We start from the raw sequence: 55,965 nt of genomic DNA on the forward strand, positions 1-55,965 counted from the left end.
AGACACGACCGTGAGGTTCACCGGGGAACCGGCCCGGATCAATGTCTCCAAGGACATGCTGGGCCGGATCTTCACCGGTGTCGGGATGCCCCGGGACGGCGGCCCCGATATCATCCCGGAGGCCGTGCTGGATATTGCCGGCATGCCGATCAACCCCTCGGCCCGGGACAAGCCCGCGGACTTCATCCAGACCGGCATGTCGGCTATTGACGGGCTCAACACGCTCGTGCGGGGCCAGAAGCTGCCGATCTTCTCCGGTTCGGGCCTGCCCGCAAGCAAGCTTGCCGCCCAGATCGCCCGGCAGGCGAAGGTCCTGGGCGAGGGCGAAGAGTTTGCGGTGGTCTTCGTTGCCATGGGGATCACGCACAAGGAGGCCTCGTTCTTCATGCAGGACTTCGAGCGGACGGGAGCGCTCGACCGCGTGGTCTTCTTCATGAACCTGGCCGATGATCCGACGGTCGAGAGGCTTGCGGCCCCGCGGTGCGGTCTCACGGTAGCAGAGTACCTTGCGTTCACCCACAATCTCCACGTGCTCGTCATCCTGACCGACATGATCAACTACTGCGAGGCGCTCCGCGAGATCTCGACCGCCCGCGAAGAAGTCCCCGGACGGCGGGGATATCCCGGCTACATGTACACCGACCTGGCATCCATCTACGAGCGGGCAGGGCGGCTGAAGGGCAAGAAGGGGTCGATCACCCAGATCCCGATCCTGACCATGCCGGACGATGACATCACCCACCCGGTGCCCGACCTCACGGGCTACATCACCGAGGGACAGATCGTGCTCTCGCGGGACATATTCCGGCGCGGTGGCGACCCCCCGGTGGACGCCCTGCCCTGTCTCTCCCGGCTCATGAACCTCGGGATCGGCCCGGGCAAGACCCGGGAAGACCACCGGGGCGTTGCAGACCAGCTCTATGCCAGTTATGCCTATGGCCGCGACCTGCGCCGGCTCGTTGCCATCGTGGGCGAGGAAGCTCTGACGGATCTTGACCGGAAGTACCTGAAGTTCGCGGACGGGTTCGAGCGGCAGTTCATCACGCAGGGGGATGATGATCGGCCCATCGAGACAACGCTTGGCATCGCGTGGGATCTTTTTGCCACGCTGCCCACCGATGAGCTCAAGCGGATCAAGCGCGAGCATATCGCGAAATACCACCCGGCGGCGCAGGAAACCGAACAGAAACCCGAAGAGACCGGGAGGAGCTGACCGGGATGGAGCAGGTCAAGCCCACGCGGATGGAGCTGATGAAGAAGAAGGCGCAGATCCGGCTCGCGGAGCAGGGCCGCGATCTTCTCCGGGAGAAGATGGATGCCCTGATCCAGGAGTTCTTCAAGATCCTCAGTACTGTCTCGGACTCCCGCGACGAGCTGGAGCAGGTCTCCCGGGCTGCCGATCTCGCGCTCCTCATTGCAGAGGCAACCGATGACCCGGTCACCCTGCGGTCGGCTGCGTTTGCCACCCGGCGGTCGATCACGGTCGACATCACTGGCAAGAACATCATGGGCGTCCCCGTGCCGGTGATCGAGAAGAAGCGGGTCTCGAAGAACATGCTTGAGCGGGGCTACGGGATCATTGCAACGAGCGCCCGGATCGATGAGACGGCCGAGCGGTACGAGGTGGAACTCGATCTCCTGATCAAGCTGGCCGAGACCGAGACGACGATGCGCCGGCTGGGATCCGAGATCCAGATGAACCGGCGCCGGGTCAATGCCCTTGAACAGATCCTGATCCCGGAATTGAAGAGCCAGGCGAAGTACATCAAGAACGCAATCGAGGAGCGGGAACGGGAGGACCTGTTCCGGCTCAAGAAAGTAAAGTCTATTCTGGAGCGGAAGAAAAAGAAGGCGAAGGAGAAGAGACTGGCCACAATGAAGTGAAGAGCCCGGATCCGGACCCCCTGCCATTTCCCCGGCCAGCCTTTTCCCCAGGATCTACGTTCACTCATCATCCAAAAGGCAACAATTAGACGTTTTTCAGAGGCTGAAATAACCCCCATATGAGCCAAATAACACTAATCCAGTCTTCGTTCAAAATCAGTACGCTATAATTCGCAAAAAAATGCGACTATCAGAAAACAGGTTCTCCAGAATGGGCCCCGATTGGAAAAATAAGCCCATATTATGGAGATAGTTTTCAAAGAGCTGGTACGTCCCGGGCACCCCGAAAACGAGGGGATTACTCTGGTGAGACCATTGAATTTACCAACTTTTTTATTTATACTGCAGTATAGTTATTTCACTCACGGGACGCTGGCTGTATCCTGAAAGGAAGAATTTCCAGCATGCCCCTGTAAAAATAAACGAATCCAGACATTCCGGGCACTACCATGGACACCACTGATTTTTATGAAATACTGGGTGTCCGGCCCGATGCAACACCGGAGGATATCAAAAATGCATACCACCAGCTCGCGCATACCTGTCATCCCGATGTCAGCACCTTACCCGATGCTGAAGAGAGGATGACGAAGATCAATGAGGCATATGCGGTGGTGAGCGATCCCGAAAAACGCCGTATCTATGACAGGAAACGGGTGACCCAGGAACCGTTCACGGTCCAATGGGAGAGAGATCAGCCTCCCGCCCGCCCGCCGCCACGGACTCACGACCCCCGGTATGAACAGGCCCCTCCGGACCCCGCACCGCAACAACCATGGAAACGGCGGATGCCCTATGCAGCAGGTTTCTGGGTTTCCCTTCTTATCATTTTTATTTTCATCCTGGTTCTCTTCCTCGGGAGCGGAACTTCCCGGACCTCCGCTGAAATACCGGTAGTGACGCCGACGATCGAGCCCATTGTTGTGATAACAACCCAGCAACCGATCGTGGGAAAAACCTTTGAGGCCTGGAAAGGTGAAGGGGATACCCTCAGGAAACAGGACCGGAACGGGGATGCGCTGGACGCTTACGAGCAGGCGCTTAAGATCCGGCCGAACGCATCGGAACTCTGGGTTGCCGAAGGGGATCTCTACACCACGATGGGCAATTTTGAGAACGCGATTGTGTGCTATGACCGTGCCCTGGCATTCGATCCCCGGGCAGGAGAAGAGGTCCGGAATAAGAGCACGGTATTGAAAACCATCAATTCACGGATAGAACAGGCAGAACTGCTTGAAAAACACGAAGATTATTCTGCCGCCATTGGGATCTATGACGATCTCCTTTCCGCAGGTATCCGGAATACCGGTTTCCAGAAACGGATCCTGTCAGCAAAGGTGTATGCCCTCATGCGATCGGGAAGATCCGATGAGGCAGACCGGGTAAGCAAAGTGATAGGATCTCTCTGATGGCACTCCCCGGATAAGACAGGAAGATATGCTATCAGCTGAGTATTATCTTAAATCGTTGCCGGCCGGCCACTCACATGACCCCGCCACCATGACAACAGATCAAGGATGGATATGACTGACACGTGCCCCGGTAATGAAATGCCTCCTCCCCACGATACCCGCCATTTTGACGACTCTGTCCGGTTCATTATGGCACTGAGCACGGCCATCGACAAGTATGGCGGCCACACTCATGATACGGATAACACCATCCGGCAGATCATCAAAACACTGGGACTCAAAGGGGAGATCCTTGCGGTACCCAATACAATAATCATCGCCCTCTGGCAGGATGACCTGCACCACCAGACTATCCACATTGCAACAACCCGGGGAACGAGCTATGATATGACCCGGTTCGGTATGGTGCGGGACCTGATCGTTGACGTGGAAGCCGGCCGGATCAGTCCTGCCGACGGAGTCGTGCGACTGAAGGAGATCGAACATGCGCCTTCCCTCTACGGCAATTACGCGAAGGCGGCTGCGTTCTTCCTCGCCGGGGTGGGCTTCGGGGTGATCCTGGGCATCTCCTGGCTGGATGTATTTTTCGGGGGAGTCCTGGGCCTCGCGGCATTTGGCGTTGAGCTCCTGGCCTCCCGGAGCGGCCTCGTTGTAAACAACACCCCGGAACTGTTCATCTCCCTGATCGTCGCCCTCCTTGCCGGTATCACCGGGGTAGTGCTGCCCGGCATACACCCGCTGGCCGTGACGGTCTGCGCACTCACCATCTATATTCCGGGGTTTGCCCTCACCATCGCACCGCGGGAGATCCTTCTCGGCGATTCGCTCTCCGGCATCATGTACTTCACGAATGCCCTCTTTGTTTCCGTGAAACTCCTGCTCGGGACCTTTCTTGGCCTCGGCATCGCCCTGTATCTCTTTCCCGTTGCGGTTACGGAACCCCTTACGGGAGTGGATCCCCTCTTTGTCTGGGTGTTTATTCCCTTCCTGCTCATCAGTAACAGTATCCTGTTCGGCGTTTCATGGGACAGACTCTGGCTGGTCATCGTATGCGGCCTCGTTGTCTGGGCGGGAGTGACACTGGGAAACACGGTTGGTTTCTGGCAGGGCACCTTCCTCGGGGCGATCATCCTCGCCCTCTATACCCGGATCGCTGCCCGCCGGTTCAACCTGCCCCTCGCTACGGTCCTACTCCCCGTAGTCCTCATACTGGTCCCCGGCTATACGTTCATCCAGGTGTTGTATCTGTTCAATGCCGGCCAGATGGTTGCCGGCATCAGCGCCGGTTTCCAGATGGTTGCCCTCATCTTTGCCATCATCTGCGGGATATTTATCGGCGACATCCTGGGATCATGGAAGGGGCTGAAACGGGAGCAATCCTGATGCAACGATCCTTAAACGTTTCAGAACAGCAACATAATGAGAATTAGACCAGACCCCTACAATGGCAAAGGAGGACAATATATGACACTACCACCAGAAACCCCAGAATCACGGTCTCAGCCTGTCATGACAAAGAACCCTGTCGGGCATGAGATCCGGAGCGATGCCTGATGCCGGTTACCCTCATCCATGCAGGAACATTCTGGGATGGCCTGTCCAATGCCCCGCTTGGTTCCCGTGACATCCTGGTAAAAGATGGGATAATCCAACAGATTGCAGAAAAAATCCCGATACCTGCCGATGCAGCGGTCATCGATCTCTCCGACCGTATGGTCATGCCCGGCCTCATCGACTGTCACGTCCATATCACCCTGCGGCCGGAGATGATGGGGAGTCTCTGGAGTCATTCTGCAGGATACAAAGCACTCCTCGGTGCCCAGGCACTTAAGGCCCACCTGATGAACGGGTTCACCACGGTACGGGACTGCGGGGATATGGATTTCCACGGGTATACCGTCAGGGATGTAAAGAGGGCTGTTGAGCAGGGTCTCATCCCCGGCTCGCGGCTGATCAATTCCGGCCACATGCTCTCTGCCCGGAGCGGCCACATGGATGCCACCGGGATGCTCTCTCCCGACTGTAAGGGCTGGCAGAACAATCTCGCCGATGGTCCCGAGGAGATCCGAAGAGTAGTCCGGGAAGAGATCACGTGGGGTGCCGAATGGATCAAGTTCGCCGCATCCGGCGGTTTTGCATCCCCGGCAGACAATCCCGTTGATGTTGGGTATACCAAGGAAGAGATGGAGAGCCTGGTCGCCACTGCCACCCAATACCACCGGCCGGTTTCAGCCCATCTTCACGGCGATGAAGCGGTCCGGATGGCGGTCCTTGCAGGTGTACGGTCGGTTGAGCACGGGGCCATGGCCTCCAAAAAGACCCTCCAGCTGATCGAGGAGAAGGGAGTCTTCCTCGTCCCGACCCAGTATGCGGGTGTGAGGTCAGCCCGGTTTGCGGACAGCGAGGAATACTGGGAATCGATAGGAAACAATCCGTACGAGAAGATGAAGATGCGGATGTACAAGGATGTCCTTATCGCGAATGCCAAAAATCTCGCAGAAAGCAAAATAAAGATCGCCTTTGGGACCGATATGGGCATTCTCTCCTACAGCGTCAATGGCGCACTTGAGTTTGGCGAGATGGTGGAAAACGGCATCTCACCCCTGCGGGCGCTCCGAGCCGCAACGAGTGTTGCTGCAGAGATGCTGATGCACCCGGAACTTGGGACCCTCGCACCCGGGAAGGCTGCGGATATCATTGCCGTCCGGGGCAACCCGTTCAAAGATATCACGGTGATGGAGAAGGTCAGCTTCGTGATGAAGGCCGGTACGGTCTATAAACAGGCATAACCCTCTTTTTCAGATACGGTACGGGAGAGACAATCTCCCCGATTTTTCGAAAAAAATGGAATTATTGTTTCCAGAAAAAGGCACTCATAATCAATGAGAGAATACCTGCGATAATGAAGAAGATGCCGAGTATCAGTATAATGAATGTAGATCCTGCACCCGGGTTGAAGAACAGGTACATACCGATCAGGAAACTGATCACGCCAACAAGGCCGGTCAGGATCCGGTGTCTCTCCCACGTTACGGAGATCGCATAGGCGATCGAGAGCAACCCGTTGATAACAAGCCAGAGTGCAATCAGGTAGCCAATTGCGATGGTCGGGATGTAGGGAGTGAGGATTGCAAGAAGGCCGATCACGATGCTGATCAGGCCTGAACCAAAGAGCACCATCTTTGGCGTTCCGCTCTCTGCAGAAAGACCGATTCCTGCGGTTAAAATCCCGAATACGATGAGGATGATTCCAATAACCAGTAATAAGATCCCAAAAACTGTAGAGGGTGCGATTACTGCAACCAGCCCGAACAGGAGGATAATGATGCTGAGGATCCCTGCCAGAATTCTATCGGTGTCCATAATGATAGGAGATCATAGGTGACAGATGATAAAATTTCTTATTGTGGGGAGACTTTGGGGCTCTTACGGATTTCATACGCGTCTTCCCCAGAACCGGGTATGATCTGCCAGTCTTTTTACTGGAGTATTTTAGTGCACAAAAATGGGGATCCGTATTGAATCTCTGATTGCAGAGAGCATATAATTTTCAAGCAGACCCTGCGTGATTTTTTTGGGGCAGACTCTGGTTGAAAATGTGCCCCCGCGATCTCATCTTCGTCGTGAACGTGGAATATGGACTACTGAAGATCTGTTTACCTTTTGGCAACCAGACCTTGATTTGTGGTATCCCGAATTAATTTTACATATATAACCAGTTCTGTGCATATTACAGGATCCTCTCTGGAGGTAAACGGTACCAGAAAGCGTTGCAAGGTTCATCGAAGTCAAGACTCATATGAGGTTTGATGAAATTGTGCCAGTGAACAATAGCATCAATGGAACCGGACTTTTTGATTCTTCGTTAAACCTCCCCAAAGAACCGTTCGATTTTACCGTTCATCTGAGGATGTTTTACACCCGCGAGGATGTGAATCCCATAGGTTTCCTCGATCTTCATCTCCAGATAGGTAGGTCCAACATTGTTGGCTCGATGGCTTTCGAGAATCAACGCTTCGGTTCTTTCATCAATTGGTTGGGGTTTTCTTCCGGTTTTCCTGCGGGTAGGATATTTTCCGGACTTTTTGAACTGGGAAATGAGTTGATACACTCTTTGACGGGTAACTCTAAAATCACGAGCAATCTCCCCTTTGGCTGGATCATACCCCCCCATGATCATTTTCGGGTAGCCTGAAAATGACTTGATCCGTCGGAGACCTGCAAAATATCCCTCCAAAAAACGTGTGCAATAATGCGTACATCCCATTTTTGAGGAGGGGGGTGTCCGGCATACCCCCCTCCCCTTTGCGTTTCAAATCGTGCAGACCCCCCCACCCGCTCAATAAAATTCGCGGGAGACCTCCCTCCACTCAGCGAATAAATTCTGATTCTCTGACGTGAGTTCATGGATGTTGGGATATTGCATGAGCCATGGAGGGGGGTATCGGGTATACCCCCCTCTTGCATTTGGGGGGACAGCAGTCCGGGACTCAGCGAACGAGCGGTTCGCGGCCACCCTCCGGTGCCACGATGCCAATGGCGAGATCTCCTTCGTGAACTTCTGCCGGGAGCAGGTGACCCTCACCTCGTTCTCGGACGAGAGGATCCGGAACAGGGTCGAGACGTGGGCGGATACAGTTGCGGTGTTGGGATAAGCGGATCTTATAGCCAAAAGGTGTCGCACGAAGAACAAACGGGGCAGGAATTTCCCTGCCCCACCGTTTATTTAGTCACAGGTTGACAGAGGGGATGGAGATTACCGATTTCCTCGTACTTGGGGTGGGAAACTCTATAGTACCTAGAGAGTTGGATCAGGTGAGGAATTCGTTTGATTCGGTTTATGTCATCGAGAAATATTCGTTGGTTTTTAGTGATTTGATATTTAACGATATACTAATCTAGATGAAAAAGAACAATTCTTCGAATTCATTGAGGTATCATGTTACAGATTATTTCCGGGAAATTTTTTAACACGGATGAACTGTCAAAATCAGACGGATATAATGTCTTATTTTCTAACTATTCCTGGATTTCTGAGATTAACACTTGTATAACGACGTTAATTCCATTTTACGAGAAAAATCATGATTTTGCTTATGTTGTCAAATATTTGAATCAAATTGAGAAGGATCCTGTTCTTGTCCGAACAGGAGATGAAGAAATTGTACAAGAGTTTGAGTCCCTATGCATTTTTGGATTGCGAGCACTATTCGACTCAGAAAAAGAAAATATTGAACGGTTTTGTCGACCTTCAAAAGGCGGGATGCAATCCCCACGCCCCTCAAACTACGTACCTCGTTACTTCGATCCACACATACATGGAAGACTTGAGGAGATCGAACAGTTTTCAAAAATTATTAGAAAAGTAATTGGATTACCTCGTAAAAAATTTAATTCGGTTATTAGTTGTACAATCGCATTTTCGAATTCATTGAAAATTCTTGATTATAATTTTGATCTTTCCTATTCCATGTTGATTTATTGTCTGGAATCTTTAAGCCAAAAAGGTGACAATTATCAGCCAATTTGGGAAGATTATCAAAAATCAGAAGAGATGAATGGAATTCTTTATGGAATCGATCCGGAAATCCATTTAAAAATTCAAAAAACGATATTGAAAGACCAACACTTAAAGCTTCAAAAAAGGTTTACAAATTTTGTACTCAGTAATATTACTGATTCCTTTTTTATTGAAGAATCCCGTGATGTAAAACATCCTATCCGTCGCTCGGAAATCGAAAAAGCCCTAATAAACGCCTATTCGATGAGATCGTCTTTTGCACATGAACTCAAGCCTATCCTTCTACATTTGAAACATCCCACAATCGCAGAAGGTGATGTTTACCATCACGACAATTCGCCATATTTTACCTATTCGGGTTTAATTCGATTAACGCACCATGTGATTAATAACTACATTTCTGAACAAGAGTATCTCGAAAGTGAAAATTTTGATTACCGTAGCGAGTTGCCCGGTATTTTAATCATGAAAATGGCCCCTGAATATTGGATATGGCGAACGGAAGGTTTTCAGAAATTTGAAGTGAGTGGTAGATTATCCGGTTTTTTCTCCCAATATATCAATTCAATCTACAATCAAAAGCCAATGACAAATTGTTCAGATCTCATGGAATTGTATGAAACTATGATCTCACAAGCCGAGATGAGAAATAGGATTCCGATGGTAATACACTATTGTTTGTACAATCTCCGTCTTCCCGAAGATAAACGAACCAAGTTATTTGCACAACTATGTAAACAACGAGAAATTCTCGATTGTCTAAAAATATGTAAAATTGAGAATCTTATCTTCACAATACTAACAGGGCAAGAATGGCCATGGAATATTGACGATTGTGTAAGTGAATATCGAAGATATCAAAAGAAAAAATATGAAAACAGCTCGTTAGTTCTGCCACAATTATTAGAAATATTATTGTTAGTGAAAATCGCTAATAATTTCTTCAGTCAGGCTCATTATCAACAATATTATGAATGGATTAATTTCGCATTTCTGGAATCAACGGGGTATCCGACCCTTCAAAATTTTTTCACATCTCGGTTCGCAGACGGTGAATTGATTGATTTTAATTCTGTGTTGCAACTTGTCCTCAAGACAAAAACTTAGTAAATTAATGAATGTTTCAATCAATATGGCCTTAAATCGTTAGGGAAATTTGATAGTGTACACGAAATACTGTAAAAAGTGAAGATGCCCCATCCCAAGCGACCCGGTGCCGGGCACCCACCGGATTTCGTGCATGTATAACATTATAATGCACGATTTTATCTATTTCCGTGCACTATAATGTTTCAGGAACATCGAATGGCAGTAACCGATGCACTGATCACCCAGCGACGCGAGATCGAGAGCAGGCTTAAGGAGCGGTATATAGAACGGGATGCCGCGATCAGCGAGAGGTCGGGCGACCTGATACGGGTAATTTCAGGACCACGAAGAGCCGGGAAATCGTTCTTTGCCATGCATCAGCTGCCGGAGGATGGCAGGTTCGGGTACGTGAACTTCGATGACGAACGGCTTGCGGCACGGGAAGGTGACGAGATCATCGCGGCAGTAAAGGATGTGTTCGGTTCACCGAAAGTTCTCTTCCTCGACGAGATCCAGAACCTGCCGGGCTGGGAACTCTTCGTCAACCGGCTCCAGCGGGAGGGGTATCGCCTCATTCTCACCGGCAGCAACTCCCAGCTCCTCAGCTCCGAACTTGCCACGCACCTGACCGGAAGATACCTCCAGACCACGCTCTTCCCCTTCTCGTTCCGGGAAGTCCTGCGCACGCGTGGCACACGTGTAACCGCCACAGAGAAACAGGCCATGCTTGCTCGGTACGCGAAGACCGGAGGATTCCCCGAAGTGATCCTGAAAGATCTTGAGGGGAAGGAATACCTCTCAACCCTTTTCGATGCGGTCGTGTACAAGGATATCGTGAAAAGGTATCACATCCGTTCAGTCCCTGCTATCGAAAATCTGGCACTGTACCTTATCTCCAATGTTGCAAGCGAATATTCCTACTCCACGCTCGCGAAGGTAACCGGCAGCCGGAGTGTCCACACCGTCAAGAAATACTTAGGTTATCTTGAACAGACCTTCCTCTTCTTCTCCATCCCGAGATTCTCATTCAAGGTAAAAGAGCAGATCACGGCAAACCGGAAGATCTATTGTATCGATAACGGATTCATCCAGGCAAAAGCCGCAGCCTTTTCAGAGAATCGCGGGCGGCTCTATGAAAACCTTGTCGCTATTGCCCTGAAACGGCATGAGATGAACGGCTTGCTTTCATGCTATACCTGGAAAAATGCCCAGCAGGAAGAAGTGGATTTTGTAATCCGGAGGCAAAACCAGGTATCAGAGCTTATCCAGGTATGCACATATATCGGATCCCAAACGACAAAGGAACGGGAAGTCAGGGCTCTTCTCAAAGCAGGACGGGAGCTCCAGTGCGACCGGCTCCGTATCCTTACCGAATCAGAGGATCGGGTGGTTGAGGAAGAGTGGTTTGGCATCAAGGGGACTGTCATCTACGAACCCATCGGGAAATGGCTGGAGAGAGACGGGCTGGAAGATTAATAGGGACTTTTCATATAATCCACCATTCTCAATCATCCCGGAAAAAGGGTGTTTCCTCTACAAGCGCTGATCTTTCTTTCCCTTCCCAATCTTTTTCTTCCCGGTCCCGAACAACTCGTTCACCACCTTGACAGCACACAAATCCCCGCACACCGGGCAGGTCTCTTTCTCGCCGTCCCGCTCGTGGATCTCCCGGGCATGGTCGCTGTAGAGTGCGAGACTGAACGGTTCGTCCGTAAATTCCGCTTTACCCGGCCAAACGTTGATTATTCCTCCCGCCCATCCACACTAAGGAAGAAATGGCGCCACCGGTACTGCTTCTGGAGAATACCGAGCTCGACGAGATTATCCGCCGTATCGTTGACGCTGCCAACCCTGAACAGGTTCTCCTCTTCGGCTCTGCTGCACGCGGCACGGCAGGTCCTGAAAGTGACCTTGATTTCCTCATCGTGAAAGCTGGCAGGTATAACCCGAGAACCGTTGCAGGGGCGATTTACCTGAAGATGCGGGGCATCGCACGGGCGATCGATCTGGTCGTGGTCACCCCCCACCAGGTTGAACAGTACCGGAATTCCCCGTTCAGTGTCGTATACCCGGCACTGAAAGAGGGACGGGTAGTCTATGAAAGGAAAAACACGCTCACCTGATAACCCGGACGAATGGCTCCGCAGGGCTGAAAGTTCTCTTGCACTTGCCGGTGCAAAAACGCCGGGGGTACTCTATGAGGATCTCTGCTACCAGGCCCAGCAGGCCGCAGAAAAAGCGCTCAAAGCGGTGTTTGTCGCCAGAAAGATCCCCTATCCGTACACCCACGATATCAACGCCCTCCTCTCCACGCTTGGAAAGCAGGGCATCCCCGTTCCCGAAGACCTGTGGGACGCAGTCACCCTTACCTCGTATGCATCCGATACGCGATACCCGGGCTTCGAACAACCGGTAGAAGGAGTACGATCTGGCTGTTGTACGGGCTCAGGCAGTCATCCGCTGGGCAGCAGAACAGGTCAGATAATACGTGAAACATCTGGAAGAACCATGAAAGATCCAGACCTCCGTATCGCGAACCGGCATATCGCCATGCCGGAAGAGATCATCCGGGCATTCTGTAAAAAGTGGAATATCCACAGATTTTCCTTTTACGGCTCCATCATGCGGGACGATTTTCGTCCCGACAGTGATATCGATGTGATGATCGAATTCTCTCCCGATGACAGAACCTCGTTGTTCGACATGAACACCATGCAGGCAGAACTCGAAGAACTCTTCTCCCGAAAAGTGGATATCGCGGATCGCCGATCCGTGGAGCAGAGCGAGAACTATATCAGAAGAAAAGGGATGCTCTCCGGCAAACCCCCTGTCCTCCGCCAGATGTCGTACCTTCTCGATATGCTCATAGCTGCCCGGAACATCCGGAAGATCACCGGTAACTCTTCACCAGAATCAATCGACAAGGACGAGATGGCATTTCACGCAATATCCCATGGCTGCTGGGAGCTTGCCGTCTCCGCACAGAGAGTTGATGCACCAACCCGCCTGAGATACCCCGATCTCCCCTGGGATCTTCTTGTGAGGACATATGAGACCTTCGAAACAGACTTTTGCAGACCCGATAAGGATATGGTAAAGGAGATCGCATGGCAGGTCGTACCCCGGATTATCCCAATCCTCGATGCGATAATTCCTCCGGAAGATTCGATCTGATCCATTATCGGCACCATTCCCGTCCGTCCGGATCGTGTGTTTTCGTGTATTTGTAACATTATAATGCACGATTTTATCTATTTCCGTGCAGTAGAGAGAAAAAAAAGTTCGAAATACAAAAATGGGGGCTATAATCAGGGACGCGGCGAATCCTTCGGTTTATCCTTCTTCGTTCCCGCGTTCTTCTTCCCGGTCCCGAACAGCTCGTTCACCATCTTCACAGCGCACAGGTCCCCGCACATCGAGCAGGTCTCCGTTGCACCATCCCGCTCGTGGATCTCCCGGGCATGGTCGCCGTAAAGTGCGAGTCTGAACTGTTCGTCCCAGTCCAGTTCGTGCCGGGCTTCCGCCATCTGCACCTCGCGCTCCATCCGGAACCCTTCGGGCCTGCGGACGGTATCGCCGACATGCGCCGCGATCTTCGCGATCCGGGTGCCTTCGATGATGTCCGCGACATCCGGCAGGGCAAGGTGCTCGCTGGGCGAGACCATGCAGAGGAAGTCGGCACCGTTCTGGCAGGCCGCAGCCCCGCCGATCGCCGCGACAACGTGGTCGTAGCCGGGCGCAATGTCGGTGACGATGGGCCCAAGCAGGTAGAGCGGGGCGTGGCTGGTGATCTCCTTGATCATCTTCACGTTGTAGCCCACCTGGTCGAGGGGCATGTGGCCCGGGCCCTCGATCATCCGCTGGACGCCGGCAGCCTGTGCCTTCTTGGCAAGCAGGCCAAGAGTATTGTACTCCACCGATTTTGCCAGTTTCTCCGCGTCCTGCAGGCAGCCGGGCCGCATCCCGTCGCCGAGGCTGACCGTGACATCGTACTCTTTGAGGATCTCCAGCAGGTAATCGTACTCGGCATAGAGCGGGTTCTCCTCTTCCCGCTGCATCATCATCGCGCAGTGGAATGACCCGCCCCGGCTCACCACGCCCATGAGGCGCGGATCGGCTTTGAGGGCTTCGAGCGCCTGCCGGTTCACCCCGCAGTGGAGGGTCAGGAAGTCCACGCCCTGCTGGCAGTGCTCCCGGATCACCTTGAAGAGCAGGTCGGGCGTGACATCGACCGCATTGCCCGCCCTGCGCACTGCCTCGTACACCGGGACGGTGCCGACCGTTGTATCCAGTTTGAGGATCTTCTTCCGGATCGCGACCAGGTCCCCGCCGGTCGAGAGGTCCATGAGGGCATCGGCGCCATTGTCGAGCGCTGCCTGCGCCTTCTTCATCTCAAGGGCCGGGTCGCAGCGGGAGCCCGAGGTCCCGATATTGATATTGATCTTGACCGTGCAGCCTTCGCCGATTGCACATGCCCGGTGCTTCCGGCCCGGGTTCTTCGGGATCACGATCCGTCCGTCAACAATACCCCGGGCAAGCCGTACCGGTTCCATTCCTTCCGCCCGTGCAACTGCCTCCAGTTCTTTCGGGAGTCCTTTCCTGCACCTGCGGATGAGCGAGTCCATAAGAAACATCTGTTTTGAGTCCTTATTATTGTGCATGCAGGTCGAGTGGCTGTACAGTGGCGATCCGTGGGCAAATGCCTATGTTGTGGGAAACATCCTGGTGGACGCGGGGGTCATGCCCATGGAGGTGGCTCCCTACAAGGAGCAGATCGAGACGATTGTCCTGACGCACTGCCATTTCGACCATACCGCAAGGGTAAAGGAGATAGCCCACATGTGCAAGGCAAAGGTCGCCATCCACACGGTGGATGCACTCGGCCTCCTTGAGGATATAAAGTCCCTTTCCATGAACTTTGGCTCCCGTTCGCCGGGCATTCTCCCCGACATCAAGCTCAGGGACGGGGATACGATTGGCGACTTCGTTGTCATCCACACCCCGGGGCACACGCCGGGCTGTATCTGCCTGTACTCGGAGAAGGACCGGGTGCTCATCTCCGGCGACACGGTCTTTGCGGACGGGTACTTCGGGCGCTATGATTTCCCCGGCGGGAGCAGGACCGATCTCGGGCGTTCGCTCGAACGGCTCTCGGTGCTGGATGTTGAAGGGCTCTATGCCGGCCACGGGGAGCCCACGGAAGAGAACGGCAGCCGGTGCATTGCAGCGGCACTCGGGCTGATGAAGAGCGGGTATGGATAAGGGCATCTATTGTCTTGTTTTTTGGAATCCGGCCTGTACAATAAAGGTCGGGGCGCTCGGGCCGGTCACGTTCCGTGAGGGCTGGCATATCTATGTCGGTTCGGCACTCGGGAGCGGGGGCCTTGCCCGGCTCGGTCGCCATGTCAGCCTCTCCCGGGCAAAGGACAGGACGCCGAAATGGCATGTCGATTACCTGTCCACCTCCCCCCGGTGTTCGCTCCTGTATACCGTCCACGCGGTTACCGAAGAGCGGCTCGAATGCCGGCTCGCAGGGGCACTCGGGGACCCGTCCGTTCCCTCCTTCGGGTGCAGCGACTGCCGGTGTAATTCTCACCTGTTCTGGCGGGAGATCGACCCGCACCGGGAGATCACCGAAGCCTTCCGCAGTCTCGGGCTCGATCCGGTCACCACAACTATCATGAGCCCGTAGTGCTGTATGGGTAATATATGAGGGAAATGAGGGTTCTGGGCATATCGGGGAGCATGCGCAAGAAGGGGAACACGGCGGAACTGGTAGGGACCATCCTCGGGCGCTGCGAAGAGGGGGGCGTGAAGACGGAGTTTGTCTCGCTTGCGGGCAGGAAGATCCTGCACTGCCTTGGCTGCGAGAAGTGCAGGGAGACCAAGAAGTGCGTGATCGAGAACGATGACTGGGACGAGGTGATCCAGAAGGTGATGAAATGCGATGTCCTTGTCATCGGGTCGCCGACCTACTATTACGATGTCGGCGGGCAGGTCAAGAACTTCATCGACCGCACCTATTCGCTGTACCACGACCGCCAGCTCGCGGGAAAGAAAGGGGTTGCTGTTGCCGTCCATGCCAACAAGGGGGCGAGCCGGACGATCCAGACGCTCGAAGGCTTCCTCTCCACCCACGAGTTCGCCTCGCTCGGGTCGGTGAAGGGCACGGGATACCACGAGGGTGATGTGCTGAAGGACGAAGAATCCATGAAAAAAGCGCAGAAGATCGGGGACAAGATTGTCCGCCTCCTAAAACCCCACCACGATTAGGTACTATCAATACCCGTATTTTTTCCCGGTCATCCCGGTTATCGCAATTTTCATCACGCAGACGCTGTCAAGCTCCTGGTCCGTGAAGGAATGTTCTCCTGCCCCGTAATGCTGCAGGATGCAGTCAAGGCCTTTTCTCTTTTCATGGTTGTCGTCAACAACCCGTGCATCCCCGTTGCAGATGACACTTTTGTACCGGAATTCCCAGCGGCAGGGTTTCTCATCCGGCAGAGGGCCGCCATTCACATCCACCTCGACGCAGCAATGAGGGTTCCTGGTGAGCAGCCCGATCTTCTTTCCCACGCGGGCGGAATGGATCCAGATCGCATTGTCCATGAAACCGAAACAGAGCGGGACTACATAGGGTTCGTCGCCGTCGGTCATCGCTATCCGGCACACGGTCGCCTCGGTCAGGATTGCTGCCATCTCGGCCGGATCAAGGATCTCCCGGTCTTTTCTTCGCATCATTTCACCATGGTAGTGGGTGCACCAGTATCATAAAAGGAGACCGGTGCAGGACATCAGAGCAGTTGGTACAGGGTTGAGCGCCGGGCAAGAGTCCGCCCGAGATCCTCTGCTATCCGCTGCATCTCCTTCGGGTCGAGGTAGTCTGTGTTGGTAGCCCCCGCCCCCTTGGAGATACTCTCCTCGAAGACCGTGCCCCCGAGATCGTTGGCTCCGGCAATCAAGCCCAGCTGGGCCATCTTGATCCCTTCCTTCACCCACGAGACCTGGATGTTTTTAAAATTGTCAAGGAAGAGCCGGGCAACCGCGACCATCAACTGGTCCTCCCGGCCCGTTGCCCCCGCCCGGGCCTTCCCCTGCCGGAAGATCGGGGTGTTCATGTGGATGAACGAGAGCGGGACGAACTCGGTGAACCCTCCCGTCTCATCCTGGATGTCCCGGAGGATCGCAAGGTGCGCTGCCCGGTCTTCGTTGCTCTCGCAGTGCCCGTACATGATGGTGGCAGTTGACGGAATCCCGAGGCCGTGCGCCTCGGTGATGATCCGGACCCATTCTTTTGTCGGGATCTTCTCCTTGCAGATCTTCTGCCGTATATCATCCACGAGGATCTCCGCTGCCGTCCCGCACAGGGAATTGAGGCCGGCCTCTTTCATCGCCTCGAGTACCTCAACCGTGCTCATCCTGCTCTTCTTTGCAGCATAGGCAACTTCCATCGGGTTGCCCGCGTGGATGTGGACACCCGGGGCCGCCTCGCGGATCCAGCGGTATACATCGGTATAGGACTGCGCGGTGAAGTCCGGGTGGAGGCCGCTCACCGTGCAGATCTCCGTGACCTTGCGCTCCAGTGCCAGGGATACTTTCTTCTGGATCGCGGCTTTGTCATGGAAATAGATCCCTTCATCGCCGGGTTTCTTCGAGTACCCGCAGAACCCGCAGGCGTTCACGCAGAGATTGGTCACGTTGATGTTCTGGTTCCGCACGTACGTCACCGCATTCCCCGCACGTTCTTCGCGCACCTCGTCTGCTGCGGTTGCAATCTCCCAGACCTGTCGGCCGGTGGTCCGGAAGAGCCGGAGAGCTTCCTTCTCCGTCAGCCGGTGGCCAGCCTTCACGTCATCAAGAAGTGTCTTCAGATCGCTTCCCATTCCCCAACCTCGTCGTAATGAACGATGGGCGGAACCTCTATAAAAGTGATTGTACCGGTTCCCTGCACAGGTTCCTGTCGCATGGTTCATATTTCCCTGCGTCAATCATTCTTCAGGGAAGATCATGCAGCAGGTCACTGTCCAGTTATCAAAGAAAGGTGCAGAGGGTTTTGTCATCCCCCTCGGGCCGGCGAATCTTGTCGCGGTCAGGACCGATGTGGGGCTGGTCGGGTGCGGCGCCTTCGATGTGGCGGCGCTCGACTCGTTCAGTTACCCGGCAGCAAAGGTGCGGCCGTCCACCGGGCCATCGATTGCCACCATCGATGACCTGTTGAAAGGGATCGTCAAAGAGGCGAACCGTTCGGCCATGGGCCGGGGGATCACTAACGGCATGACCGGCCGCCAGGCGCTGGAACTGCTCTAAAAAAGGAATTCTTTTCCCGATCTCTCTTTTATTCCCGGTTATACCAGCTCGTAGAACGTTGTCCGCTGCCGGAGCGTCCGGCCGAGATCGGTGACAATGCGTTCCATGTCTTTTGGATCGAGGTAGTCCGATCCCGATGCCCCGGCGTCGCCGGTCACGTCGTCCGTGAACATGGTGCCGGCAAGATCGTTGGCTCCCGAGAGGAGCGCGAGCTGGGTCATCTTTAAGCCCACCTTGCCCCATGCGACCTGGACATTGTTGAAGTTGTCAAGGAAGAGACGGGAAACGGCAAGCATCAGCAGGTCTTCCCGGCCGGTGGGCCCGGCCCGGGCAATGCCCTGCTGGTAGATCGGGGTGTTGGTGTGGACGAACGGGAGGGTGACGAGTTCCGTGAACCCGTGCGTCTCGTCCTGGATATCCCGCAGGAGCCCGAGATGGGTCGCCTGGTCTTCGGGGGTCTCGTACGACCCGTACATGATTGTCGCAGTCGACCGCAGGCCGGCCGTGTGGGCTTCCTTTATGATCCGGACCCAGTCGGCGGTGGAGACCTTCCGGGGGCAGATTACCTGGCGGACGGAGTCCACGAGGATCTCCGCTGCCGTGCCCTGGATGGTTCCCAGTCCCTCATCCCTGAGCCGGGCAATCACTTCCGGCGTTGAGAGACCTCCCCGGTGAGCCACATGGGCAACCTCGTCGGGGCTGAAGGCATGGATGTGGACACCGGGTGCCGCCTCGTGGATCCAGTGCATCATGTCCACGTACGTGTCGAGCGTGAAGCCCGGGTGAACTCCTGAGAGGAGGCAGATCTCGGTCACCTTCCGCTCTTACGCGAGCCGGGCCTGCTCCTGGATGCCATCCTTGTCATGGCAGTACGCCCCCTCGTCGGTCTTCTTCCGCCCGAACCCGCAGAACCCGCAGAGGTTCTTGCAGATGTTGGTCACATGCACGTTCTGGTTCCGGACATACGTAACGGTATTCCCTGCCCGATACTCCCGCATCTCGTCTGCTGCTGTGGTGATCGTCCAGACATCCCGGCCGGTGGCCTTCAGGAGCAATGCAGCCTCCTCTCCGGTGAGCCGGTGCCCGCCCGCCACATCGGAAAGGAGCGCCGGTATCGTAGTTGTGGTCATGGTCCCGTATCCTCCCGTTACTTCTTTCCGGCCTTCTTCCTGGATCTGTCGCTGCCCTTCTTCTCCTCTTTGCCTTCCTTTGAGCGGAGGTAGAGTTCGTGCAGTGCCATGATGATGATGACAGCCACCACAACTTCCCAGATATGGAGCGGGAGATACCCAACAATCGGCACGGTAAAGAGCGCCTTGCCGACAATCCACTCGTTCTTTACCGGTTCGGGTGTGCCGATACCCTTGTAGGAGACGAACTGGTCCGGGGCCGGGTTGTTGTCCCCCCAGGTGATGTAGCCGTCATGGGCAACCGTATAATTCGTCTTGAGCTGGTTGCCACGGATCTCGGTCAGCGGCATGGCGTTCGTGGCATAGACCATGGTCCGGTGGATGATCGGATGGACCGAGGACATACCGTTGGGTTTGTAGATGATCACGTCGCCGTAGCTGTTGAACTTCGAGACATTCGCAGCTTTTCCCTCTTCCCAGGTCATGAACTCCCCGTACCGGTCCTTATCGACTACGACAACGAGGTCGCCGATGTTCATGTTGGGAACCATGCTTCCCGATTCAATGGTGACGACCGCGGGCCATGTGCCGCAGATGAGGAACAGGGCGAGCGCGATCCCGCCGACAACTGCCACCACCCAGAGGAGGTCCCGGGCGAGCGATACTGCCCAGTGGTCACTGGTACGGAATTGTGCGAAGAGCGTGCGGATATCCCGGGGAGTGTCTTTGTCAGCCATCGGTATGCCTGCGGGTTTTGTATAGTGTTGAATCCCGCACACATTAACCATGCGGGATCGCCTTTGGAGTGAAGCCGTCAGCGGGGCATGAGAGAACCTGAAAGGTAGGAGAGGCCGAAGAGGACAAGGAAGATCCCGCAGACGGCCATGATCCGGTGATACGCGGTGTCCGAAAGAAAATTCCTCCCCTTGGCTATACCGGTCGAGACGAACGTGTACCAACCGGTATCGGCAGCCCAGTGGCCGATCATGAAGACCGCGGCAAGGAGGAGCCCGCCTTCAAGCGACGAGATGAGGAGGGCGCTCCCGACCGAGAGCCACCAGATCCAGAAGTAAGGGTTGGCGGCACTGGTCAGGAGTCCGGCCATGTACGGATTGGCCGCCGCCTGCGCGGGTGCAGTGGTAAGGCTTGCGCTCCGGCTGCCGCTAATCGTCATGATCCCGAAGATGATGAGCGCTATTCCCCCGATCACGGCAATTCCCGTGGTGTAAGGAGTGGCAAACCCTGCAAGGCCGAGGATGATTAAGAAGAACAGGGCAGTCTCGATGATGATATGGCCGAGCGACACCTTCAGGCCCGCGGTCCAGTTCCCGGCAAGGGATGCGTTGATGGTAGCGACCAGCGTGGGGCCGGGCGCAAGCGCCCCGGTGAGACCGATGAGAAAACCCAGTACCAGCGTTGAGAGGATCCCGTACATGAATGCGCACCCGGCTGCTGGTACCTGTTTTATCCCTGGGATAATGAATCCGTTCGTTTCCCCGTGGGGCGGGTCTCACGGCAGGGTCGGGATGGCAGGCTATATTTTGCCGGCAACCAATGATCTGGTATGCTCACTGTGCAGGAGATCGCGTTCCGCTTCCTCGATACCGGGTTCCAGGTACACCCGGACGTGGTGCGCTATATCCAGGAGCAGGACCAGCCGGAACTGATCGACCGGATCCTTGCACAGGTGCCGGCAGATACCGTTGTCGTATCTGCAAAACATATCCCCGGGATGCACGCCACCCGGGACGGGACCCGGTTCCTTCTCGATCCCAGCCTCGAGGTTGTCAGCGGGACCGCGGGCACATCAGGTCCCGTGAACGGGACCGGCGATTACCTCTACTATTTCCGGGACCGTTTCAGCCGCCTTGGCGGGATGATCCGGGCGCGTACCGGCGCAATCCCCATCGAGGCGCTGACCAAGAGTACCCGCTACCGGCAGGAGGAATGCACCGTCATCGGGATGGTCGTGGATATGAGCACCACGAAAAACAACCATCGCATGGTTGAGATTGAGGACCTGTCTGCCAGTATAAAGGTGCTCTTCCGGCAGGGCAAGCCGGGGTACACGGATGCCGAGAAGGTCGTCCACGACGAGGTGATCGGGGTGAAGGGAAAGCTCTCGAGCGACGGACACCTCTTCTTTGCCAGTCAGATCTACCGCCCGGACATCCGCATCGACAATACCCCGTTCAGGAGCGAACAGCCGGGAAAAGCGGTCCTGATCTCGGATGTCCATGTCGGGAGCAACACGTTCCTCGAAGGCGCCTGGAACCGGTTTGCCGACTGGCTCTCGGATTCGGATTACCAGTACCTCCTGATTGCCGGGGATCTCGTTGACGGTATCGGTATCTACCCGAACCAGGACGCAGAACTGACGATCAAGAACATCTACGAGCAGTACGATGCGTTCGGGGCCATGCTCGCCGATCTTCCCTCACGGATCAAGATCGTTGCCGCACCCGGCAACCACGACGTTGTGCGGGGCGCTGAGCCCCAGCCCGTGATCCCGGAGGCGTTCACAAAAAAATTCCCCTCCAACTGCACGCTGGTCGAGAACCCGGCTATGGTCAACCTCCAGGGGGTCCGGGTGCTGATGTACCACGGGAGGTCCATCGATGACATGATCGGCCTGATCCCCGGGGCCTCCTATGACCAGAGCGGGCTGATGATGGAGGAGATGCTGATCCGCCGCCATCTCGCCCCCGCATACGGCCGCCGGACACCGATCGCTGCCGGCAGGACCGACCGGCTGATCATCGATCCCCTGCCCGAGATCCTCCACACCGGCCATGTCCACATCAAGGGCATCACGACGTACCGTGGCGTGCTCGGCGTCAATGCCGGGACATGGCAGTCCCAGACCGCGTTCCAGAAGCAGATGAACGTGAACCCGACACCGGCGCTCGCGGTGGTCGTTGATTTGCAGACGCTGGTGCCGGAGACGTTTTCTTTCCTGTGAAAAAAAGGGTTTATGTAACCGCAGATTCACGATCCTTCTTCTCGACAATTCCCTGCAATAACTCTTTTCCCTGGGGTTGGGGAATGGGTCGTCCCTCGCTCCTTGCAGTATCGAGCCAGAGATCCATCGCGACCTTGACCTCACGCAACGCCGCTTCTTCAGAGTCTCCAAAGGCAGAACAACCGGCAAGCTCGGGCACTACTGCAATATACCCCCCGTCTTCCTCGCTGTAAAAAATCTCTATCGTATATTTATGCATGGTCGGCCTCCTCCAGCAGGGAATAGTTCTCAATTATTTTACACAACTGTTTCACCTGATAAGGTTTTGCCTTGCCGCCAACATCCTGAAAATTCAGCATCTCCCGAACATCATCCCGAACGAAAATTCTGTGGCTTCCTTTTCCCCCGCGGCAGATAAAACCAAATTTTTCTGCCGCTGTGCACAGGAGATCGAAACGGATATGCTTTGCATGATCTTTTTAGATGGCGATACAATGCACGCTTATCCATTGAAACAGAATACACAATATATAATTTAAATCAAATACCGGATGGAGTGAAAGTAATCCCGCCACAAGAGGGATACGAGAGATTCACCTTCCCGGAAAAAAAGTGCGTGGGATTTATTCCTTCTTTTCCGCCGGTTTTGCCCCATTTGCCGGGGCTGCTGCCGGCTCCTTCTTCTTGGGGCCGGCGACCGTGACCTTCTCAATGCCGCCCCGGGCCGTCATGGCCGGGCGGTACTGGTTGTCCATGGTCAGGCACGTGGTCGGGCAGGTGTCAACGCACACGGCGCAGACCACGCAGCGCATGTTGTCGATCTCCCAGGTCTTCTCTTTCACGTCAACATTGATCGCCTGCGTGGGGCACTTGCGCTGGCAGGTGCGGCAGGTGATGCACCCTGCCGGGTTGATGGTGACATGCCCGCGGGTATTGGCGGTCTTCTTGGCCGGCTTTGCCGGGTACATCAGGGTTGCCGGGCGGGTGAACAGGCTGCTTATGACAATCTTGGTGTTCTCGAACAGGGTCATGGCACTCACCGCTCCGCACAGCCGATGCAGGGATCAATGGACAACACGACAACCGGGACATCCGCCAGATCAACGCCCTTGAGAAGCGTGACAAGCGGGGGGATGTTCGTGAACGTCGGGGTTCTCACCCGGTGCCGCACCAGGTTCTTCTTGCCATTGCCCTTGATGTAGTGGATGACCTCGCCACGGGGCTGCTCTGTCCGCGAGAAGTACTCCCCGTCCGGCGCCCCGGTCACTTTCATGTCGACCGGGCCATCAGGGATCTTCTTAATGCACTGCTCGATGATGTCGATCGAGGTGAACATCTCTTTTGCCCTGACCGCACACCGGGCATAGCAGTCGCCGTCATATTCGACCACGGGTTTGAAGTTGATCTTGCCCAGTGCCCCGTAGCCGGTGCTCCGGATATCGATGGCAAGGCCGCTCCCCCGGGCAGTCGGGCCGACGGCGCCGAGAACATACGCATCCTCCTTTTTAAGCACGCCAACGCCCCTGAGGCGGTGCTTCATGGAGCTGTCGTTTAAAAAGACGTTCGTGAGATCATTGAGCTCGTGCTCCATACCCCTGAGCCCTTTGAGCATCTCGTCCAGTTTCTCCGGGGTGATATCCTTCCGGACACCCCCGACCTTGCAGACGCCCTGGATGACACGGCCACCCGTGGTTGCCTCAAGATCGTCGAGGATATGCTCCCTCAGGCGCCATGCGTTCATGAAGACGCTCTCAAAGCCCATGCTGTCGGCAAAAAGCCCGAGCCAGAGGAGGTGGGAGTGGAGCCTTGAGTATTCGCCCCAGATAGTCCGGAGATAGGTGGCACGCTCGGGCACTTCGAGGCCCATGATCTGCTCGATGCCCTGCACATAGGTCTGGCTGTGGATGAAACTGCAGATCCCGCAGATCCGCTCGGCGATGAAGACGTACTCGGTATACTCCCGCTTCTCCACGAGTTTCTCGAGTCCGCGGTGCACGTACCCGATCGACGGGATCACATCGACAACGGTCTCATCCTCCAGCACGAGGTCGAGGTGGAGCGGTTCCGGAAGAACCGGGTGCTGCGGGCCGAACGGCACGGTTATTTGTTTTGACATGAGTCTCCCTCCTTTGTGATGGTCACATTGAACGGATGTTTGATCGCCGTCTTGTAGAACGTGCCCTTGAAGTCAATGTTGATACCGCTGACGTGGAGTCCGTAGAGGTCGTGGATCTCGTTCTCGTACACGAACGCCCCGAAATATTCACTGCTGATACTCGGGATTACCACATCTTCTTTGACGGTGATCCGGTAACTCAGCAGGGTGAAGTCCTTGTCGTATACGTAGATGATCTCGAAATCATCGCCTATCTTCGTGCACCCGATCTGGACGAGCCGGTAGCCATCCTTCTTAGCCTGTCCGGCCTTTGATACGACATCCCCGACGCCAATCGGGGTGATTACCTGTGCTGCCATCATTGTACGCCTCCTGTTGACAATATATGGTCAGGATTCAGTCCTGCGTGCCGGTGCTCCTTCTTGTCAACATCCAGCACCATCTTCGTCCGCTTCTCCTCCAATATGCCAAGTGCCGTCACGATCCCATCGATGATCGATTCGGGGCGGCAGGCACAGCCGGGCACGTACACGTCCACTGGGATCACCTTGTCGATCCCACCGGAGACATTGTAGCACTCCCGGAAGACACCGCCGGAGCAGGCGCAGATGCCCACAGCCACGACAACATTCGGGCGCGGTATCTGGTCGTAGAGGTTCTTCACGATCTCACGGTTCTGCTCGTTGATGGAGCCGGTGATTACGAAGATATCGGCATGCTTCGGGTTGCCGGTATTAAGGATACCGAACCGCTCGACATCGTACATCGGGGTCAGGCAGGCCAGCACCTCGATGTCGCAGCCATTGCAGCTCGAGGCATCGTAGTGGAGGATCCACGGGGACTTTGCCAGATAGGTCATGATACACCTCCGTTCAGGACGTAGAGGGCAGCCAGGTTGACCACACCCACTACCACCGCAATCAGCCACGAACTCTTCAGGGCAAACTGCCACTTCGCACGGGCGTTCGTGTTATCGAGGAAGATCTCCAGCAGGTAGACGATGATGATCGCTGCTATGCCCAGCAGCGGGTTGAACGCGAAGAAGAGGTACACGATCCCCAGCAGAAGGACGGTCTCGTACCAGTGCGTGATCTCGATCCACGCAAGCGAGCGACCGGAGAACTCCGTGGTGACCCCCTTGACGATCTCCTGGTGGGCATGATGCGAGGTGGAGATATCGAAGGGCGATTTGCGCAGCTTGATGGTCAGCACGTAAATGAAGCCGAGGAAGATACCCGGGATGAGGAGAATGACTGGGACGGTCGATGATGCGATATCGCTGACACTGAAGCTCTTTGTTGCAACGTACAGGCCGACCGCAACCAGGATCACCATGGGTTCGTAGGCCATGATCTGGAGGAGTTCCCGCTCTGCCCCGACAAAACTGTAGGGAGAGTTGGCAGAGTAGGCGCCCAGCACGAGGAAGATCTGTGCAAGGGTGAGCGCAAAGATGACGAGTAGGAGGTCGCCCCCGGCAAAGAAGAGCGCTCCGGTGAAGGCCATGAAGATCACGTAGCAGATCGCATAGAAGATCTGCGTCTCGTTCACGACCCCGTTCTCTTTCTCGAAGAGCTTGCCCACATCCCAGAACGGCTGGAAGATGGACGGGCCTACCCGGCCCTGCATGTGTGCAGTGATCTTCCGGTCGATACCGGCGATGAGCCCGCCTATGAGCGGGGCGACAAGGACAAAGACAATTGCCCAGACGATGTTTATCACAGAATCACCCCTTTAGCGATCGTGGCGAGGAGCATGATGACGATCAGGGCCGAACAGAGCCAGATTCCCAATGGACGGAGCTTTGCCTCGCCGAAATACGGATGGAGGTAGTAGTTTGAGAGAACCGTCTTCTTCTGGACACCGAGCGAGCCCGAGAAGCGCATGTCCTGCGTGGTCGTCCTCCCGCCCATGTAGGGTGCGAGGTGCCGGTGTTTCCGGTGGGGTATCAGGATCGAGAGCGGGAGCAGCACAATCAGGAAGAGCATCAGGATCATGATGATGATGTTGTCCTGCGAGAGCCGGGCAACGTGGCCGTAGTTGAAGAGGAGGAACGGCTCGAGGAGGACGGTCGAGAGGAGCGGGAAGACGAGCGTGGTGACAAACGAGAGCCCGGCAAGGGAGAGCAGGGCTGCCCACTCGCTCTTGTCCACCTCGCCCTCGATGTTCTTGCCGTCCGAGGTGACGGTAAGGATCTTGCCCATCCACTTGGCCCAGAAGAAGACCGTCATCGCGCTGCCGAAGACAAGGATGATGACGAACAGGAACCCTAACGGCGCGTCGATGAATGCCTGGATGGCCGCCCACTTGGAGATCAACATGCCGAACGGGGCCAGGAACATACCGGCAATACCGATGATCATCATCGCCGCAATCTTGGGCGTGCGCACGATAAGGCCGGTCATATCGTCGATCTCCCGGCTCTTGATCCGGTGCTCGACGGTTCCTGTTGCCAGGAAGAGGAGCGACTTGGAGATCGCGTGGAAGACTATCAGGAGGATTGCTGCCCAGATCGCCTCGTATGTGCCGATGCCGGCGCAGGCAACGACAAGGCCCAGGTTTGCAATCGTGGAATACGCGAGCACACGCTTCGCGTTGCTCTGCGAGATCGCAATGCCCGATGCGATCAGGAACGTGAGCGCACCTATCATGGCAATGACGTATCCGGTAAAGGTGGACTGGAAGATCGGTGCAAACCGCACAATAATATAGACACCGGCTTTCACCATGGTGCTGGAGTGGAGCAGGGCCGAGACCGGGGTCGGGGCAACCATGGCTCCCACCAGCCACGAGGAGAATGGCAGTTGTGCCGCCTTCGTGAGGCCGGCAAACCCGATGAGCGCTGCCGGTATGAGCGCAATAGCCTTTCCGGTGGTCAGCAGGTCGCTCAAGCCCAGCATGCCGCCGCCTGCGGTAGCAAGCCAGATAATTGCACAGGTAAATGCAATGCCGCCGAGCAGGTTCATCCAGAGGGCACTGAATGCATTATTGATGGCTTCGTCGGTCTTCGTGTACCCGATGAGGAGGAACGAACAGAGGGTCGTTACCTCCCAGAAGAAGTACACCCAGAGGAGATTGTTGGAGAAGACCAGCCCGAACATGGCGGCAAGGAAGATGAACAGGATGGCAAAGAACCGCGGTCGCCGGTCCGGCATCTCCGTGTGGTGCTCGTGGAAGAACTTCATGTACCCGAGCGAGTACACGCAGATGAGACTGCCGATGATACCGATGATCATGGCCATGATGAGCGAGAATTCATCGATGAACAGGTTCGACTCCACGTGCACACCGTGGGCATAGAACAGTTCAAAGAACAGTATCATCACGGTCTGGACCAGGATGAGTGCCACGGCAAGCCATTTCTTGTACGTGATGCCGAGATACAGGATGTATACGGCAATGAGCATCTCAAGGACGAACATGAGGATGCCGGTCTGTTCGGCGGGAATGACCGAGACCAGCATGGCTCCCTTGTTATAGGTCGTGATGAGCAGGAACACACTGACTGCACCGATGATCAGTGCGGACAGTTTGACAATCCAGTTGCGTTCGACATCCTTTTTGGCGATCAGCAAAAAGAATGCTGCGATGAGCGGAAACAGGATAAGAAATATCAACAGCTGAGTGAGTTGCACCAGATACCCTCCCGCTCTGAATATGGGAATTTTTCATTATTAATCATATTGGAATTGTTCACGATTCTTCACCAACAGGTGATACCAGGAGACAGGTTTTTTTTCAGATACCGGAGAAACACCACCCAACCCTGCATGTTCCCGGGTAGATCGGGAAACTCATAAAAAGGCAGGAAAATCAAAAAATAGTGCCCGTTCTGCCCGGATTTGCCTGTGGTGCAGTCGGCGTGTAATAGATAAAAGTTTAATGTTCCAAAAATGCACTAATGATCTCTTAGGATGGGTTGTGTACGTGTGCCGGGGAATTTCCGGAAGCATAAAAGAGCCCTCCTTTGGGTCATTTGAGCAGGTCTCTGCTGATGCCAAATCAACATACCTGATGTGTCGGTAAGAGTGTCCCGGACGGTTTCTTCCTCATTATGTGCATTATGGGGGAAGGATCCGAAGATCGAGGGGGTTCTTCCCACAGCAGGGAGGTCATGGAATGATCGAACTAGCATTACTCGTTGTCATTGTGATATGTGTTATCGCACTGATTCTTGCTGCTATCCTGGCGCGTAATCTCCTCTCACAGGATGAGGGGACGCCCAAGATGCGCGAGGTCTCCGATGCGATCAAGGTGGGTGCGGAAGCATTCATCAAGCGCCAGTACTCGACTATCGCCATTATTGCCATCATATTGGCCGTGGTGATCTTTGCCGTCTATTACTTCACCGGACAGCAGTCGCTTGCCATGTATACGGCATTTTCGTATATCATCGGTGCCGCATGCAGTGCAGTTGCCGGCGTTGTCGCAATGTCCATTGCGGTCAGGACAAACATCCGCACGGCAGCTGCAGCCCAGACCAGCGACGGGAAGGCGCTCGACTTCTCGTTCCGCGGCGGGGCCATCTCCGGCCTGATCATTACCTCAATGTCGCTCCTCGGTGTCTCCCTGACGTACATCGCGCTCGGGGCAAACCCGCAGACCACCCCCTTCGTCATCCTCGGGTTCGGGTTCGGTGCCTCGTTTGTGGCACTCTTCGCCCAGCTCGGCGGCGGTATCTACACCAAGGCCGCTGACGTTGGCGCAGACCTTGTCGGAAAGGTCGAAGCCGGTATTCCCGAAGACGATGTCCGGAACCCGGCCACCATCGCCGATCTCGTCGGTGACAATGTCGGGGACTGTGCCGGCCGTGGTGCTGACCTCTTCGAGTCCACAGCTGCCGAGAACATCGGTGCCATGATCCTCGGTGTTGTGCTCTTCCCCATCTTCGGTGTCAACGGGGTTCTCTTCCCCATCGTCATGTGTGCGCTCGGTCTCCTGGCAAGCATGATCGGTATCCTCTCTGTCAAGGGCAAAGACGGTGCCGACCCGATGGACGCCATGAACCGCGGGTACTACATCACTGCAGTCATTTCAGCCATCTTCCTCTACTTCGGGGTCCAGTGGCTCCTCGGTACAACACCCAACTGGATCTACTTCTTCTTTGCAGGTCTCGTTGGTATCGTCCTCTCGGTGCTCTTCCTCCGGGTTACGATGTATTACACCGACCACCACTACCGCCCGGTGCAGGAGATCGCTGACGCCTCTGAAACAGGAGCAGCCACCAACATCATCACCGGGTTCTCGGTCGGTCTCGAGACCACCGCAATTCCCGCGATTCTCATTGGCCTCTCCCTCCTGATCTCCTACTGGTTCGGTACCATGAGCGGTGTCCCGGGCGGCGGCCTCTATGGAACTGCCGTTGCAACCGTGGGCATGCTGATGGTCTGTGCGTACGTCCTTGCCATGGACACCTTTGGCCCTATCGCCGACAATGCCGGCGGTATCGTCGAGATGAGCCAGGCACCCGAGGAAGTAAGGAAGCGCATGGACCGGCTCGATGCAGCCGGTAACACCACGAAGGCACTCACAAAGGGATATGCGATCGGCAGTGCCTCCCTTGCCGTGTTCCTGCTCTTCAACGCCTACATGGCCGACATCGCCAAGCTCACCGGCAAGGCATTCGAGGTCGTCAACCTGGCAAGCGTCCCGGTCTTCGTCGGGGCACTTCTCGGCGCAATGCTGGTCTTCGTCTTTGCGAGCCTCGCCATCCGTGCAGTCTCCAAGACCGCACAGTCCGTGATCGGTGCAGTCCGTACCCAGTTCAAGAACCCCGCCATCATGGCAGGCACCCAGAAACCAGACTATGCAGCCGTCATCGATATCACGACCCAGGGTGCGCTCAAGAACATGGTCCTCCCGGGCATCCTCGTGATCGGGTTCCCAATCATCATCGGTGTCACCATGAAATACGAGGCCCTCGCCGGCTTCCTCATGGTCGCGACCATCACCGGCATCCTCCTTGCACTCATCCTCAACAATGCAGGCGGTGCATGGGACAATGCCAAGAAATACATCGAGTCCGGTGCACACGGCGGCAAGGGCAGCGAGGCCCACAAGGCAGCCGTTGTTGGCGACACGCTCGGCGACCCGTTCAAGGACACCGCCGGCCCGTCACTCCACGTGCTCATCAAGCTCCTCGCGACCCTGACGCTCGTGCTCGCGCCGCTCTTCATCTAACACCATTTTTTTATTTCCTGTTATCATCCTCCCGAATCGTAAGGTCTTTTAATTTTCGGGCTTGAAGGTAGTACAGATGAGACGACCCTCTCTCCCGGGCTTCATTGCACTGATCCTTCTCGGACTGCTGCTCACCACTGCCGGGTGTATCTCTGGCAGTCCAAAGGCCCCTGCCCCCTATTCGGCAGATCCGGCAGCCGTATCCTTGCAGGAGACCCTGGTGGTCGGTATCGACAGTGATTATCCGCCGTTCAGTTACCTCAACTCCAGCGGCAGCCCAACGGGGTTCGATGTCGATTCCATGCAGTGGATTGCGCAGAAGAAGGGACTGAAGGTGAAGTTCCAGCCAACTGCATGGGACAGTATCATCATCTCGCTCCTGACAGGAAAGATCGACCTGGTCTACTCGGGGATGTCGATTACCCCCGAGCGGGCCGGAATGATCAACTTCAGCACACCGTACTGGGAAGTGAACCAGGACGTAGTAGCGCGAAACGACTCAGCGCTGACCCTCAAGGATGTAACGTCCGGAACGGCAATCATCGGCACCCAGAGCGGCTCCACCGCGGCAGTCTGGGTTGATACGAACCTGGTCTCAACCGGCAGGATGTCGCCCGACCGGTTGGTACTCTATAACAACACCCCGCTCGCTCTTGACGATCTCGCTGCCGGCAGGGTGGACGCCGTGATGTACGACGACTATATTCTCAAAACGATGATTGGCGAAAAACCGCTCAAAACCCTGGGTACTATCGGGACAAAAGAAGGGTACGGTATTGCGGTCAGGAAATCCGATCCTGAACTCCTTGCCACCCTCAATGATGGTCTCACCCAGCTGAAGGCCGATCCCTACTGGCAGGAACTTATTATCAGATACAAGATGAAGCAGAATTCCCCGTAGTTCCACGTGCCCATCGCGATCCTTATCCTGACGCTCGTACCCGCACTGCTCTTCGTCTCATCTTGTTATTTCCGGTTTTACATCCGGATTTCTTTGAGATCGGGTATTGCCGTCCCGGACAGCCATTTATCGTTCAACACCGGATACTATGCATGGATCCGCAGGAACATATCCTCATCCTCAGCGCGGGTGACCGTATCCACAAAACCTATTCTGCGGTTCTTGCGGATCTCCGGACCGTCACGCATACGTTCGTCTTTGCGGAAAAAGAGGTCTACACCGCCTCGGCCCGGGACGATACCCAGAAACGGATGTGGAAGTGCGCCATCCGTAATGCGATTGAAGAGGTAAATGCCATCTCCCTCTCACGGAATATTGCCTGTGCACTGGTCTGTATTGATGCAGCAACATTCGATGCGATCCGCGACCCGGTACTCGGGATATTCAGCGGGCATCCTGATGCCCGGTTCTCGTTCGATATCTCCGCAGGCTCCAAACGCCTTTCTATGGGCCTCTTCTCGATGTCGCTCTGGGTTGACGGGGACGCGTATTATGCATTCGGAAATGCCCCGACGCGGAGAGTGCCGGTCCCGACACTTCCCGCAAGGAACCTCCCTGCCAACCCGCACTATCTCGTGATCCTCACCATCCTCTTCCGCGGGCAGGATCCAAAACGTGAGGAACGGGCGCTGGTGCCAAAAGAGACCCTGTTCAACCAGACCAGAGCCTGGCAGATCCCGGTTCGCGATGCGGACGGTGAAACCAGGGGGCTGGATCTCTCGCCGGCAGACTTTTCCCGCATGGTAGCGGCGCTGGCTGGCTGGAATCTTATTACCGAAGAGACCTCTCCGGACCATGGAGAAGAGACGCTGTACAGCATCAGCCCTGAGGGCGAACTGGCATTGTTCGTGTATTCAGCCCGCATGAAGAAACGGGGTGTCGCAGGCACATCCGGCCTCACATGATCCCCGTACTTACGCTCCGACTGGGTCCGGTTGAACAATAAAAATCAAACCCTGATGAAAAATTTTCAAACAGACCTTGACTGAAATTGTTAGTTCTCTGCAATTGATCATTTCGTATGGAGATACACCCCGAGGCTATGCCCCCGCCGGTGTGGCGCCCCCGGTTGAGATGGTGCTGCATTATCTGTTTCTGGTGCCATCGCCCATGCGCCCCATCCCCCTTGGAGGATTGGTGGCGCAAGAGGGGGGTCTCCCGCGAATTTTTTTGAACGGGTGGGGGGGTCTGCACGATTTGAAACGCAAAGGGGAGGGGGGGTATGCCGGACACCCCCCTCCCCAAAAATGGGATGTACGCATTATTGCACACGTTTTTTTGAGGGGTATTTTGCAGGTCTCCGACGGATCAGGTCATTTTCCGGCTACCCGAAAATGATCATGGGGGGGTATGATCCAGCCAAAGGGGGGGAGGGGTATGCCGGATACCCCCCCACCCCCAGGCAGGGGGGTCTGATCGTTTTGAAAACCGGAAGGTGGGGGGGTATCAGGCAGACCCCCCCCATCCCGCGGGCACAGAGCCGGCCGGTTTTACGCGTTCTGCCCGGTAAGGGAACCCATGACCTGTTCCATGGTCACCGGCAGGGTTTTGGAAAACGGAACCGACCAGGAAAAAAAGATACAATCGATGACGGCCGTCCCCGTGATCGTGACCTTCACGCTCCCCCGGGTCACGAAGGCAGCGAGCGCCCCGATGAGAATTGCATTGTCCGAACTGACCGGGACGTGAACAAGGGTACTGTCCCGGGCAGGTATCTTCACCCGGCCGGTTTTTCCGGAAGCGATCTGACGGGATCGCTCCGCGTCCCGGCACAGCACCTTAAACGGCAGGTCGCGCAGGGTCACGCCAAGGGGATTGGGATTCTGCACCCGGATTGCCACATCGAGTTCAAGGGACGAGATTGACAGGGAACAGAGCCGCACGTCTTCAAGGCTGACTTCCGGTTCGTGCAGGAGAGGCATTGTAAGAACATTTCACGAACCGGTTGAAAATCCTGCTTATCAGTTCTGTTATTTCCGGCTCCGGAGCTCTTTTTCAGCTGCTGCAAGCCCCGCTGCAGCCTGCTCGTCCGTCATCTCCGGATTCTTGAACCGGGTGAACCGATCGCAGACAAGCTCGGGACATTTCCCGCAGTGGGGGAGTTTCTTCATGGTCGTGCAGCATTCGTAAATCGGGCACTGGTCGATATTCACAAATGCTGTCCAGAATGGTTTCCCCGTTACCTTTTCACAGCCAGGGCAGTCCTTCTTATGGTGGTCGCAGTCGCTGCACGAGAACCCGCATACGGTCTCAATCTTTTTCTTTGCCATAGTCAAAGGTTTCCTGCCCTTAGGGATAAAGAGAGGGGACGGGCACCGCGAAAGTGAACGTTTTGTCCCCCGTTCTTCTCTCTCATCCCTCGTCATGGCACGTGCCAGTACTGAGAATGCAGGTTCTTCCCCGGTCTTTCCCTCACTATCATCTCCTGTTGTTCTCTGCCAGGGGAATAGTGAACACCTGCCCTCATGTGATTCTGGAACCTGCAGAGCACTCCCGGCCTCTTCAAAGGCAGGTTGGAAAAAACAGCCGTGTTTTTTTCCAACTTCCCGCTCATTATATACCTCCGGGATCAACCACGTGATCAGGCCCGGAACCGCCGGGCAGGATGGAGTAACCATGAGCGAACAACCGTTCCACCAGAGATTCAGCAAAAGAGAGAAATCTTCCCGGCACAATCCCGGAAACGATAACGGGAACCTGTCCCTGTCCGCATTATGGGAACTCTATCATGCTGATCCGTCATCGCACTACCGGCCTTGACGGATCGCCTCCTCAGTTATGCGAATGAAACCATCATACATCATCAGAACGATCAGCAGGAAACCGGCCGAACGACCGGGGCGGGAATTACCCCCTCCCCGCCGCCCCTCTTTTCAGTCTACGCGATAACCGCCTGGCTGGTGTGTTACCAACCACAAAGCACTCAATCCCCCCGCCCAAAATTTTTCCTGCAATGACTCTGGATCCATTCTTTTACCAGATATTCGAGTCTCTCCCCCGGCAGGGACCGGGATGTCCTGAAGCGACAAGGAACGTATGGTCTTGTCTTCCCCCGCTCCCCAACCATGCAAACATCCTCGATGTCGGATGCGGCTCCGGCACCCAGACCCGCGACCTTGCGGCCCTGACAAGCGGCACCATCACCGCTGTGGACAACCACCAGCCATTCCTTGACCGCATCACCGCATGGGCAACGGCAAACCATCTGGGCGGGCGCATCAGGACACGGGCGGCATCCATGGACGCCCTGCCGTTCGAGCCGGGACAGTTCGATCTCATCTGGTCCGAAGGTGCAATTTTCATCATGGGTTTTGAGGAGGGACTCCGGGCCTGGAAACCGTTCGTGAAGAAAGGCGGGTATATGGTAGTCTCCGATGCCGCCTGGTTTGAACCAAATCCTCCCGCAGAATTGATGCGGTGGTGGGAGAAGGAGGGGTACATTCCCAAAACAGAGGATGCATTAAGAGAGCAGGTAAAGAACACCGGGCTCCGTCTCATTGCCACGTACCGGCTTCCTGAGGCCGGGTGGTGGGAGAACTACTATGTCCCGATGCTTGCCCGGGTTGCCGAGCTCAGAAAGACCCACGGGACCGATCCTGCATGTGCTGCCGTTCTCGATCCCCTCCAGGAAGAGATTGAGATGTACCGGCAGTACAAACGGTATTACGGGTACACATTCTTCGTGATGCAGAACGAGTAACACTTGGGAGGCAGTTCCTGATGTCCAAGGAAATTGACAAACAGATCCGGTCTCTTGCCGGTTCACTTGACGCTGATTACTATGGTGTGGCGGATCTCACCCCGGCCCGCGACTTCATTCATGCGCAGGGAGGGGATCGGGCAGCGAGGTATCCGCGGGGAGTTGTGCTGGGGATACGGTTGCAGGACAGCGTTGTGGATCTCCTGCCGGAGAAAGACAACGAGGGAGCAATCCTGTACCGTCACACTACGTACGATGTTGTCAACATCGCCCTCGATCAGGCAGCGCTCCGGATCGCAAATGTTCTCCAGCGCGAAGGCTACGGGGCATTTCCCGTCCCCGCGTCGAAGCGGACGAGCAACGAGCACATCTGCGGGATCTTCTCCCAGAAACTCGCGGCACACATGGCCGGGCTTGGCTGGATCGGGAAGAGCTGCCTGCTCGTGACTCCGGATCATGGTCCGAGAGTCCGGTGGGTCACGGTCCTGACCGATGCGCCGCTCCAGCCGACCGGGTCCCCGATGGAATCGCGGTGCGGGGAATGCACGGCATGTGTCGATATCTGCCCGGTGCATGCATTTACCGGCAAACCGTTCTCGCCCGGAGAGCCCCGCGAGGCCCGGTTCGATGCTGCGGCCTGCGACCGCTATTTTAAGGAGCGTGAGAAGAATGACGGTGTCGCAACCTGCGGGCTGTGCGTGTGGGTCTGCCCGCACGGGAGAAAGAAGGGGAAGAGAGCGGAAAAATAACCTGCCTGGAAATGGGGGAATCCCTCTCTTTTAATGCTCCAGGGGGCTTCACTGGCGCTTCACCTTCCGCGATAGAAGAACGCTCGCGGGTTCCTCTCATCCCAGAGCCCTCTCCCTGATTCAATCAGTTCACATCACCGATGAGACCGGGCTCCCTTCGTTCCCCATCCGTTATGTAATAAATTCACCGATACATAGGAATTATTCTACTCAATGTGATTGTGTAACCAGTGAGTAAAAAATTTTAATTGTTCATCGGTATGAAAGTAATGTTCTCCGGTTTCCAGAATCTCTAATGTACAATGAAATTTTTCTGCAAAATGGCTGATTGTATCAAATTCACACAAATTATCGTTAGCTCCGTATAAAATATTCGTATCAACTTCCCATGTATCAACAGGGTGTTCTTTCACATAACAGAAATAATCCCAATATAACTTTTGACCAACAGGGGTAGATATCGTTCTTTCTTCCTGTAAACGCTCAGGTGTTACATCAAACCACACCATCATATTGCTTATAATCCGGTCCATGTCAACCACCGGTGACAAGAAAAGGGCTTTTTTCAATTCAAGATTGTGATAGGCTAAAAGGCTGAAATATGCTCCCATACTGCATGCAAACAGGCTCAGCTCTTTCCACTGAGTTCTTGCATATTCCAAAATTTCCATCAGATTACTAACGCAAATTTGCACCTTACAAGGTGTCTTCTCCTCTTTTCTTTCGCCATGTTCTGGCAAATCAAAGCTCAGGACCTGATACCCTTTTTGAATTGCCTCATGAGCGAGAAGTTGAATAACTGCATCTTCCTTATGGGATAAATTCCCATGTACTGCAATTACAAGTTTTTCACTCTCTTTTCCCCATAACGTCGCAGGGATATTTCCAATCTTAAAATTATATTTAATCATTTTCTTCCATTATTTACGTGGTATACCTATCGTAAAACAGGGTGTAAAAAATAAGGACGACAATTCCGGTTTTACTTCTTTGCCAGCTTCAGGATCCGGATCGCCAGCCACGCCGCGTTGTCGCCATTGTCCACGCCAACGCAGGCAACCGGCACACCTTTGGGCATCTGGGCGATCGAGAGCAGCGCGTCCATCCCGTTCAGCGTCCCGCTCACGGGAACCCCGATGACCGGCTTGTCGGTCCGCGAGGCGATAACACCGGGAAGCGCTGCGGAGAGGCCGGCGATCGCAATGAAGATCTTCGCGTGGCTCGCCCTGACATAGGCCTCGAGCTTGTCGGGATCGCGGTGGGCAGAGAGGATCTGGGCATCGTAGGTGACCTTGTTCGCGTCGAGAACTTTCTTCACCTTATCGGTGATTGCCGCGTCAGACGCGGATCCGGAAATAATTGCTATATCTGCCATATCTGCCATCCAAACTTATATTGCGTCTATATTAAAATACTATGAGCAGATTCACCATGGAAAAAGAATTACTCCTGATGATGCCGGGCCCGGTGCCGATACCGGAACGGGTCAGGCTCGCGATGTCGCGTCAGGCAATAAACCACCGCAGCGCCGAGTTCGGTGCCGCATATGCTGACTGCGTGCGGGTATGCAAGACCGCATTTGCAACGAAGAACGACCTTGTCATCATCAGCGGTTCCGGCACGGCCGGCATGGAAGCCGCGATTGCAAATGTTGCACGCGACAAGGAGATCGCCTGTATCGTCAACGGCAAGTTCGGCGAGCGGCTCTATAAGATCAGCCAGCGCTACGGAAAGGCGCACGAGATCAAGTCTGACTGGGGTACCCCCGTCAACCTCGAAGCCCTCAAGGCCCAGCTCGAGGCCGGCGCTCAGGTCGTCACGCTCATCCACAACGAGACCTCGGCCGGTATCAAGAACCCGGCAGAAGAGATCGGGAAGCTCTGTAAGAAGCACGACGCCCTCTTCATCATGGACGGCATCACCTCCATTGCCGGGGATACCGTTGAGGTCGACAAGTGGGGCGTTGATATCGCCATCACCGGCTCCCAGAAGTGCTTTGCCGCACCCGCGGGCCTTGCCATGGTCTCGGTGAGCAGCCGGGCATGGGAACGCATGACCAAGAACCCTCCCTATTATCTCGACCTTGCCGCGTACCGGAAGAGTGCAGCCGGAACCCCGATGGAGACGCCGTACACCCCGGCAGTCCCGCTCTTCCTCGCGCTCCGCGAAGCCTGCCTGATGATCGAGGAGGAAGGTCTTCCCGCACGGATTGCCCGGCACCAGAAGATGTCGAAGTCAGTCCAGGCAGCCGCAAAGGCATGGGGGCTCCCGCTCTTCCCGAAGATCGACAAGCTCCACACCTATTCGTCCACCGTCACGGCCATCGAATATCCCGCGGGCGTCAAGGATGACGACATGCGGGGCATTGTCAAGAAGATGGGCATCGTCATCGCCGGCGGCCAGGACCACCTGAAGGGCAAGATCTTCCGCATCGGTACCATGGGCGCTGTCGGCGCACCGGAGATCCTCTCGACCCTTGCCATCACCCAGCACGCAATGAAAAAGTGCGGCTACACGGTGAAGGGCGACGGCGTCGAGGCCGCAGCCGAGGTGCTGGGATGAGGGTAGGTGTTGCAGACACCACCTTCTCGCGCGTCAACATGGGAGCCATAGCCGTCAGTGAGCTTCGGAAACATGCAAGTGTAGCCATTGAACGGGTCACGGTCCCGGGGGTCAAGGACCTGCCGGTGGCCTGCAAGAAACTGATCGAAGAACGCCAGTGCGATATCGTGATGGCACTGGGGATGCCCGGGGGCAAGGACAAGGACAAGATGTGCGCCCACGAGTCATCGCAGGGTCTCATCATGTGCCAGCTCATGACCAACACCCACATCATCGAGGTCTTCGTCCATGAGGACGAGGCAAAAGATGGTGCAGAGCTGGCATGGCTTGCCGAGCAGCGCACCCGGGAGCACGCCGTGAACGCCGTGAAGCTGGTGCTCCACCCAAAAGACCTGGAGAAAGAGGCCGGCTCCGGCCAGCGGCAGGGCTTTGCCGATGCCGGGCCTGCCCGCCGGTGAGAAGAACGCAAGAATTATTGACCAATCACAAGAGATGATCTGATATGTGTGATACCAACCCGATAAAACTGGGATTCGTTGTCGCCGAGTTCAACCGCGACATCACCTACATGATGGAGATTGAAGGCCGCGAACATGCAGCATTCCTTGGTGCAGAAGTCATCGAGACCATGTATGTTCCCGGGGCATACGACATGCCGCTCGCGATCAAGAAACTGCTGACTGCCGGCAAGGTCGATGCGGTTGTCACCATCGGCTGCGTCATCGAGGGCGCAACCCAGCACGACGAGATCGTGGTGCAGCACGCAGCCCGGAAGATTATCGACCTCTCGCTGGAGTTCGGCAAGCCGGTCTCCCTCGGCATCTCCGGGCCCGGCATGACCCGGCTCGAAGCCAACGAGCGGATCGATTACGCAAAGCGGGCCGTTGAGTCAGCCATCAAGATGGTCAAACGATTGAGATGAAGCCCCTGTCGGCGAAGATTGCCGGCGTTGCCGAGTCGGCAACGATCGCCATCTCCAACAAGGCAAAGAAGATGCAGCGGGAGGGCATCGATGTCATCAGCCTCTCGATCGGTGAGCCGGACTTCGATACTCCCCGGCATATCACGGATGCCTGCATTACGGCGCTGAACCGGGGCGAGACGCATTACGCCCCGAGCAACGGCATTCCGGAACTGACGGGTGCAATCGCTGAGAAGATAACAAAGGAGAACAAGTTCCCCTGCACTCCTCAGCAGGTGATCGTTGCCTGCGGCGCAAAGGATGCGATCTACGAGGCGTGCGAGGCGGTCTTAAACCCGGGTGACGAGACGATCATCCTCACCCCGGCCTGGGTCTCCTACGAGCCCTGCATCCAGATCGCGGGCGGGAAGCCGGTCTTCCACGCGATCAATCCCAAAACCTTCCAGCTCGACGACTCGCTTCTTGAGCGTGTGAACAGGAAGACCAAGATGATCATCGTCAACTCCCCGTCGAACCCCACGGGGGCTGTTTTTAATAAAAAGTCCATGCAGCTCGTGGCGGATCTCTGCGAGGACAGGGACATCTACGCGATGTCGGACGAAATCTACGAGAAGATGGTGTACGGCAAGGAGCACATCTCGCTTGCTTCTCTCGGCGACATGGCGCAGCGGACCATCACCATCAACGGCTTCTCGAAGGCCTATGCGATGACCGGCTGGCGGCTCGGGTACGCGGTGGGTCCGAAGGAGATCATCACGGAGATGTCCAAGGTCCAGCAGCACTCCGTCAGCCAGGCAACGACCTTTGCGATGTGGGGAGCTGTGGCGGCGCTCAAGGGCGACCAGCGTTGCGTTGAGGAGATGCGGAAGGAGTTCGACCGCCGGCGCATATACATGATAAACGAACTTAACGCGATGGGCTACGAGACGGCCCCGGCCGAGGGTGCGTTCTATGCCTTCGTGAAGGTCAAGGGTGACGATATGGAAGTTGCGTCACGCTGGCTTGACAAAGGTCACGTGGCAGCAACCCCGGGCAGTGCGTTCTATGCGCCGGGATGGATCCGGTTGTCGTACGCGGCTTCGATGGAGAAGCTGAAAGAGGCGATGAAGAGGATCAAGAGGGTTGGGTAATCTTTTTTTTAATCAATCAATATTACAACACAAAATAAATTACCTGCAAGGTTTATTGCAATATTGGTGGAAGTTATCAAATTTTATTCAGATGATGACTATTTTGAAAGAATTCATGAGATACGTGCAATTATTGAAAATGAGATTGGATTAACTCAAAATTATATCTCAATCGTTCATTACAGCAATGTTGAAATTATCGCATTGATTTTGGGAATATTGGCGATAGTAACTTATTTTTCATTTAATACATTTGCGATCATTTGGGTCGTAATAGGTCCCTATGCAATTTATAAGACTCTTCAGATCAATTCAGGAATGGAAAGTCTAAAATTAAAACTTGGTTTTAGGAAAATTGAAAAAAAGAAAAAAATCAGCTTCAAAGAAAATTTTGTTATTGATATCCCTGATCGCTATCCAAAATTTTCTGATATCGACTTATTAGCACTAAAAATCCGTATTGTAAAAGGGGATAGAACAAGTGATAGTAAAATTAACGCAACTAATAATTATCTTTGGGCAAGCGCCTTTTCAATGAACGCTTTTAACAATCAAATCGGGTATTGGACAATCTATGCATCCATTATTGTTCTCTACATCTATTGTGTTTTAACAAAAACAATAGAATTTAATTGGTTTCTAATTCTCTTTGGAATCCTTCAATTAGGCTCTTTTTATTATCTAACTGCTTTGGAAGGGAATCTTAGATATTTTGTGATAAATGATTTTAAACGCAATTTCTTATTTTTTCATATTCTATGGATTGGCTCAATAACTGCATACTATGTGGTCTTTTTGATCAGTTACTTTTCACTGATTCTTCAACTTCTGACAGTTCATAATATTTTACTTCTTGGGATGGTGGGGATTTTAGAATATTTTGTTATTATGTTAGGAAATGATTTTTTTTCTTCTACTATCGGATCTGGAATAATGAATGACAAATTAACCGAGCTTATCAGACTCCGTGATACAATTAACAATCAAATTTTCACTCGAAAGAGGTTAACTGATGATCCTGACATCTTCTATTATGATTATTTAGTCATGAGAAGATACAAACTGATAAAATGGAAGGGACTCCTTTTCGGAAAATATGTACTTGAGCCGGATTTATCAGATGATGATATCAGAACGCTTTCAGAATCATCATTACATTTTGAAATATTACAAGGTGAAGTTGGAATGAAGGGATTATTTGTTACAAATAAAGAAATTTTAAAGCGGTATGGATACGTGTAAAATCTTTTTTTAGAAAAAAATGATGGACACGGCCAAAATGTGAAACGATGTCCCCCCTCTTGCGCCCCCTCCGGGAGGGTGACAAGTACGGGTCCCCCTCAAAACCCACCTCCCGCTGCCCGATCGCAGGCGACTTTCTGCGCCCAATTGATGCTAATTAAACATTTCAGAGTCTCCGACGTTTAAAAATCAGTCCGGGCATTTTGCGGGAGGGAATCCGGGCTCATTGTACCGTTTTTCACCCAATTCGATCTGTTTTCGGGTGCCCGAAATCCGGGGCCCGGAAAAAGTCGGCAATATGGGCTCTGATCGGCAATCCGGGCGTAATATGGGGGGTCGCCCCTCATTCCCCCTGACTCTTTTCCGACCTCTTAGTACCGACGGAGATTTCCCGGGGGGGTGCCTGGATCGGGGGTATGATTTCCGTTCCGGCCGGTATCTCCTGGGCCGGCACTGTCGGTTGAGCCTGCACTACCGGCACCGCCACAAACGCCGGCTTCGGTCTCTCCGGAATCATTGAGCCATCGCGGGAAAGTTCGATGAGCCCGGTGTCCGTGGCGCGGAAGAACCGGAACGCCCCGCGGGGCAGAAAGACCCAGAGCTCGCGGGAGATCCCGGGGCCGGACGCGATGGCCCGGAGCGCCGCAAGGGCATCGCGAGCTTCGCCTTCGATCCACGCATGCGAGCAGTGGACGCGGGTGACACGTTTGATCCGGACATGGGCCGTGAAGCCCGGACAGTAGATCACGAAGTTGCAGATCATGCCCGGCTCGTGCATGAACTGCCGGGTCTCGCCCCGCTTCTTTGCAATGTGCACGGCCTCGCTGAGCGCCACGAGCGGTCTCCGCCCGCGACTCATGCCCGGCCTCCGGTCCCGGCCGGAATTTTTCGCAGCGGCAGGTGTTTATCTGCTGAACAATTTTTGTATTGTGCCTGATTGATGCGGAGTATGGCAACAGCTCCTTCTTGTTGTAAATATGCCGGCTGCAATTCCATGAGTACACGGGCCGGCCACGCTGTTATTGTAAAAATTATTTTTAAAATTATATATGCTTTTTAGTATGGGGAACTGCGTCACACGTTATTTTTTCCACCATATCTTTGCAAATGTAGAATCGCCGGAGATCACGATCGAGTTCCCCTCGCAACGTACCCGTGCGGCAAGATACGTTCCCAGCACGCTCTTCTGCTCCGGTGTCTTCACCCCGAATCTCCCGCTGAAGAACGCCATCATCTCTTCGATGGTCCCGAACCGGTACTCTTTTGAGAGCGGCATCATCTCCACGTTCGCATAGATCCCCATCTGGTACAGGACATTGTAGAGGCAGTCTGCCTTGGGCCCGGCATAGTACGGGGTCCCATGGAGCGGGACCCAGAGATCGGCATACATCCGCTCCCAGAAGGGGAGATCCACGAACCAGTACAGGCAGACGTACTGCTGCGATGCGGCATCCATCTTTGCGAGGGCGGCCCGGATATCCTCCATGGTCAGCGAGAGCGATGCGATCACGATGTCGTACGGGCCGGCGAGATCCCGGTCAACATCCACGTCCTCCCACCGCTTCTGCACGCAGGTGATATTCGTGATGCCCTCGCGTGCAGCCCGCTCCCGCAGGAGGGAGATCATGCCTGATCCGGGTTCGACCGCACAGACCTCCCTGACCCGGGAGGCGAGCGGGATCGCAAGGGTGCCCGGCCCGGCACCGATGTCCAGTACCCGGGACTCGCGGGTCAGGTCCAGCCCGTCAAGGGTAATCCTGATGCGGCTGTCGTACTCCCGCCGGGAGTTGGCATCGTACCGCTCCGCGTTCTCCTTCCGGTTCCAGTCGTGCGATGGATCGTCAGGGATCCTGACGGAGTCGTGCCGCTTCTGCCGCAGCTTCCAGATCTCGTTCCAGTCGGGATCAGCTCGGCCCGGCACCGGGGGAATCATACCACTGAGTATGCACTCAAGCGGAAAAAAATGTTCACTGGCACAAAAAAGGAAAGGTTACTCGTGCCTGAGTGCATCGATCGGATTCAGGTTCGCTGCCTGCCATGCCGGGTAGAGACCGCAGGCAAGACAGATCACGATCCCAAAGCCGACACCTTCGCCAACCGAGATCGCTGTCGCCACCGTGAACAGGTACTTGGTCGACTGGAGCATCAGGGCGCTGATGGCATATCCCGCGATCAGGCTGAGGATCCCCCCGATGACACTGCCGATAACCCCGATGATAGCGGCTTCGTAGATGAACATCTTCATGACCTCTTTCTTCTGCGTCCCGATGCTGCGCATGATACCGATCTCCTTGATCCGCTCGTTGACCGACATCATCATGATATTGAAGATCGAGACACCGGCAACGACCATGGAGATCCCTCCGATTGCTGTGACGAATGTCGTGACCGCCCCGAACGTCTCGTAGATCGTAGCCAGGGTTGCCTTGCTGTCCATGACCGAGACGATCTTGTCCCGCTTGTTCAGCTGTTTCTCGATGATCTTCTTGACCTCGGCGGTATCCTGTCCGCTCTTTACCTTGACAACGACCTCGTCGTAATCACTCCTGCTGTAGGTGTTGTCGAACCAGCTCTCGGTGACAAGAATGGCATTGTCCGTGCTGATATCAAAGCTCATCCCCCGCTCCTCGATGATCCCGGTGACCCGGAGGGTCCCCTTCGAGCCATCGGTGCCCATGGAAATCCGGGACCCGACCTTGATATTATTGTCCTTGGCAAATTCCGATCCAACCATGCACCCGGAATTGCCGTTGTTGAGACCGCCTGATGAAAATTTCAGGTCGAGATCCGGGACATACTGGGGGTCAATACCATAGACCGCTGCAACAATATCATCGCCGCCAACCCCCACTTTCATGCGCTCCGATGTCGAGAGCACCGGTATTGCCACGCTGGGAGCAACAGCACGTTTGATCTGCTGGAACTGCTGGTCGGTGATCTTCAGGTTCGCAGAACTTCCCCCGCCCCCCCCAAAGCCACCGCCGCCACCGGTATACGGGGTCACGATGACACTGTCACCTACTGATGAGAGGCTGTCAGAAACGGTCGCCACCAGGCTATTCCCGAGGATGCCCATCGATGCAATGGCAACGACCCCGATCACGATCCCGAGCATTGCAAGGGTTGACCGGAGAAAGTGCAGCCGGATATTCCGCTTGGCGATCTCCCAGAAGATCATTCCACGATCCTCCCGTCAGCGATCCGGATCGTCCGCCGCGAGTACTCGGCGATATGCGGGTCATGGGTGACCATGATGATGGTCGTGCCCTCCCGGTTGAGATCCGTCATAAGATCCATGATGCCGGCGCCTGTCTTGGAGTCGAGGTTACCGGTTGGTTCGTCGCAGAGCAGGATATCCGGGTTGTTGATGAGCGCCCGGGCAATGGCAACCCGCTGCTGCTGGCCCCCGGAGAGTTCGGTGGGGGTGTGGGTGAAGAGTTTCTCATCCAGCTGGACTGCCCGGAGCACTTCCTTTCCCCGTTCGGGATCCACGCCTTTTCCGGTCTTAAGCATCAGGGGAAACGTGACGTTCTCGATGATATTGAGGAGCGGGAAGAGGTTGAAGTACTGGAAGATGAACCCGATCCGGTCCCTCCGCAGGGTGGTCAGATCCACATCCGACATGTCGCCAATGCGGGTGCCGCTGATGTAAATATCGCCCGAAGTCGGGACATCCAGACAGCCCATCATGTTGAGGAGCGTGGACTTGCCCGACCCCGAGGGGCCCATGACGGAGATGAACTCGCCACGGTCTACCTGGAACGAGATCCTGTCGAGTGCCGTGACGTCTCCTGCGGGAAGCGGGTATACCTTGGTTACGTCACGGAACAGCATTACCGGCTGGTCATCCATCGGAAGCGTCACTTCTTGCTCTTCCTTATGTAGAAGTACCATCCGCCGGCAATTGCCGCGATGAGGATGAGTGCGGCAAGGATGGGAATGATCGGCGGGCCGTTGCTTGCGGCCGTGGTGTTAAGACGGCTTGAGGGAACAGTCACGTTCTGGACCGTGTGATAGAGGTTCCCGTCGGTATCCCTGAAAGAGACCTGGACGGGTATGCTGGTGCTGCCATCCGTGTCGAACGAGATCTCAAATCCTCCGAAGTCGTCGGCTTTGAGTGCCCCGACAACATAGGTCTTGTAGGGATCTTGGGGTATGGCAGGGGAAAGGGATGTAACTGTGACGGTATTTGCCGTATCGAGTCCGGCATTATTTATATCACCGGTCACGTGAAAGATGCCCCCCTCAGTGGTGACCTTGATATTACTCATGACAGGATATGACTGTTTTTTGTCCACGCCGAAGGTGATGGGGATGTCCATGGATGTCTGGTGGGGATTGTTGCCATTGTCGTACGTAAGGGTAAGATGAAGTGGGGTCTCTTTGTCTGGTGTGATGGAGATATTTACCGGTACCTTTGCCTGGGGAGCGAGCATTCCTATGAACGTCCGTGAGGGAGTTGCGGTGATGCCGTCACCGGCAACTTCAAGGGCAACATTGGTTACCTCGGCATCTCGGGGATTTGCCACCTGCAGGTAGATCGTCTTTTTCTTTTCCTGCTCAAAAGCATCCGGCTTATCGATCACGGTCAGGACAAGGGGGCGATTTTCCACCAGGACCATCTGCCGGTAATAGAGATTGTCAGCATCCCTGAATGTCATGGAGAACGTGGGATAATATGTCCCATCAGGAGCATCTGTGGTGACAGAAAATACAAATTTCTGGGTCTGGAGCGGTCCGATATGGACCGTGCTGTCATAAGGGGCGCTCGTTGACCGGATGTTATCGTCTCCGAACGTAGCATGGTTTACAACAGTGCTGTCGTTGGTGTTGCCGTTTGTAACGGAAATAGTAACGGTACCGTCATCTCCGGTAAAGAACGTCCCGGGATCGTATGACACATTCGAGACATACACCTTGCTGGCTGCAACAATGGATTCAGGTGTGGCGTATGCACTTGCCACCCCACAAATAGTGCTGCAGAGCAGGATCAGACATGTTACCGTAAAAAACTGGGTTATTCTCATTTACGAAACTCCGAGATTATAGATCATGTAGATGATATAGGCAACCACCGGGATACCCACGCAGAGCGCAGCATCCCGCGGCGACAGTTTCCGGGCCTGCTGGATGCCGAAGATCCAGATGTTTGCGCTCCAGAGCAGGAAGACAATGGCGATGAGGGAGGTGATCTGGGTCAGTTCCAGCATGGCCGGATCCAGCAGGAGGGCCTTTGTGACCGCCTGCATTGCCACGGGATCCTGCAACATGGCGGAAGTCACCTGGGGAACAACGATTTTTGGTACGTATTCGTATGCCACGATCAGGGTGACAACGGATCCAATCACCTGGGGGAGGTACCCGTACCCGACAACCTGCAGGGTCGACTTGACACTGCCCTCTCCCTTGAATGCCATTGAGAGGGCAAAGACCACGGCCGTCCAGACAAGCCAGAAGATGAAGACTCCCAGCGCTGCCCCGATTATTGTCGAGAGGAGGATGATCACGTCGATGCCGGGATAGGCTCCGGCCATCATCTGTGCGGTCAATCCCCCGATCAGGTATCCGTAGCCCGCAGCAACGATACCCCCGGCAAGGACGATGAGGAGGGGCCACTTGAGACTTTCATCTTTCTGTCCCATCAGGTCCGCGAAGAATGCGCCGGGCCTGAGCAGGATATCACTAAAGGAACGCGTCATAATCCAACCTGTTTTAATACTGTGTTATTCTGGATAAATCCGGAAATGTTGTCAACACTGTGATGTTGACTGTAATAAACTTTCTGCCCTCCCCGTGATGTCATGGGCAGGAATTATGTGATAGAATGGTTCGTGGTCTTCCCCATTAGTGGTTTTTGGTTGATCTGCCGCGAGAAAAGCGGATCTGCGATTCCGTGCGGAGCCACGGGTTTTTCCCCGGGGAATTCCTGTTCCCTCGTTAAAACCTGGAGTAAAGGGGAGTCACCGGCAATGCGGGAACGTTGGGGGACTCCGCATTTCACCGGGAGGATTTGTAAGGGAGGTTACTCACCAGACTGCGCTTCCGAGAGTGCTTCGCGCGCCTTATCAACCATATTCTGGGCGGCCGTCACTTTTGGTTTGATGGGCGGGTATTCCTTCTTGTCAAATGAGGCCTGCGCTTCCTTGTAGAGACTCTCCGCCCGGTCTATCCTCCCCTTGGCCTTGGTCACGTTCGTTCCCTCGCTGCCTGCCATGTCGATCTCTTCCTGGATGGCAAGAACCTGGCCGTAGAGATCTTCAAGCATCCCGCGGTATTCCTCTGCCTTCTCGTTGTCCTCCTCGATCCTCTGGCGGCCGCGCTCCCGGGCATCCTCCCTTGCCTGCTCCTGCCCCTCAAGAATCTCCCGCAGTTCGTCTTCAACTTCCTGGAGGGTCTCGGCAAGGACCTCGGCAAATGCCGTTCGTTCATCCTTCGACTCCTCGTACCCGTCATATGCCCCGTATGCCCCTCCGGCAGCAGCGCCCCCGATTGCACCGGCAATGGCCTCGCCGGCCCCTTCTTCGCGGTGCAGGAGACTCCCGATCAGACCTCCCAGTCCCGCCCCGGCAACAGCGCCGGCAACGCCCTTGGTGATCTCCTTGCGGTTGCGATCGACGGTATAGGTTACCTTGACATTCAGCTTCTCAACAGCCAGATCCAGTTTTCCCTGTTCGTCGGTATGTCTGACATGCATGGTTGCGGTTGTCGCGTTCAACACCTGCTGAGTTATCTCGGTCCCTTTGAGGGCAAGACGGGACATCAGGCGTTCGGTGAAATCGGTGTACAGGGATGCCACACCCTGGCTGTAGTAGATGAAAACCATGTGTATTCTCCAAAAAAATACTGGCGCTGTTTCATCATATAGGTTAGAGTTCCCCCGGAAGTGCCGGCGATCCATTAAGCAATTAAATACAAAAATAGACACTTGTGTACCATAATGTATATATTTGTACAAAACAAGAACTGTGTATGCAGACCAAGATCCTGCTCGATGAGGAGCAGATGCCCAAAAAGTGGTATAATGTGCAGGCGGATCTGCCTTCCCCGCTCGATCCCCCGCTCCATCCCGCCACCCACAAACCGATAGTACCATCGGACTTATCGGCGATCTTTCCCATGGAACTGATCCGGCAGGAAGTGTCCACCGACCGGTATATCGACATCCCCGAAGAGGTGCGGGAGGTCCTGAAGCTCTGGAGACCGAGCCCCCTGTACCGCGCCCACCGGCTGGAGAAGTTCCTCAAGACGCCGGCAAAGATCTACTACAAGTGGGAGGGGGTCAGCCCGGCCGGGAGCCACAAGACGAACACCTCGATCCCGCAGGCCTACTACAATATGAAGGCGGGTATCGAGCGGATCGCGACAGAGACCGGTGCCGGGCAGTGGGGATCCGCACTGGCGTTCGCCACGATGCTGTACGATCTCGAGTGTACCGTCTACATGGTACGATCGAGCTATACGCAGAAGCCTTACCGCAAATCGATGATGCAGGTCTGGGGAGCGGAGTGTATCCCGAGCCCGAGCACGAGGACGAACTCGGGCAAGGCCGTACTTGAGAAGGATCCGGAGACACCGGGAGCGCTGGGTATTTCGATATCGGAGGCAGTTGAGGATGCAGCCACCCACAGCAACACCAACTATGCGCTCGGCTCCGTGCTGAACCATGTCTGCCTCCACCAGACGATCATCGGCCAGGAGTGCCGCGAACAGCTGGCCATGGTTGATGATTACCCGGATGTTGTCATCGGGTGTGTTGGCGGCGGATCGAACTTTGCCGGGATCGGGTTCCCGTTTGCGGGCGACAAGATGACCGGGAAGCACAGGGACGTGGATATCATCGGTGTCGAGCCGGCCTCGTGCCCGACCCTGACCAAAGGGGAGTACATGTATGACTTCGGCGATGTGGCGGGCTTAACGCCGCTCCTGAAGATGTTCACCCTGGGTCACGACTTCGTCCCGCCGTCCATCCATGCCGGCGGGCTCCGGTACCACGGGGACTCCGCCATTGTATCGCGGCTCGTCCACGATGGCGTGATGCGGGGGATCTCGTATCACCAGAGCGAGGTCTTCGAAGCGGCCCAGAGTTTTGCCCGGACAGAAGGGATCATTGTAGCTCCTGAAGCTGCCCACGCGGTGAAGGGCACAATTGATGAAGCGCTGAAATGCAAGAAGAGCGGTGAGGCAAAGACGATCCTCTTCAACTGCACGGGGCACGGCAACTTCGATATGTCGGCATACGATGCATATTACAGCGGCAAGCTGGTGGACTACGAATACCCGGACGCATTGATCAAAGAAGCGATCGGCCGGATACCCAAGGTTCAATAACCCCTCTCATCAATCACTTTTTTATGAAACGGATTGGCCTCATCATCAACCCGGTTGCGGGTATGGGCGGATCGGTGGGGCTGAAAGGCACCGATGGGAACGTGGAGGAGGCCAGGACCCGGGGGGCGGTGCCGCATGCCCTGGACCGGGCCCGGATGGCGCTTGCACCCTTGGCACGGAACACCGGACTGCACTTCGTCACCTGTTCCGGTGCCATGGGACAGGATGTCCTGCAGGAGGCCGGGTGCGAAGACCCTGAGGTGATCTATACCTTCTCCGGTGAGAGCAGTGCCCGCGACACGAAAGAAGCAGCACGACGTCTCCTGGATGCGGGTATCGATCTCCTCCTCTTCTGCGGCGGGGACGGGACCGCCCGGGACATCTTCTCCATTGTTGGCAGGAACGTCCCGCTCCTCGGTATTCCCGCAGGGGTAAAGATGTACTCCGGTGTCTTTGCAGTCAGCCCCGCTGCCGCAGCTGAACTTGTCACAGGACTGGAAACGGCGGTACTGCGGGACTCGGAGGTCATGGACGTCGACGAGGAGGCCTACCGGGCCGGCACGCTGGAGACCCGGCTGTATGGTATTGCCCGCACCCCGGTTATCCGGGGGATGGTCCAGGTCTCAAAACAGGTGTATGAACAGCCGGACGAGGAGCGGGTGAAAGGCGAGATCGCGCAGTTCATGCAGGAAGTGATGCTGCCCGGCGCGCTCTATATCATCGGGGCAGGAACGACGACTGAAGCGATCATACGGTACCTCGGTCTCAAGAAAACCCTCCTTGGCGTGGATGTGGTGAAGAACGGGCGGCTCCTTGCACGGGATGCCGACGAAAAGACACTTCTCCGCCTGACTGAAAATGAGAGCGATGTACGGATCATCATCAGCCCCATCGGTGCGCAGGGATTCATTCTCGGCAGGGGGAACCAGCAGATCAGTGCAACGGTCGTGCGGCGGGCAGGTACCGCACATATCATCGTTGTCGCTACCCCGCACAAACTCCAGGAAACTCCTGAACTGCTGGTGGATACCGGTGATCCGGATCTTGATCGTATGTTCGGGGAATCGATCCAGGTCATCTGCGGGTACCGTCTCGCCCAGCGGAAGAAGATCCACCAGCCCGATGGTCAGTGATCCCTTGTATCACAACCGGGACCGGTAAGGTAAACGCGCCACGAAAAAAAGGGGCGGTCAGCCGAGCGGCGCGACGGTCTTTTTGTACATCTCATTGAGGACCTGGGCCAGCCCCGCGTAGATCGCAGCAAAGCCGCAGATGATTCCCTCGTACCCGGCGACGATCGTGATCGTTGCGTTTCCTGTAGCATCGCCCAGCGCGAGCAGGAAAAACAGGATAGCGAGGGTTGCGAAGATGAACTGCAATGCCCTGTTTGCCCGGAGTGTCCCGATGAACATGACCGCGGTGAACAGCCCCCACATGAAGAGGTACGCGGCCATGGCTCCTTTTGATGTCGCGTCTGCCAGCCCCATCTTCGGGAGGACGAGCAGGGCGACGAGCGTCAGCCAGAAGAGGCCGTAAGAAGTGAACGCCGTTGCGCCGAACGTGTTGTTCTTCTTCCACTCCTCGATCCCCGCGATGACCTGCGCCAGCCCCCCGTAGAAGATACCCATCGCCAGGATCATCGATCCCAGTGCGAAGAACCCGGCATTGTGCAGGTTCAGGAGCACGGTCGTCATGCCGAACCCCAGGAGCCCGAGAGGCGCCGGGTTGGCCGTGATATCAAGGCTTTTTACCTGTGTTACACTACTTCCAGACTCATTTGACATAGTTTCTCACCTTTTTTATCCATTGTCCGACGTGTCGGTTCATGCACCCCGGCTCACTCTTCCAGCGTTGAGATGTCGCCCGGATCGATTCCCATCTCCTGGGCTTTCAGGACGCGGCGCATGATCTTTCCGCTCCGGGTCTTGGGCAGCTTATCCACGAAATCGATCTCATGGGGGACAGCGATCGCCCCGAGCGTGGTCCTGACATGGTGCAGGAGATCCTGTTTGAGGTTATCGCCCGGCTCATTTCCCACGCGGAGGATGACGAACGCCTTGATGGAGTTCCCTTTCATGGGATCCGGTTTCCCGATGACAGCTGCCTCGGCAACCGCATGGTGGGAGACGAGTGCGCTCTCGACCTCGGCAGTGCCGATGTTGTGGCCGGCAACGATGATAATGTCGTCTGCCCTCCCGAGGATCATGATGTACCCGTCTTTGCCCTTGACCGCCAGATCGCCTGCCGTGTACATCCCTTTGATGGTCTCCCAGTACTTGCGGTAGCGTTCATCATCATGGTAGACCGTGCGCAGCATGGAGGGCCACGGGGATTTGATCACGAGCAGCCCGCCGGTCCCGGGTTTGACGGAGTTCCCGTCTTTATCCACCACATCGGCCACTACACCCGGGATCGCTTTCCCGACAAACCCCGGGCGCATCGGTTCCCCGAGTACGGTCGTGATCATGAGCATGCCGGTCTCGGTCTGCCACCAGGTGTCGAGGATTGGGCATTTCTGCCTCCCGATAACCCGGTAGTACCATTCGAACGCCTCGGGGTTCAATGGCTCTCCGACGGACCCGATGATGCGCAGGGAGCTCAGGTTGTACTTGTCGGGCCAGCTCTCGCCCATCTTCATGAACATCCGGATGGCTGTGGGTGCGGTGTAGAAGATCGTGATCTTCTGCTCCGCGATCATGCTCCAGAAGCTGCCGGCATCCGGGTAATCCGGGGTCAGCTCGGAGATGAAGACCGTTGCACCTACGGCAAGCGGGCCATACACGATGTAACTGTGCCCCGTGATCCAGCCCGGATCCGCACTGCACCAGTAGATGTCGTTGTCCTTGAGGTCGAAGACATACTTGCAGGTATAGTACGTTCCCACCATGTATCCCCCGCACGTGTGGACAATGCCCTTGGGTTTTCCGGTCGATCCGCTCGTATACAGGATGAAGAACGGGTCTTCCGCATCCATCACCTCGGGCGGGCAGTCATCGGACATTCCCTCCATCATTTCGTAGAAGTCCATCTCGCGCTCGTGGAGATCCACCAGCGGATCTCTCCTTCTCAGGACCACGACATGCTCAACTGTGGGTGCATTGATGACCGCCTCGTCAACGATCGCCTTGAGCTGGATCGCCTTGCCCCGGCGGATCGTGATATCTGCCGTGATAACGACTTTTGCCTCGGCATCCTGGATCCGCATATTCAGGGCCGCTGCGCCGAACCCGCCAAAGACCACGCTGTGGATTGCCCCGATGCGGGCACAGGCGAGCATGGCGATGGCCTGTTCCGGTACAAGCGGCATGTAAATGCAGACGCAGTCGCCTTTCTTCACGCCGATCTTCCTGAGTGCATTGGCGAACCGGGCAACCTGCGAGAGGAGCTTCTGGTAGGTGAAGATCCGCTCCCGGCCCTCCTCTCCCCTCCAGATCAGTGCAACCTTGTTGCGCCGGTGGTTGTTGACATGGCGATCGAGACAGTTGGCGGTAATGTTCAGCTTGGCATTGGTGAACCACCGGGCATACGGGTAGTTCCACTCCTTTACCTTGTCCCATGGAGAGATCCAGTCAAGCTCCTTTGCAATCTTTTCCCAGAACGCATCAGGGTCTGCCAGAAACTCATTGTACGCTTTCTGGTAATCTCCCATCCATGCATTTTTTCGGTACTGTGGGTCGGGGGTGTATGTTTTTACATCCTCAACAAGCCTGACATCGAAATCTTCGGTCATGTCCCACCTATTCTACACTATTAATCATTGAAAACAACATATATATAATTTATTGTAGTGCTGTCAGACGCACGCGAAAAAATAAAATGGGCCCGGTGATGACAAAAATGATGACAGGGTAATACCTGGAAAACCGTGATCCCGAAGTATAGAACGCGCGAAATCGTGCAGGATCTATTTTCATTTTTTCATAGAATCTCAAACAAAAATGCGGACATGCGCCTTCACGGCCCTGCAATCAGTACCGCTCTGGAAAAAGAGAGCGGATATACGAAGGGTTATCTATCCGGGTTTTTCAATATAAGATCGATGCTCAAGAAATTCAAGGGATGCCTGCTGGGAGCGGCGATCGGCGATGCGCTCGGTATGCCCAACGAGAGTGCATCCCCGAACCTGAACAAGATGAAGTACGGGTACCGCCGTCCGTACAAGGGACATCCGAACCAGGAGCTGAATGCCGGGCAGTATACCGATGATACCCAGCTGATGATCCTTGTCGGGACCCTCCTTGCCGATGGCAAGTATAACGAGGACCGGTACGCAACCGCACTCCGGGAACTCTATACGCGGGGAGCGCTCCGCTTTCCGGATGGCTCGGTCGCTGCTGCATGCGAGCATATGGCAAAAGAGAATGTCCCGCAGAAAGGCGTCAAGTCCACAACGTCCGGCTGCCTGCCCATCGCGGTTCCCTTTGCCCTGACATTCCCGGACATGAGCGAGGCCTGCGAACGTTCGGTCAGGGCCTGCAATATCACCCATTCCCACCCGGCCGCCCACGCCGCAGTATCCACCATTGTCACGCTCCTGTACCATGCCCTCCACGAGTCGCCGGACCCGGTGGAACGGGCCGTGCAGAAAGCTCTTGCAGAAGACGAGGTGCTCGGGGGCAAGATCCGGAACGCCCTCTCGCTCGAGAAGAATGGCATGGATACGGAGACCGCACTGCTCAAGATCGGCAACGATGTCTCGGTCTTCCAGACCCTCCCCATGGCCTTCTTCCTCATCAGCCGGTATTCCCATCCCCCTGACCTCCTGACCGTTGCCGCAAATATCGGGGGAAATACGGATACCATTGCCCTGATATGCGGGGCCTATCTCGGTGCATCCCGGGGCATGGATGCCCTGCCGGAGGATCTTATCAAGGGCCTTGAGGACCGTGACCGGATCGAGCTCCTCGGGCAGCGGCTCTACAATGCCTATTCGCGCAAAAGCGAGTGAACCGGGGTCCTTTTTTTAACCCCTTTTTAACTCCTGTTTTTTCAGGCGCCTTTTTTTAAAAAGCTGGTCAAAAAGGATTAAATTTTGACAGTCGGACATTACTGTATGAAAGTTGCGATTGTCGGGGCCTCCGGCTATGCCGGTGGTGAACTGGTCCGCCTCCTTCTTCACCATTCTGCTGCAAAAGTGACGTGTGTCACATCACGCAAACTTGCAGGTACCCCCCTGGATCAGGTCCATCCCCAGCTGAAAGGGTTCACCGATCTCAAATTCGAGAACCCGGAGACCGATGCCATCGAAGCCGATGTGGCATTCCTCGCGGTTCCCCACACAGCGGCAATGCAATACGCCGGTAAACTGCTCTCCCGCGGGATCAAAGTTGTCGACCTGAGCGCGGACTACCGCCTGGCAAAGGATGTTTTTGAGAAGGTGTATGGCGTTCCCCATACCGACTACTTCAAGGCACCCTACGGCATCCCGGAACTCCACCGCAAGGACTGCATCAATGCGAAGTTCGTCTCCAATCCCGGCTGCTTCCCGACCGGGGCAACCCTTGCCGCAGCTCCCCTCGCACATTACGCCCATACGATCATCTACGATTCCAAAACCGGCGTCAGCGGTGCGGGTGACAATCCCTCGGCAACTACCCATTACCCGAACGTGGGAGATAATGTCGGACCGTACAAGTTGACGACCCACCGGCACGTTGCCGAGATGCGGCAGGAGATGGCCTTCCTCAAATCCAGGGCAACGGTCTACTTCACCCCGCACCTCGTTCCGGTCAACCGGGGCATCCTGACAACGGCTCACATCCTGCTCAACGAA

The 55,965-nt window shown here is 55.4% G+C and carries 58 protein-coding genes and 2 pseudogenes (2 of these 60 cut by a window edge); 30 read left to right on the forward strand and 30 right to left on the reverse strand.

Translation table 11 applies throughout. The features are described 5' to 3' along the window. The 5 genes from LUQ43_RS04250 to LUQ43_RS04270 all read left to right on the forward strand — a co-directional run. A protein-coding gene (locus tag LUQ43_RS04250) for a V-type ATP synthase subunit B (RefSeq protein ID WP_299964234.1) crosses the window boundary here: on the forward strand, nucleotides 1-1,213 show its 3' portion. It extends 215 nt beyond the left edge of the window; only the last 1,213 of its 1,428 coding nucleotides appear in the window; its start codon lies beyond the left edge, outside the window; its stop codon occupies nucleotides 1,211-1,213. Nucleotides 1,214-1,218: 5 nt separating this feature from the next. Then, a complete protein-coding gene (locus LUQ43_RS04255; protein ID WP_299964236.1) occupies nucleotides 1,219-1,884 on the forward strand; it encodes a V-type ATP synthase subunit D in 666 nt (221 codons plus the stop codon). A gap of 449 nt (nucleotides 1,885-2,333) precedes the next feature. Continuing rightward, a complete protein-coding gene (locus tag LUQ43_RS04260; RefSeq protein WP_299964238.1) occupies nucleotides 2,334-3,293 on the forward strand; it encodes a DnaJ domain-containing protein in 960 nt (319 codons plus the stop codon). Nucleotides 3,294-3,434: 141 nt separating this feature from the next. Continuing rightward, on the forward strand, nucleotides 3,435-4,679 hold the full coding sequence (locus LUQ43_RS04265) for a threonine/serine exporter family protein (protein WP_299964241.1): 1,245 nt from the start codon (nucleotides 3,435-3,437) through the stop codon (nucleotides 4,677-4,679). Between the two features lie 170 nt (nucleotides 4,680-4,849). Further along, nucleotides 4,850-6,085 (forward strand): amidohydrolase family protein, encoded by a 1,236-nt coding sequence (locus LUQ43_RS04270; protein WP_299964244.1) that lies wholly within the window; start codon nucleotides 4,850-4,852, stop codon nucleotides 6,083-6,085. Nucleotides 6,086-6,146: 61 nt separating this feature from the next. Here LUQ43_RS04270 and LUQ43_RS04275 read toward each other — a convergent pair whose 3' ends face one another. Beyond that, complete coding sequence (locus LUQ43_RS04275) at nucleotides 6,147-6,659, reverse strand: DUF308 domain-containing protein (RefSeq protein WP_299964247.1); 513 nt, start codon at nucleotides 6,657-6,659, stop codon at nucleotides 6,147-6,149. A gap of 367 nt (nucleotides 6,660-7,026) precedes the next feature. Beyond that, nucleotides 7,027-7,476, reverse strand: a pseudogene (locus tag LUQ43_RS04280) (hypothetical protein). Nucleotides 7,477-7,720: 244 nt separating this feature from the next. Here LUQ43_RS04280 and LUQ43_RS04285 point away from each other — a divergent pair. From LUQ43_RS04285 to LUQ43_RS04305, 5 genes are all read left to right on the forward strand, one after another. Then, entirely contained in the window at nucleotides 7,721-7,951 is a 231-nt protein-coding gene (locus LUQ43_RS04285) for a hypothetical protein (protein ID WP_299964250.1), read from the forward strand. 284 nt (nucleotides 7,952-8,235) lie between these two features. Beyond that, complete coding sequence (locus LUQ43_RS04290; RefSeq protein ID WP_299964253.1) at nucleotides 8,236-9,924, forward strand: hypothetical protein; 1,689 nt, start codon at nucleotides 8,236-8,238, stop codon at nucleotides 9,922-9,924. Between the two features lie 198 nt (nucleotides 9,925-10,122). Beyond that, a complete protein-coding gene (locus LUQ43_RS04295) occupies nucleotides 10,123-11,382 on the forward strand; it encodes an ATP-binding protein (protein ID WP_299964255.1) in 1,260 nt (419 codons plus the stop codon). A 299-nt stretch (nucleotides 11,383-11,681) separates the two neighbouring features. Beyond that, a complete protein-coding gene (locus LUQ43_RS04300) occupies nucleotides 11,682-12,029 on the forward strand; it encodes a nucleotidyltransferase domain-containing protein (RefSeq protein WP_299964260.1) in 348 nt (115 codons plus the stop codon). Beyond that, a complete protein-coding gene (locus tag LUQ43_RS04305) occupies nucleotides 12,004-13,080 on the forward strand; it encodes a HEPN domain-containing protein (protein ID WP_299964262.1) in 1,077 nt (358 codons plus the stop codon). The genes LUQ43_RS04300 and LUQ43_RS04305 overlap by 26 nt, the downstream gene beginning before the upstream one ends. 134 nt (nucleotides 13,081-13,214) lie before the next feature. Here LUQ43_RS04305 and thiC read toward each other — a convergent pair whose 3' ends face one another. Continuing rightward, on the reverse strand, nucleotides 13,215-14,540 hold the full coding sequence (thiC, locus tag LUQ43_RS04310; protein WP_299964264.1) for a phosphomethylpyrimidine synthase ThiC: 1,326 nt from the start codon (nucleotides 14,538-14,540) through the stop codon (nucleotides 13,215-13,217). A gap of 25 nt (nucleotides 14,541-14,565) precedes the next feature. On the opposite strand from thiC, the gene LUQ43_RS04315 reads away from it, so the two are divergent. Genes LUQ43_RS04315 through LUQ43_RS04325 form a run of 3 tightly spaced genes read left to right on the forward strand, consistent with a single transcriptional unit; the run spans nucleotide 14,566 to nucleotide 16,179 of the window. Then, nucleotides 14,566-15,168 (forward strand): MBL fold metallo-hydrolase, encoded by a 603-nt coding sequence (locus LUQ43_RS04315; protein WP_299964266.1) that lies wholly within the window; start codon nucleotides 14,566-14,568, stop codon nucleotides 15,166-15,168. Next, complete coding sequence (locus LUQ43_RS04320) at nucleotides 15,161-15,598, forward strand: GIY-YIG nuclease family protein (protein ID WP_299964268.1); 438 nt, start codon at nucleotides 15,161-15,163, stop codon at nucleotides 15,596-15,598. The genes LUQ43_RS04315 and LUQ43_RS04320 overlap by 8 nt, the downstream gene beginning before the upstream one ends. Before the next feature lie 26 nt (nucleotides 15,599-15,624). Next, complete coding sequence (locus LUQ43_RS04325) at nucleotides 15,625-16,179, forward strand: flavodoxin family protein (RefSeq protein ID WP_299964566.1); 555 nt, start codon at nucleotides 15,625-15,627, stop codon at nucleotides 16,177-16,179. A gap of 6 nt (nucleotides 16,180-16,185) precedes the next feature. Here the strand turns inward: LUQ43_RS04325 and LUQ43_RS04330 are convergent, their stop codons facing one another. Both LUQ43_RS04330 and cofH (LUQ43_RS04335) read right to left on the reverse strand, forming a co-directional pair. Next, the gene (locus LUQ43_RS04330; RefSeq protein ID WP_299964270.1) at nucleotides 16,186-16,647 is read right to left on the reverse strand and encodes a pyridoxamine 5'-phosphate oxidase family protein; all 462 of its coding nucleotides are present in this window, start codon (nucleotides 16,645-16,647) and stop codon (nucleotides 16,186-16,188) included. Nucleotides 16,648-16,700: 53 nt separating this feature from the next. Then, on the reverse strand, nucleotides 16,701-17,789 hold the full coding sequence (gene cofH / locus LUQ43_RS04335) for a 5-amino-6-(D-ribitylamino)uracil--L-tyrosine 4-hydroxyphenyl transferase CofH (protein ID WP_299964273.1): 1,089 nt from the start codon (nucleotides 17,787-17,789) through the stop codon (nucleotides 16,701-16,703). Nucleotides 17,790-17,913: 124 nt separating this feature from the next. Between cofH (LUQ43_RS04335) and LUQ43_RS04340 the strand changes: the two genes are divergently transcribed. Then, nucleotides 17,914-18,213: a YunC family protein gene (locus tag LUQ43_RS04340; protein ID WP_299964275.1), complete on the forward strand. Its 300-nt coding sequence runs from the start codon at nucleotides 17,914-17,916 to the stop codon at nucleotides 18,211-18,213. Nucleotides 18,214-18,251: 38 nt separating this feature from the next. On the opposite strand, the pseudogene cofH (LUQ43_RS04345) reads toward LUQ43_RS04340, so the two are convergent. The 3 genes and pseudogenes from cofH (LUQ43_RS04345) to LUQ43_RS04355 all read right to left on the reverse strand — a co-directional run bounded on the left by cofH (LUQ43_RS04345) (nucleotide 18,252) and on the right by LUQ43_RS04355 (nucleotide 20,778). Then, a pseudogene (cofH, locus tag LUQ43_RS04345) lies at nucleotides 18,252-19,343 on the reverse strand (5-amino-6-(D-ribitylamino)uracil--L-tyrosine 4-hydroxyphenyl transferase CofH). A gap of 17 nt (nucleotides 19,344-19,360) precedes the next feature. Continuing rightward, entirely contained in the window at nucleotides 19,361-20,080 is a 720-nt protein-coding gene (locus LUQ43_RS04350; protein WP_299964277.1) for a signal peptidase I, read from the reverse strand. Between the two features lie 77 nt (nucleotides 20,081-20,157). After that, entirely contained in the window at nucleotides 20,158-20,778 is a 621-nt protein-coding gene (locus tag LUQ43_RS04355; RefSeq protein WP_299964279.1) for a LysE family transporter, read from the reverse strand. Between the two features lie 129 nt (nucleotides 20,779-20,907). On the opposite strand from LUQ43_RS04355, the gene LUQ43_RS04360 reads away from it, so the two are divergent. Further along, the gene (locus tag LUQ43_RS04360) at nucleotides 20,908-22,305 is read left to right on the forward strand and encodes a DNA-directed DNA polymerase II small subunit (protein WP_299964281.1); all 1,398 of its coding nucleotides are present in this window, start codon (nucleotides 20,908-20,910) and stop codon (nucleotides 22,303-22,305) included. Nucleotides 22,306-22,315: 10 nt separating this feature from the next. Here LUQ43_RS04360 and LUQ43_RS04365 read toward each other — a convergent pair whose 3' ends face one another. The 8 genes from LUQ43_RS04365 to LUQ43_RS04400 all read right to left on the reverse strand — a co-directional run bounded on the left by LUQ43_RS04365 (nucleotide 22,316) and on the right by LUQ43_RS04400 (nucleotide 28,053). After that, nucleotides 22,316-22,564: a type II toxin-antitoxin system HicB family antitoxin gene (locus tag LUQ43_RS04365; protein ID WP_299964284.1), complete on the reverse strand. Its 249-nt coding sequence runs from the start codon at nucleotides 22,562-22,564 to the stop codon at nucleotides 22,316-22,318. After that, nucleotides 22,557-22,766, reverse strand: a complete 210-nt coding sequence (locus LUQ43_RS13390) for a type II toxin-antitoxin system HicA family toxin (protein WP_363318488.1) — start codon at nucleotides 22,764-22,766, stop codon at nucleotides 22,557-22,559. Before LUQ43_RS13390 ends, LUQ43_RS04365 begins: the two co-directional genes overlap by 8 nt. A 162-nt stretch (nucleotides 22,767-22,928) precedes the next feature. Then, a complete protein-coding gene (locus LUQ43_RS04375; RefSeq protein WP_299964286.1) occupies nucleotides 22,929-23,336 on the reverse strand; it encodes a 4Fe-4S dicluster domain-containing protein in 408 nt (135 codons plus the stop codon). Nucleotides 23,337-23,341: 5 nt separating this feature from the next. Further along, the gene (locus LUQ43_RS04380; protein ID WP_299964288.1) at nucleotides 23,342-24,421 is read right to left on the reverse strand and encodes a nickel-dependent hydrogenase large subunit; all 1,080 of its coding nucleotides are present in this window, start codon (nucleotides 24,419-24,421) and stop codon (nucleotides 23,342-23,344) included. Continuing rightward, complete coding sequence (locus tag LUQ43_RS04385) at nucleotides 24,406-24,780, reverse strand: NADH-quinone oxidoreductase subunit C (protein ID WP_299964290.1); 375 nt, start codon at nucleotides 24,778-24,780, stop codon at nucleotides 24,406-24,408. Before LUQ43_RS04385 ends, LUQ43_RS04380 begins: the two co-directional genes overlap by 16 nt. Beyond that, nucleotides 24,780-25,280: an NADH-quinone oxidoreductase subunit B family protein gene (locus tag LUQ43_RS04390; protein WP_299964292.1), complete on the reverse strand. Its 501-nt coding sequence runs from the start codon at nucleotides 25,278-25,280 to the stop codon at nucleotides 24,780-24,782. Before LUQ43_RS04390 ends, LUQ43_RS04385 begins: the two co-directional genes overlap by 1 nt. Continuing rightward, a complete protein-coding gene (locus tag LUQ43_RS04395; protein ID WP_299964294.1) occupies nucleotides 25,277-26,140 on the reverse strand; it encodes a complex I subunit 1 family protein in 864 nt (287 codons plus the stop codon). The genes LUQ43_RS04390 and LUQ43_RS04395 overlap by 4 nt, the downstream gene beginning before the upstream one ends. Beyond that, on the reverse strand, nucleotides 26,137-28,053 hold the full coding sequence (locus LUQ43_RS04400; RefSeq protein ID WP_299964296.1) for a proton-conducting transporter membrane subunit: 1,917 nt from the start codon (nucleotides 28,051-28,053) through the stop codon (nucleotides 26,137-26,139). Before LUQ43_RS04400 ends, LUQ43_RS04395 begins: the two co-directional genes overlap by 4 nt. Nucleotides 28,054-28,537: 484 nt before the next feature. Here LUQ43_RS04400 and LUQ43_RS04405 point away from each other — a divergent pair, with 484 nt between their 5' ends. The 3 genes from LUQ43_RS04405 to LUQ43_RS04415 all read left to right on the forward strand — a co-directional run bounded on the left by LUQ43_RS04405 (nucleotide 28,538) and on the right by LUQ43_RS04415 (nucleotide 32,464). Further along, on the forward strand, nucleotides 28,538-30,598 hold the full coding sequence (locus LUQ43_RS04405; protein ID WP_299964298.1) for a sodium-translocating pyrophosphatase: 2,061 nt from the start codon (nucleotides 28,538-28,540) through the stop codon (nucleotides 30,596-30,598). A 76-nt stretch (nucleotides 30,599-30,674) separates the two neighbouring features. Beyond that, nucleotides 30,675-31,499: an ABC transporter substrate-binding protein gene (locus LUQ43_RS04410; RefSeq protein ID WP_299964300.1), complete on the forward strand. Its 825-nt coding sequence runs from the start codon at nucleotides 30,675-30,677 to the stop codon at nucleotides 31,497-31,499. 152 nt (nucleotides 31,500-31,651) lie between these two features. Further along, the gene (locus LUQ43_RS04415; protein ID WP_299964343.1) at nucleotides 31,652-32,464 is read left to right on the forward strand and encodes a hypothetical protein; all 813 of its coding nucleotides are present in this window, start codon (nucleotides 31,652-31,654) and stop codon (nucleotides 32,462-32,464) included. Between the two features lie 585 nt (nucleotides 32,465-33,049). On the opposite strand, the gene LUQ43_RS04420 is transcribed toward LUQ43_RS04415, so the two are convergent. The 3 genes from LUQ43_RS04420 to LUQ43_RS04430 form a co-directional block, all read right to left on the reverse strand. After that, a complete protein-coding gene (locus LUQ43_RS04420) occupies nucleotides 33,050-33,481 on the reverse strand; it encodes an LEA type 2 family protein (RefSeq protein ID WP_299964345.1) in 432 nt (143 codons plus the stop codon). Between the two features lie 48 nt (nucleotides 33,482-33,529). Then, entirely contained in the window at nucleotides 33,530-33,829 is a 300-nt protein-coding gene (locus LUQ43_RS04425) for a DUF3795 domain-containing protein (protein ID WP_299964348.1), read from the reverse strand. Between the two features lie 92 nt (nucleotides 33,830-33,921). Further along, complete coding sequence (locus LUQ43_RS04430; protein WP_299964350.1) at nucleotides 33,922-34,113, reverse strand: hypothetical protein; 192 nt, start codon at nucleotides 34,111-34,113, stop codon at nucleotides 33,922-33,924. A gap of 62 nt (nucleotides 34,114-34,175) precedes the next feature. Between LUQ43_RS04430 and LUQ43_RS04435 the strand changes: the two genes are divergently transcribed. The 3 genes from LUQ43_RS04435 (at nucleotide 34,176) to LUQ43_RS04445 (ending at nucleotide 36,008) form a co-directional block, all read left to right on the forward strand. Further along, complete coding sequence (locus LUQ43_RS04435; protein ID WP_299964352.1) at nucleotides 34,176-34,319, forward strand: hypothetical protein; 144 nt, start codon at nucleotides 34,176-34,178, stop codon at nucleotides 34,317-34,319. A 193-nt stretch (nucleotides 34,320-34,512) separates the two neighbouring features. Then, the gene (locus LUQ43_RS04440) at nucleotides 34,513-35,259 is read left to right on the forward strand and encodes a class I SAM-dependent methyltransferase (RefSeq protein ID WP_299964354.1); all 747 of its coding nucleotides are present in this window, start codon (nucleotides 34,513-34,515) and stop codon (nucleotides 35,257-35,259) included. A 20-nt stretch (nucleotides 35,260-35,279) separates the two neighbouring features. Continuing rightward, a complete protein-coding gene (locus tag LUQ43_RS04445) occupies nucleotides 35,280-36,008 on the forward strand; it encodes a 4Fe-4S double cluster binding domain-containing protein (protein ID WP_299964357.1) in 729 nt (242 codons plus the stop codon). 206 nt (nucleotides 36,009-36,214) lie between these two features. Here the strand turns inward: LUQ43_RS04445 and LUQ43_RS04450 are convergent, their stop codons facing one another. Next, nucleotides 36,215-36,919, reverse strand: coding sequence for an alpha/beta hydrolase (locus LUQ43_RS04450; protein ID WP_299964360.1), 705 nt, complete (start codon nucleotides 36,917-36,919; stop codon nucleotides 36,215-36,217). Nucleotides 36,920-36,990: 71 nt separating this feature from the next. Further along, the gene (locus tag LUQ43_RS04455; protein ID WP_299964362.1) at nucleotides 36,991-37,383 is read right to left on the reverse strand and encodes an AIR carboxylase family protein; all 393 of its coding nucleotides are present in this window, start codon (nucleotides 37,381-37,383) and stop codon (nucleotides 36,991-36,993) included. Between the two features lie 56 nt (nucleotides 37,384-37,439). Between LUQ43_RS04455 and LUQ43_RS04460 the strand changes: the two genes are divergently transcribed. The 5 genes from LUQ43_RS04460 (at nucleotide 37,440) to LUQ43_RS04480 (ending at nucleotide 41,864) form a co-directional block, all read left to right on the forward strand. Further along, nucleotides 37,440-38,570, forward strand: a complete 1,131-nt coding sequence (locus LUQ43_RS04460) for an alanine--glyoxylate aminotransferase family protein (protein WP_299964363.1) — start codon at nucleotides 37,440-37,442, stop codon at nucleotides 38,568-38,570. Beyond that, on the forward strand, nucleotides 38,567-39,028 hold the full coding sequence (ribC, locus tag LUQ43_RS04465; protein WP_299964366.1) for a riboflavin synthase: 462 nt from the start codon (nucleotides 38,567-38,569) through the stop codon (nucleotides 39,026-39,028). The genes LUQ43_RS04460 and ribC overlap by 4 nt, the downstream gene beginning before the upstream one ends. Nucleotides 39,029-39,072: 44 nt before the next feature. Next, nucleotides 39,073-39,492 carry a 6,7-dimethyl-8-ribityllumazine synthase gene (gene ribH / locus LUQ43_RS04470; protein ID WP_299964369.1) on the forward strand — a complete coding sequence of 140 codons (420 nt, stop codon included), beginning with the start codon at nucleotides 39,073-39,075 and terminating at the stop codon, nucleotides 39,490-39,492. After that, nucleotides 39,489-40,622 (forward strand): pyridoxal phosphate-dependent aminotransferase, encoded by a 1,134-nt coding sequence (locus LUQ43_RS04475; protein ID WP_299964372.1) that lies wholly within the window; start codon nucleotides 39,489-39,491, stop codon nucleotides 40,620-40,622. Before ribH ends, LUQ43_RS04475 begins: the two co-directional genes overlap by 4 nt. A gap of 66 nt (nucleotides 40,623-40,688) precedes the next feature. After that, nucleotides 40,689-41,864, forward strand: a complete 1,176-nt coding sequence (locus LUQ43_RS04480) for a hypothetical protein (protein WP_299964375.1) — start codon at nucleotides 40,689-40,691, stop codon at nucleotides 41,862-41,864. A 343-nt stretch (nucleotides 41,865-42,207) separates the two neighbouring features. Here the strand turns inward: LUQ43_RS04480 and LUQ43_RS04485 are convergent, their stop codons facing one another. The 7 genes from LUQ43_RS04485 to LUQ43_RS04515 all read right to left on the reverse strand — a co-directional run bounded on the left by LUQ43_RS04485 (nucleotide 42,208) and on the right by LUQ43_RS04515 (nucleotide 48,687). After that, entirely contained in the window at nucleotides 42,208-42,723 is a 516-nt protein-coding gene (locus tag LUQ43_RS04485; protein WP_299964378.1) for a hypothetical protein, read from the reverse strand. Between the two features lie 222 nt (nucleotides 42,724-42,945). Beyond that, a complete protein-coding gene (locus tag LUQ43_RS04490; RefSeq protein ID WP_299964381.1) occupies nucleotides 42,946-43,797 on the reverse strand; it encodes a class I SAM-dependent methyltransferase in 852 nt (283 codons plus the stop codon). Nucleotides 43,798-43,854: 57 nt separating this feature from the next. Further along, nucleotides 43,855-45,042 (reverse strand): ABC transporter permease, encoded by a 1,188-nt coding sequence (locus LUQ43_RS04495; RefSeq protein ID WP_299964384.1) that lies wholly within the window; start codon nucleotides 45,040-45,042, stop codon nucleotides 43,855-43,857. Then, entirely contained in the window at nucleotides 45,039-45,758 is a 720-nt protein-coding gene (locus tag LUQ43_RS04500) for an ABC transporter ATP-binding protein (protein ID WP_299964387.1), read from the reverse strand. The genes LUQ43_RS04495 and LUQ43_RS04500 overlap by 4 nt, the downstream gene beginning before the upstream one ends. After that, nucleotides 45,725-46,828, reverse strand: coding sequence for a hypothetical protein (locus LUQ43_RS04505; protein ID WP_299964389.1), 1,104 nt, complete (start codon nucleotides 46,826-46,828; stop codon nucleotides 45,725-45,727). The genes LUQ43_RS04500 and LUQ43_RS04505 overlap by 34 nt, the downstream gene beginning before the upstream one ends. 63 nt (nucleotides 46,829-46,891) lie before the next feature. Beyond that, nucleotides 46,892-47,563, reverse strand: a complete 672-nt coding sequence (locus LUQ43_RS04510) for a Yip1 family protein (protein ID WP_299964391.1) — start codon at nucleotides 47,561-47,563, stop codon at nucleotides 46,892-46,894. Nucleotides 47,564-47,886: 323 nt separating this feature from the next. Further along, entirely contained in the window at nucleotides 47,887-48,687 is an 801-nt protein-coding gene (locus LUQ43_RS04515) for a hypothetical protein (RefSeq protein ID WP_299964394.1), read from the reverse strand. A gap of 146 nt (nucleotides 48,688-48,833) precedes the next feature. Between LUQ43_RS04515 and LUQ43_RS04520 the strand changes: the two genes are divergently transcribed. Beyond that, nucleotides 48,834-50,192, forward strand: a complete 1,359-nt coding sequence (locus LUQ43_RS04520) for a TrpB-like pyridoxal phosphate-dependent enzyme (RefSeq protein WP_299964396.1) — start codon at nucleotides 48,834-48,836, stop codon at nucleotides 50,190-50,192. 23 nt (nucleotides 50,193-50,215) lie between these two features. After that, nucleotides 50,216-51,325, forward strand: coding sequence for an ATP-NAD kinase family protein (locus LUQ43_RS04525; RefSeq protein WP_299964399.1), 1,110 nt, complete (start codon nucleotides 50,216-50,218; stop codon nucleotides 51,323-51,325). Nucleotides 51,326-51,382: 57 nt separating this feature from the next. On the opposite strand, the gene LUQ43_RS04530 is transcribed toward LUQ43_RS04525, so the two are convergent. Both LUQ43_RS04530 and acs read right to left on the reverse strand, forming a co-directional pair. Further along, nucleotides 51,383-51,976 (reverse strand): acetate uptake transporter, encoded by a 594-nt coding sequence (locus LUQ43_RS04530; protein WP_299964402.1) that lies wholly within the window; start codon nucleotides 51,974-51,976, stop codon nucleotides 51,383-51,385. A gap of 53 nt (nucleotides 51,977-52,029) precedes the next feature. After that, complete coding sequence (gene acs, locus LUQ43_RS04535; protein ID WP_299964405.1) at nucleotides 52,030-53,922, reverse strand: acetate--CoA ligase; 1,893 nt, start codon at nucleotides 53,920-53,922, stop codon at nucleotides 52,030-52,032. Nucleotides 53,923-54,231: 309 nt separating this feature from the next. On the opposite strand from acs, the gene LUQ43_RS04540 reads away from it, so the two are divergent. Both LUQ43_RS04540 and argC read left to right on the forward strand, forming a co-directional pair. After that, nucleotides 54,232-55,140: an ADP-ribosylglycohydrolase family protein gene (locus tag LUQ43_RS04540; protein ID WP_299964407.1), complete on the forward strand. Its 909-nt coding sequence runs from the start codon at nucleotides 54,232-54,234 to the stop codon at nucleotides 55,138-55,140. A gap of 105 nt (nucleotides 55,141-55,245) precedes the next feature. Next, on the forward strand, nucleotides 55,246-55,965 hold the 5' portion of the coding sequence (gene argC / locus LUQ43_RS04545) for an N-acetyl-gamma-glutamyl-phosphate reductase (protein ID WP_299964409.1). It continues 267 nt past the right edge of the window; only the first 720 of its 987 coding nucleotides appear in the window; the start codon lies at nucleotides 55,246-55,248; its stop codon lies beyond the right edge, outside the window.

Source organism: Methanoregula sp., from assembly GCF_028679125.1.
Lineage (GTDB): Archaea > Halobacteriota > Methanomicrobia > Methanomicrobiales > Methanospirillaceae > Methanoregula.

Coding starts and splice junctions, on each gene's coding strand:
- LUQ43_RS04255 (WP_299964236.1), top strand. CDS start 1,219: ATGGAGCAGGTCAAGCCCACGCGGATGGAGCTGATGAAGAAGAAGGCG.
- LUQ43_RS04260 (WP_299964238.1), top strand. CDS start 2,334: ATGGACACCACTGATTTTTATGAAATACTGGGTGTCCGGCCCGATGCA.
- LUQ43_RS04265 (WP_299964241.1), top strand. CDS start 3,435: ATGCCTCCTCCCCACGATACCCGCCATTTTGACGACTCTGTCCGGTTC.
- LUQ43_RS04270 (WP_299964244.1), top strand. CDS start 4,850: ATGCCGGTTACCCTCATCCATGCAGGAACATTCTGGGATGGCCTGTCC.
- LUQ43_RS04275 (WP_299964247.1), bottom strand. CDS start 6,659: ATGGACACCGATAGAATTCTGGCAGGGATCCTCAGCATCATTATCCTC.
- LUQ43_RS04285 (WP_299964250.1), top strand. CDS start 7,721: ATGAGCCATGGAGGGGGGTATCGGGTATACCCCCCTCTTGCATTTGGG.
- LUQ43_RS04290 (WP_299964253.1), top strand. CDS start 8,236: ATGTTACAGATTATTTCCGGGAAATTTTTTAACACGGATGAACTGTCA.
- LUQ43_RS04295 (WP_299964255.1), top strand. CDS start 10,123: ATGGCAGTAACCGATGCACTGATCACCCAGCGACGCGAGATCGAGAGC.
- LUQ43_RS04300 (WP_299964260.1), top strand. CDS start 11,682: ATGGCGCCACCGGTACTGCTTCTGGAGAATACCGAGCTCGACGAGATT.
- LUQ43_RS04305 (WP_299964262.1), top strand. CDS start 12,004: ATGAAAGGAAAAACACGCTCACCTGATAACCCGGACGAATGGCTCCGC.
- thiC (WP_299964264.1), bottom strand. CDS start 14,540: ATGTTTCTTATGGACTCGCTCATCCGCAGGTGCAGGAAAGGACTCCCG.
- LUQ43_RS04315 (WP_299964266.1), top strand. CDS start 14,566: ATGCAGGTCGAGTGGCTGTACAGTGGCGATCCGTGGGCAAATGCCTAT.
- LUQ43_RS04320 (WP_299964268.1), top strand. CDS start 15,161: ATGGATAAGGGCATCTATTGTCTTGTTTTTTGGAATCCGGCCTGTACA.
- LUQ43_RS04325 (WP_299964566.1), top strand. CDS start 15,625: ATGAGGGTTCTGGGCATATCGGGGAGCATGCGCAAGAAGGGGAACACG.
- LUQ43_RS04330 (WP_299964270.1), bottom strand. CDS start 16,647: ATGATGCGAAGAAAAGACCGGGAGATCCTTGATCCGGCCGAGATGGCA.
- cofH (WP_299964273.1), bottom strand. CDS start 17,789: ATGGGAAGCGATCTGAAGACACTTCTTGATGACGTGAAGGCTGGCCAC.
- LUQ43_RS04340 (WP_299964275.1), top strand. CDS start 17,914: ATGCAGCAGGTCACTGTCCAGTTATCAAAGAAAGGTGCAGAGGGTTTT.
- LUQ43_RS04350 (WP_299964277.1), bottom strand. CDS start 20,080: ATGGCTGACAAAGACACTCCCCGGGATATCCGCACGCTCTTCGCACAA.
- LUQ43_RS04355 (WP_299964279.1), bottom strand. CDS start 20,778: ATGTACGGGATCCTCTCAACGCTGGTACTGGGTTTTCTCATCGGTCTC.
- LUQ43_RS04360 (WP_299964281.1), top strand. CDS start 20,908: ATGCTCACTGTGCAGGAGATCGCGTTCCGCTTCCTCGATACCGGGTTC.
- LUQ43_RS04365 (WP_299964284.1), bottom strand. CDS start 22,564: ATGCATAAATATACGATAGAGATTTTTTACAGCGAGGAAGACGGGGGG.
- LUQ43_RS04375 (WP_299964286.1), bottom strand. CDS start 23,336: ATGACCCTGTTCGAGAACACCAAGATTGTCATAAGCAGCCTGTTCACC.
- LUQ43_RS04380 (WP_299964288.1), bottom strand. CDS start 24,421: ATGTCAAAACAAATAACCGTGCCGTTCGGCCCGCAGCACCCGGTTCTT.
- LUQ43_RS04385 (WP_299964290.1), bottom strand. CDS start 24,780: ATGGCAGCACAGGTAATCACCCCGATTGGCGTCGGGGATGTCGTATCA.
- LUQ43_RS04390 (WP_299964292.1), bottom strand. CDS start 25,280: ATGACCTATCTGGCAAAGTCCCCGTGGATCCTCCACTACGATGCCTCG.
- LUQ43_RS04405 (WP_299964298.1), top strand. CDS start 28,538: ATGATCGAACTAGCATTACTCGTTGTCATTGTGATATGTGTTATCGCA.
- LUQ43_RS04410 (WP_299964300.1), top strand. CDS start 30,675: ATGAGACGACCCTCTCTCCCGGGCTTCATTGCACTGATCCTTCTCGGA.
- LUQ43_RS04415 (WP_299964343.1), top strand. CDS start 31,652: ATGGATCCGCAGGAACATATCCTCATCCTCAGCGCGGGTGACCGTATC.
- LUQ43_RS04420 (WP_299964345.1), bottom strand. CDS start 33,481: ATGCCTCTCCTGCACGAACCGGAAGTCAGCCTTGAAGACGTGCGGCTC.
- LUQ43_RS04425 (WP_299964348.1), bottom strand. CDS start 33,829: ATGGCAAAGAAAAAGATTGAGACCGTATGCGGGTTCTCGTGCAGCGAC.
- LUQ43_RS04430 (WP_299964350.1), bottom strand. CDS start 34,113: ATGAGCGGGAAGTTGGAAAAAAACACGGCTGTTTTTTCCAACCTGCCT.
- LUQ43_RS04435 (WP_299964352.1), top strand. CDS start 34,176: ATGAGCGAACAACCGTTCCACCAGAGATTCAGCAAAAGAGAGAAATCT.
- LUQ43_RS04440 (WP_299964354.1), top strand. CDS start 34,513: ATGACTCTGGATCCATTCTTTTACCAGATATTCGAGTCTCTCCCCCGG.
- LUQ43_RS04445 (WP_299964357.1), top strand. CDS start 35,280: ATGTCCAAGGAAATTGACAAACAGATCCGGTCTCTTGCCGGTTCACTT.
- LUQ43_RS04450 (WP_299964360.1), bottom strand. CDS start 36,919: ATGATTAAATATAATTTTAAGATTGGAAATATCCCTGCGACGTTATGG.
- LUQ43_RS04455 (WP_299964362.1), bottom strand. CDS start 37,383: ATGGCAGATATAGCAATTATTTCCGGATCCGCGTCTGACGCGGCAATC.
- LUQ43_RS04460 (WP_299964363.1), top strand. CDS start 37,440: ATGGAAAAAGAATTACTCCTGATGATGCCGGGCCCGGTGCCGATACCG.
- ribC (WP_299964366.1), top strand. CDS start 38,567: ATGAGGGTAGGTGTTGCAGACACCACCTTCTCGCGCGTCAACATGGGA.
- ribH (WP_299964369.1), top strand. CDS start 39,073: ATGTGTGATACCAACCCGATAAAACTGGGATTCGTTGTCGCCGAGTTC.
- LUQ43_RS04475 (WP_299964372.1), top strand. CDS start 39,489: ATGAAGCCCCTGTCGGCGAAGATTGCCGGCGTTGCCGAGTCGGCAACG.
- LUQ43_RS04485 (WP_299964378.1), bottom strand. CDS start 42,723: ATGAGTCGCGGGCGGAGACCGCTCGTGGCGCTCAGCGAGGCCGTGCAC.
- LUQ43_RS04490 (WP_299964381.1), bottom strand. CDS start 43,797: ATGATTCCCCCGGTGCCGGGCCGAGCTGATCCCGACTGGAACGAGATC.
- LUQ43_RS04495 (WP_299964384.1), bottom strand. CDS start 45,042: ATGATCTTCTGGGAGATCGCCAAGCGGAATATCCGGCTGCACTTTCTC.
- LUQ43_RS04500 (WP_299964387.1), bottom strand. CDS start 45,758: ATGGTACTTCTACATAAGGAAGAGCAAGAAGTGACGCTTCCGATGGAT.
- LUQ43_RS04510 (WP_299964391.1), bottom strand. CDS start 47,563: ATGACGCGTTCCTTTAGTGATATCCTGCTCAGGCCCGGCGCATTCTTC.
- LUQ43_RS04515 (WP_299964394.1), bottom strand. CDS start 48,687: ATGGTTTTCATCTACTACAGCCAGGGTGTGGCATCCCTGTACACCGAT.
- LUQ43_RS04520 (WP_299964396.1), top strand. CDS start 48,834: ATGCAGACCAAGATCCTGCTCGATGAGGAGCAGATGCCCAAAAAGTGG.
- LUQ43_RS04525 (WP_299964399.1), top strand. CDS start 50,216: ATGAAACGGATTGGCCTCATCATCAACCCGGTTGCGGGTATGGGCGGA.
- LUQ43_RS04530 (WP_299964402.1), bottom strand. CDS start 51,976: ATGTCAAATGAGTCTGGAAGTAGTGTAACACAGGTAAAAAGCCTTGAT.
- acs (WP_299964405.1), bottom strand. CDS start 53,922: ATGACCGAAGATTTCGATGTCAGGCTTGTTGAGGATGTAAAAACATAC.
- LUQ43_RS04540 (WP_299964407.1), top strand. CDS start 54,232: ATGCTCAAGAAATTCAAGGGATGCCTGCTGGGAGCGGCGATCGGCGAT.